The sequence below is a fragment of the Streptomyces sp. NPDC006193 genome (genome assembly GCF_040613915.1).
Taxonomy (GTDB): Bacteria; Actinomycetota; Actinomycetes; order Streptomycetales; family Streptomycetaceae; genus Streptomyces.
Genome location: NZ_JBEXTB010000001.1, coordinates 244,916 through 301,263 on the forward strand (window position 1 = coordinate 244,916; position 56,348 = coordinate 301,263).

Consider the following 56,348-nt stretch of genomic DNA (forward strand, 5'->3'; position numbering starts at 1 on the left):
AGCGGGTCGGCGATGAGGATGCGGGCCGCCTCGGCGTTCTCGGCGCGGCTCGGCGGCGGCTGGACCCCCTGCTGGGCGCCGGTGTGCACGACCTTGCCGGTCCGCAGGTCGACGGTGCTGGTGACGAGCGTGTCGGTCCGGTAGTCGTAGAGGGTCACGTCGGCCCGGCGAGGCGCGGCGGGGTCGTCGGTCTCGCCGGCTTCCGGTTCGGCGAGACCGACGGAGAGGCGCTGCGGTCCCCGGGCGCCGGCGACGCCGCGGGCCGTGGCCGACAGCCGGCCGCCGGCGGCGATCGTCTCGGCCCGCCGCATCTCGTCGTCGGTCAGCGGGTCACGGCCCGTGCCGTGCTCCCGCTCGGCGGGCGCCCGCTCCACGACGCCCGGCCGCACGGCGTCCGGTCCCGGCCCGGCCCGGCCCGCGGCACGGACGCCGCCGCCGGTCCCGCCGGAGGCGTCCGCCCCCGCCTGGCCCGGCAGGGTGACCGCGACCATCGCGGCGGTCCCCACCGCCGCCAGCGCCGTACCGGCCAGGGCCTTGCCCAGATGGCGCCGGACTGTCTCGCGCACGTCTTCCCCCTGATCCCCGTGGTGTTCGCGGTCCTCCGGGAGTGCACCGAGTGCACCGCCGCCCCGCTGATTCGCCGCACGGCGGGTATCCGAACCGCCGTGTGCACTGGTCGATCGGGAAGAGGGGCGTACGCCGGAGAAGGTTCCGTCAGTTTTTGGGCAGACTCGGGCGCCGACGCGGCCCCGGGCGGGCGGCACACCTGGGAGAGTCGTATCCATGCAGGTCTGGCCTGGCGAGGCATATCCACTCGGCGCCACCTATGACGGCGCCGGAACCAACTTCGCGGTCTTCACGGAGGCCGCGGACCGAGTAGAGCTGTGTCTGCTGCACGACGACGGCTCGGAGACGGCGGTGGAACTCCGCGAGAGCGACGCGTTCGTACGGCACGCGTACCTGCCCGGCATCATGCCGGGCCAGCGGTACGGGTTCCGGGTGCACGGTCCGTACGACCCCGCGCGCGGACTGCGCTGCAACTCCGCGAAGCTGCTGCTCGACCCGTACGCGAAGGCGGTCAGCGGGTCGATCCGGTGGGGCGAGGAGGTGTACGGCTACCACTTCGGCGCCCCGGACGAGCGCAACGACCTGGACTCGGCGCCGCACACCATGACCTCGGTGGTGGTCAACCCGTACTTCGACTGGGGCGACGACCGGCCGCCCCGCACCGACTACCACCGCACGGTCATCTACGAGGCCCACGTCAAGGGCCTGACCATGCGGCACCCGGGGCTCCCGGAGGAATTGCGGGGCACCTACGCGGCGCTCGCCCACCCCGCGATCATCGAACACCTGACCAAGCTCGGGGTGACGGCGCTCGAACTGATGCCCGTGCACCAGTTCGTCAACGACCACCGGCTGGTCGACATGGGCCTGAACAACTACTGGGGCTACAACACCATCGGCTTCTTCGCCCCGCACAACGCCTACGCCTCCTGGGGCGACCGCGGCCAGCAGGTCCTGGAGTTCAAGTCGGCGGTCCGGGCCCTGCACGAGGCCGGGATCGAGGTCATCCTGGACGTGGTCTACAACCACACCGCCGAGGGCAACCACCTGGGCCCGACGCTCTCCTTCAAGGGCATCGACAACCCGTCGTACTACCGGCTCACGGACGACCCCCGCTACTACATGGACACCACGGGCACCGGGAACTCGCTGCTCATGCGGTCCCCGCACGTGCTCCAGCTGATCATGGACTCGCTCCGCTACTGGGTCACCGAGATGCACGTCGACGGCTTCCGCTTCGACCTCGCGGCCACCCTGGCCCGGCAGTTCCACGAGGTGGACCGGCTGTCGTCGTTCTTCGACCTGGTGCAGCAGGACCCGGTGGTCTCCCAGGTGAAGCTGATCGCCGAGCCGTGGGACGTGGGCGAGGGCGGCTACCAGGTGGGCAACTTCCCGCCGTTGTGGACCGAGTGGAACGGCAAGTACCGCGACACCGTGCGGGACCTGTGGCGGGGCGAGCCGCGGACGCTGGCCGAGTTCGCCTCCCGGCTGACCGGCTCCTCGGACCTCTACCAGGACGACGGCCGCCGTCCGCTGGCCTCGATCAACTTCGTCACCTGCCACGACGGCTTCACCCTGCACGACCTGGTGGCGTACAACGACAAGCACAACGAGGCCAACGGGGAGGACAACCGGGACGGCGAGAGCCACAACCGGTCGTGGAACTGCGGGGCGGAGGGCGACACCGACGACCCCGGGGTGCTGGAGCTGCGCGCCCGGCAGATGCGCAACTTCCTCGCCACCCTGATGCTGTCGCAGGGCGTGCCGATGATCAGTCACGGCGACGAGTTCGCCCGCACCCAGCGGGGCAACAACAACGCCTACTGCCAGGACAACGAACTGTCGTGGGTGCACTGGCCGGAGTCCCTGGAGAGCGACCTGCTCCGGTTCGCCCGCGCGATGGTGGGGCTGCGCCGCGACCACCCCGTCTTCCGCCGGCGCCGCTTCTTCCACGGCCGTCCCGTGGAGGGCACCCACGACGAGCTGTCGGACATCGCCTGGTTCACCCCGGACGGCCGGGGGATGACCCAGCGGGACTGGGACTCGGAGCAGGCGGGCGCGCTGACGGTGTTCCTGAACGGCAACGCGATCTCCGAGCCCGGTCCGCGCGGGGAGCGCATCACCGACGACTCCTTCCTGCTGATGTTCAACGCCTCCCCCGAGCCGCTGGACTTCCTGGTGCCGGTCGACCACGGCCGGCAGTGGCAGGTCGTGGTCGACACGGCCCGTCCCGAGGGGGTGCCGCCGGGCGCGGGTGCGAAGGTCGCGGCCGGCGACCGGCTCACCCTGCCGGACCGCAGCCTGACGGTCCTGCAGCGGCCGGCGGAGTGACACGGCCGGGCGGAGCGCCACGGGGGCGGGCGGACCGGCGGCACGGCCCGACCCCGCGGGCCGGGGCGCGTGCGGGACACCGGGCGCGCCCCGGCCCGCTCCGCCCGGCACAGGCCGCCGCGCCGGCCGCACCCGCCCGCCGCACCCCGCCCGCCGCACCCGGCGACGGCCGCCCGGCCGGCGGTACGGTCCGCCGGCCGGGCGGCCGGAACCGGGCAGGCGCGCGGGGCCGGTGCGGGGGGAGATGACACGAAAGACGGCGAGCTGGGTACGTAAGGTCCCATGACTTCTGCGCGACCCGGACCGGCGGTGCCCACGGCGACCTACCGGCTGCAGCTCCAGCCCGCGTTCCCGTTCGCCGCCGCGGCGGCGGCCGTACCGTACCTGGCGTCACTCGGCGTCTCGCACCTGCACCTGTCCCCGGTCCTCGAGGCCGTCCCCGGCTCCACGCACGGCTACGACGTGGTGGACCACGCCCGCGTGCGCGGGGAACTGGGCGGCGAGGACGGGCTGCGCGCCCTGGCCCGCACCGCGCGGGAGCACGGGCTCGGCCTGGTGGTGGACATCGTGCCGAACCACATGGCGATGGCGCCCCGCCACAACCCCGCCCTGTGGGAGGTGCTGCGCGAAGGACCCCGCTCGCCGTACGCGCGCTGGTTCGACATCGACTGGGAGGCGCAGGGCGGCCGGGTCCTGCTTCCGGTGCTCGGCGGCCCGGTCGGCGCGGAGCTGGAGCACCTGAGGGTCGACGGGGACGTGCTGCGCTACCACGACCACGCCTTCCCGCTCCGCGCCGGCACCGCGCACCTGCCGCTGCCGCAGCTGCTGGACGCCCAGTGGTACCGCCCGGTGTGGTGGCGGCTGGCCCGCACCGAGCTGAACTACCGGCGCTTCTTCAGCATCTCGGAGCTGATCGGGGTGCGGGTCGAGGACCCGGAGGTGTTCGACGCCACCCACGCCAAGATCCTGCAGCTGCTGGCGGAGGGCGTGATCGACGGGCTGCGCGTCGACCACCCCGACGGCCTCGCCGACCCCGACGGCTACCTGGCGCGGCTGCACGCGGCGACCGGCGGGCGCTGGACGGTCGTGGAGAAGATCCTGGCCGACGGCGAGCACCTGCCGGCCTCCTGGCCCGTCGCGGGCACCACGGGCTACGACGCCCTGCGGCACGTCGACGGCCTGTTCACGGACCGCACCGGGGCCTACGAGCTGCTGGGCCGCTACCGGTCCTTCGCGGCCCCGCAGACGGACCGGGGCGGCAACTGGGAGGCCACGGTCCGGCGGGCCGCCTACAAGGTCCTCACGCACGAACTGGCCACCGAGACCGACCGGCTCACCCGGGTGGCCGCCCGGCTGTGCGCCGCCTCGCCCGACCTCTCGCTGCGCGACCGGGCGCCCTGGGCGCTGCGCACGGCCGTGGAGGAGCTGCTGGTCCGGATGCGGGTCTACCGGCCGTACGCCTCCGGTGACGCCTCCGCCGTCGTCACCGAGGAGGCCGCCGAGGAGGCGCGGCTGGCGTTCGTGGTCCCGGAGGAGGCCGAGGCCGTCGGCGTGGTGCGCCGGCTGCTTGTCGAGCCGCCCGGCGACCCGTCGGCGCCGGACCACGCCGACCGGGTGGAGTTCCGCGCCCGGTTCGCGCAGACCGCGTCGGCGCTGCGCGCCAAGTCGGTCGAGGACACGGCCTTCTACCGCTACGTGCCGCTGCTGTCCGCGGCCGAGGTGGGCGGCGACCCGGGCAGTCCGGGCGTGCCGCCGGAGGAGTTCCACGCGTACTGCGCGCGCCTGCAGCGCGACTGGCCGCTCACCGGCACGGTCGTCTCCACGCACGACACCAAGCGCAGCGCGGACGTGCGCGCGGCGCTCGCGGTGCTCACCGAGTGCCCGGACCGCTGGGCGGAGGTGCTCGCCGAGGTGGCGCCGGCCGCGGGGGCCGCGCCGGACGGCCAGCTCGCCTGGGCGGCGTGGCAGACGGTGTTCGGGCTGGGGCCGGCCGAGGAGGAGCGGGTCCAGGAGGCGCTGCTGAAGCATGTGCGCGAGGCGGGCATGTACACCAGCTGGACGGAGCAGGAGCCGCCGTACGAGGAGGCGGTGGCGGCGTTCGTCGCCGCGGGCCCGTGCGGGGCGCCCGGCGAGCGCGTGGCCGCGTTCCGCAAGGCGCTGGAGCCGCACGTCCGGGCCAACGTCCTCGGCGCCGCGCTGGTCCATCTGACGATGCCGGGCGTGCCGGACGTGTACCAGGGCACGGAGGGCGAGTACCGGGCGCTGGTGGACCCGGACAACCGGCGGCCCGTGGCGTTCCCGCCCCCCGTGCCCGGTGAGAAGGACGCGGTGACCGCCGCGGCGCTGCGGCTGCGGGCCCGCCGGCCCGGCGCCTTCGGCGCGGACGCGTCGTACGACCCGCTGGCCGCAACGGGCCCGGCGGCCGACCACTGCCTGGCGTTCGCGCGTTCCGGGGAGGTGGTCACGGCGGTGACCCGGCTGTCGCTGCGGCTGGCGGAGGCGGGCGGCTGGCGGGACACGCGGCTGCCCCTGCCGCCCGGGCGCTGGGCGGACGTGCTCGCTCCGGACCGCGTGTTCACCGGCCACGTGGACACGGCCGACCTCTTCGAGCGCCTCCCGGTGGCGCTGCTGGAACGGGTCCCGGAGAACTGACGGCCTCACCGTCGCCCCGTCGACGGCCGGGCGCGGCGCGTCTCCCGGACGCCGGGGAGCCGCGGCCGCGTCCCTCACCGCGGCGCCCACGGCCCGCGCGTGCCGGACGGCCGCCGCGGACCGCGTCCGGGCGCCCCGCGCACCGTCCGCCGCACGCTTGACACTTCACCCGCCGCGTGCGGGACTGGGAGGGCGAGCCGGGCGGACACGACGGGGGTGAGTCCAGTGCCGGAGCTGCGCTACCCCAGCGTTCCCGAACTGGTCGCCACCGCGCAGGCGCTGGCCGCCCGGGAACCGGGGCTGTGCGCGCTGCGCGAGGTGGGCGTCTCCCGCGCGGGAAGACCCCTGCACCTGCTGTCGGTGGGACACGCCCGCCGGGCGGTGCTGGTGGTGGCCGGCGCCCACGCCAACGAGCCGGCGGGCGGCTCGACGCTGCAGGTGCTGGCGGAGCGGGTGCTGGCCGAGCGGGAGTTGCGGGCGGGCACCTCGTGGCACTTCCTGCTGTGCGCGGACCCGGACGGGGCGAGCCTGCACGTGACGCCCGCGCCGCGCAGCCTGCTCGACTACCACCTCGGCTTCTACCGGCCGACGGGCGCGGAGCAGCCGGAGTGGTCGCCGTCGGTGCTGCCGCCGGACCGGCTCCCGCCGGAGACGCGCACGCTGACCGGGGTGATCGACGAACTGCGCCCGTACCTCCAGGTGTCGCTGCACGGCACCGACCTCGGCGGCAGCTGGGTGCAGCTGACGAAGGACGTGCCGGGCCTCGCCGGGCCGTTCGCCGAGTCGGCGGCGAGGCTGCGCATACCGGTGGAGACGGGGGCCTCGGACGCGGCGGGCTGGCCCGCCGCGGGTCCGGGGGTGCATGTGATGCCCGGGCCGGAGACGGGCGCGCCCTACCCGAGCATGCCGGACGACGCCCGGCACAGCACGTGGTACCACGCGCACCGGTACGGCGGTCTGACGGCCGTCGTGGAGGTGCCGATGTGGGCCGGCGACCTGGTGGACGACCCGGCCCCGCACCCGGCGCCCGCGGCGGCCCTGCGGCGCCTGGCCGCGCGGCTGCTGCGGGACGCGCAGGAGGTCGAGCGGATCCTCGCCGAGGCGCTGCCCCGGCTGGACGGCGGGGACGGGCCGCTGCTGCGGGCGGCGCTGTGGGCGCTGGAGCTGATCCCGGGTCTGGCCGAGGACTGGGTCCGCACCCCGCCGGCCGGCACGACGATCGCGTACGTCGGCAGTGTGGACGCCTTCGGGCGGCGGCTGCCGCTGCGGGCCGCGGCGATGCTGCTGCGGGTGCTCCGTGCGGCGGACGACCGGGCGGCGCCGCGGCTGGAGCGGCTCGTCGCCGACTGGTGCGACGCCTTCGCGAAGCGTTTCCGGGCCCGCTGGGTGCCGGTGGAGCACCAGGCGGAGCACCAGTCCCGGACGGTGCTGGCGGCGGCGCGGCAGGCCCGGGAGCGGGCGGCGTGAGCCGGTGCCGGCCCCCGCCCGCCCGCTCCCGGGCCGCCGGTCAGTCGTCCAGGGCGAAGACGGAACCCGTCCGCGCCTTCATGACGCACGGGCTGGCGTAGGTCTCCTGGAAGTCGACCGTGCGCTTGTTCCACTGGCCGCGCGCGTGCACGGTCACGGGCGAGTAGATCATCGGGCAGACGACGTCCTTGGGGGGGATCCGGCCGACGTCGCCGTCGGTGGCGGACAGGTCGGCGCACGCCTCGGCCGCGCGCGCGTGTCCGCGCGGCGGGTCGCACATCAGCAGGGCGGCATGGGTGTCGTTGGACCGGGCGTCACCCTTGGTGACCGTCAGGTAGAGCCAGTTGCCCGGGACGTCGCGGGAGACCGCGTGGGCCGGGCCGGCGGCGAGGAGGCCGGCGGCGGCCAGCAGGACACCGGCCGCGGTGGTCGCTCTGGTGAAGTAGGTCATGCCCGTTGCATCGGCATGTCCGCGCGCCTTCCACAGTCCGGCTCACCCGATCGGGAGGCACGCACGCGTGAGCGGGGCGCCCGTTCGAACGGTACCGGCCAGGGGGTCAGCTGGCGGCGAGCCGGAACGCCGCCCGGCCGAAGGCGACCTGGTCGCCCTCGCGGACGACGACCGCCCCGGTCACCCGGCGGCCGTTGACGGTGGTGCCGTTGGTGGAGCCCAGGTCCCTGAGGACCCACAGCCCGCCCTGGCGCCGCAGTTCGGCGTGCAGGCGGGAGACGGTCTCGTGGTTGAGGCGCAGCCCGTTCGCGGGGTCGCGGCCGATGCGCAGCGGGTGGGTGTGCGTCGGGTGCGGCAGCAGCAGCTTGGGCAGCCGCTCGGCCTGCCAGGCGCGGCGCAGCCGCACCGTGAACCCGGAGACGGCGCCGACGGTGCCGAGGACCGCGCGGGCGAAACGGTTCTCCCGGGGCAGGTCGGCGATGAGGACGGCGAGTTCGTCCGACCGGCGGGCCGCGAGCGCCAGTTCCATGCGGCGCACGAACGTGTCGTGCGAGAGGCGGCCCATGGCGGCGCCGTCGCGCAGTACCTGCAGCGCCTTGTCGCGCTCGGCGTCGGACAGCCGCGCCGGGTAGGTGGAGAACTCGGAGGACGACGTCACGCAGGTGATTGTCGGTCAGCGGCCGGCGCGTGTCCAGGAGTCGCGGACTCGGCGCCGGTGGCGGGGACTTCCACGACACCTGCCGGGAAAGCGTGGATTCCGGAGCGGATCGATCGCGTGGACCGGCACGATGGAGTCGCGGGATCACGGTGAGCAGACGCGCCGTCACAGTGAGCAGACGAAGGGGAGCCGTCCGTGCAGTTCGAGGTGTGGGCACCGCAGGCAGGCCGAGTGACGCTCCATTGCGGGGGCGGCACACACGCGTTGGCGCGCGACCCCGGGCGGGAGGGCTGGTGGACGGGCGAGGCGGAGGCGCGGGACGGCACCCGGTACGGCTTCGCCCTGGACGACGGCCCGGTGCTGCCGGACCCGCGTTCGCGCCGGCAGCCGGACGGGCCGGACGGGCCGAGCGCGGTCGTGGACCACGGGCGGTACGCGTGGCGTGCGCAGTGGGCGGGGCGCGGGCTGCCCGGCGCGGTGCTGTACGAGCTGCACGTGGGCACGTACACCCGCGAGGGCACCCTGGACGCCGCCGCCGGCCGGCTGGAGCACCTGGTGGACCTGGGCGTGACGCACGTCGAGCTGATGCCGCTGTGCCCGTTCCCGGGGCGGCACGGCTGGGGGTACGAGGGGGTGTCGCTGTGGGCGGTGCACGAGCCGTACGGCGGCCCCGAGGCGCTGAAGCGGTTCGTCGACCGGGCGCACGAGCTGGGCCTGGGCGTCGTGCTGGACGTCGTGCACAACCACCTGGGCCCGTCCGGCAATCACCTGCCGGCGTTCGGGCCGTACTTCACGGACACGCACACCACGCCGTGGGGCTCGGCCGTGAACCTGGACGCGCCCGGCTCGGACGAGGTGCGCGCGTTCCTGCTGGGCAGCGCGCTGGCGTGGCTGCGGGACTACCGGATCGACGGGCTGCGGCTGGACGCGGTGCACGCCCTGTACGACACGCGCGCCTGCCACTTCCTGGAGGAGCTGTCGACGGCCGTGGACGCGCTCGCCGAGGAGGTGCGCCGGCCGCTGTTCCTGATCGCCGAGTCCGACATGAACAACCCGCGGTTCATCGTCTCGCGCGCGGAGAACGGCCTCGGACTGCACGCGCAGTGGAACGACGACTTCCATCACGCCCTGCACACCGCGCTGACCGGTGAGTCCCAGGGCTACTACGCCGACTTCGCGCGCGATCCGTTCGCCGCGCTCGCCAAGACGCTCACCGGCGGCTACTTCCACGACGGCACGTACTCCAGCTTCCGGGGCCGCCGCCACGGCCGCCCGCTGGACCGCGCGCGCGTCGCCGGGCACCGGCTGCTGGGCTACAGCCAGACCCACGACCAGGTCGGCAACCGCGCCCAGGGCGACCGGCTCTCCGCCCAGCTCTCCCCCGGCCTGCTGGCCTGCGCGGCCACGCTCACGCTCACCGCGCCGTTCACGCCGATGCTGTTCATGGGCGAGGAGTGGGCGGCGGGCACGCCCTGGCAGTTCTTCACCGACCACACCGACCCGGAGCTGGCCGAGGCGGTACGGCGGGGCAGGCGGCGGGAGTTCGCCGAGCACGGCTGGGCGGAGGACGACGTACCGGACCCGCAGGACCCGGCGACCCGGGAGCGGTCCTGCCTGGACTGGTCGGAGCCGGAACGCGACCCCCACGCGCGCGTGCTGGCCTGGTACCGGCAGCTGATCGCGCTGCGCCACGCGCTGCCCGACCTCACGGACCCCGATCTCGCCGACACGAAGGTGGCGTACGACGAGGAGGCCCGCTGGCTGGCCTTCCGGCGCGGGGACGTGCGGGTGGCGGTGAACCTCGGCGAGGAGGCGGCGGCGATCCCGCTGGGCACCGGCCGGCTGGAGGTCCTCGCGGCCTGGGACCCGGTTCAGGCGCCGGGCCCGGACGGGCTGCTCCAGGTGCCCGGGGAGTCGTGCGTGGTGCTCACGCAGCCCTAGGGGTGTCGTCCGGGACGGCGCGCCGCGGGCCCGTCAGGGCTCCGCGGCGTCCTCCTTGAGGTCCGTCACCCGCTCCAGCAGGATCGGCTCCCAGGCACGGGCCAGCTGGGCCCGCAGCAGGGTTGGGGAGCCGCCCGTGCGGCCCTCCAGGCGGCCGGTGAGACGGACGACCGTGTCGCAGCGGGCGAGCCACAGTCCGCGCAGGCAGGGGCGGGCGCCGTAGCCGGCGAGGGTGGCGGCGCGGACGGCCGCCGGGGAGCCGACGGCGACGGCGAGCCCGGCGATGTCCTCCGCCGGGTCCCCGACGGCGGCCGCGGTCCAGTCCAGGACGCCGCGCACCCGGCCGTCGGCGCTGACCACCACGTGCGCGCCGGTCAGCCCGTGGTGGGTGAGCACGGCGGTGCCGGGCTGCGCGGCGAGCCGGGCCGCGCCGGACGGGGTGAGCTGCCGCATCCGCGCGGCGTCGAACTCGTCGGCGGCGGCGAGCCGCGCGGCGGCGTGCACGGCCATCCGGCGCAGCGCCTCCAGCGAGCGCGGGGCGGTCCGCGGCACGCCGAGTGCCTCCGCCTGCCGGGCGGGCACCGCGCGCAGCCCGCCGAGCAGCCCGGCGAGGTCGGCCTCGCCCGCGGCGGACACGTCGTGCTCGTCGGCCGTGCCGCCGGGCACCCTGGTGTCGAGGGTGTAGGCGAGGCCGGGCGCCCAGTCGCCGTGCGCGACGCTGACCGGGACGGCGACGGGCACCTGGGGGCGGACCAGGTCGCGCAGGCGCAGTTCCCGGCGGCGGCGGACGGAGGCGTCGCGGTCGGGGGCGAGGCGCAGCACATGGCGGCCGCCGACCCACCAGGTGTGCTCGCGGTCGTCCGTCACGGGCCGCACGTCGGGTCCCCCGGTGCCGCCGCCGCCCTCCGCGAGCAGCGAGCGGACCAGCCGGTGGACGGTGTCCGCGGTGGGTGTCGGTGCCTGGGTCATGGGTCGCGCGTCGCCGTTCCGGGTCTCGTCGAAGCTGTTCTCCTGGGTCTCTCAGTCCACTACGACCATCTCACGGGTGGTGTCGTTGAGGCGGCGGCCGCCGTCACCGGTGACGGTGACGATGTCCTCGATGCGCACCCCGAAGCGGCCGGGCAGGTAGACGCCGGGCTCCACGGAGAAGCACATGCCGGGCACGAGGGGCTGCTCCTCGCCCTCGATCATGTACGGCGGCTCGTGCGTGGTGACGCCGATGCCGTGCCCGGTGCGGTGGACGAAGTACTCCCCGTACCCGGCGTCCCTGATCACCGCGCGGGCGGCGCGGTCCACGTCCTGGCAGGCCGCGCCCGGGCGCACGGCCCGGAAGCCGGCCTCCTGGGCGGCGCGCACGACGTCGTGGACACGGCGCTCCTCCTCGGTCGGCTCGCCCACGTGGACCGTGCGAGTGGTGTCGGAGCCGTAGCCGTCCTTCAGGCCGCCGAAGTCGAGGACGACCATGTCGCCGGGCCGGATGACGCGGTCGCCCACCTCGTGGTGCGGATCGGCGCCGTTGGGGCCGGAGCCGACGATGGTGAAGTCGACGCGGGAGTGGCCGAAGCGGCGCAGCAGCCCGGCGAGGTCCCGGCCGACGTCGGACTCCCGGCGGCCGGCGAAGGGCGCCTTGCGGATCTCCTCGAACGCCGCGTCGGCGGCCGCCGCGGCGGCCGCCAGGAGTCGCAGCTCGGCCGGGTCCTTGACGGCGCGCAGCATGGGCAGGGCGTCGGTGAGCGCCGCGTAGGAGGTGCCGGGGAGGGCGCGTTGCAGGCCCAGCAGGTGCATGGCCCAGGTGTTGTCGCTGATGCCGAACCGGCCGCGGTGGTCGAGGAGGGCGGCGGTGACGGCGTAGGGGTCCTTGCCGTCGGTCCAGTCGCGCAGGGTCAGCGCGGCGGAGCCGGCCGCCCGCTCGGCGTCCCGGGCCTCCAGGGTCGGCACGACGAGCACGGGGTCCCGGCCGGGGGCGAGGACCAGCAGGGTGAGCCGTTCGGTGACCGCGGTGGGGGTGTAGCCGGTGAGCCACACCAGGTCCGGACCGGGGGCCACCAGCAGCCCCGCGAGGCCGGCGTCGGCGGCGGAGCGCACGGCACGCTCCATGCGGGCCCGGTAGTCGGCGGCGGTGAAGGGTGCGGGGGTGGTACCGGTCATCCGGGCCTCCGGGCGCGGGTCGGGGAACGGGGCGGCGGCGTCTCGGGCGCCACCCTCCCCGTACGGGACGCGCCCACGCGGGCCGGTCACCGGGACCGGCGTCCCGGCAGGCGCGGCGAGGGCGCTCGGCATGGCGCCCATGATGGCGCGGGGAACGCCTGCTGACCAGCGGATGCCGCCGGTGGGCCCGAGCCGGCCCGGGGGCCCGCCGCGCAGGCCGGGCACGCGTGGCCCCCGGCACCGGGGAGAGGCCCCGGCCCGGTCCGCCCGGCGTCCGGGGCGCCCCGCCACGCGGCTCCGGTCGCCCGGTGTCCTGCCTCCTACCGCACGGCTCCCCCCGCCCCCGGCCCCCGTCCCGCTCCCCCGGGGCGGGTCAGGCCGTCACCGCGGGCAGGACCGGCAGTTGCTGGTAGCCGCCGTTGCCGTGGCGCACGGTGAGGACGACCGTCCTGCCGGGGCGGGCCCGCCGCACCGCCCGGGCGAGGCCGGCGGCGGTGCCGACCCGGGCCGTGCCGAAGCGCAGCACGACGTCCCCGCGGACCAGACCCGCCGCGTAGCCCGGCCCCGGCACGTGCACGCCCACCACCAGCGCGCCCGCCCCCTCCGCGTCCACGGCCTCCACGCCGAGCACCGCACCGGGCGGGGCGGCGGCAGGGCTCGCGGCGACCGCGGGAGCCGCCGGGGCCGAGGGGACGGGGGACGGGGGCCGGCCTCGCTGTTCGGCGAGCCCGCTTCCGCCGATCGCCGTCGACCCGACCGTGCCGAGGCCGACGCCGCAGAGCACCAGCACGATGCCGGCGCACAGGCCCGCCGCCGGCGTCCGCCACCGCCGTCCGCGCCGGAGCGCGGTGTGCGGCTGGCGGTCGCCGCCGGGGGCGCCCTCCCCCCGCCCGCCCCGGCCGGGCAGGGGCCTGGGACGCAACGCAGTCTGTTCCATGGTTCGCTCGCCTCCGGCTGGTGATCTACCCGGAGGGCCCGGCCGTGACGAGCCACGAAAGAGTGAGAATGCCCGGAGGGCGGTGGAAGGCGGCGGAGGGCGGTCACGGGCCGCGGGCCGGCGCCGGTCCGGCCGCCGCGGCCCGTCAGCCCAGCGAGAGGGCGGGCAGAGCGGGCGGGCGGTCGGGCAGGAACCGGTGGGCGCGGCGGCCCAGCCACTCGGCCTTGTAGCGGTCGACTTCGCGGTGCCAGTGCAGGATGCCGGCCAGCCAGTTCTGCAGGTCGAGCACATAGCCGGCCATGGCGGCCCGCGCCTCCTCCGACAGGGCGAAGTCCTCGTACAGCACGGGCAGCTCCCGGGCGACGACGTGTTCGAACTGCTGCATCCGCTGGGTCATCAGGTCGTGGACGACGCCGAGCGCGGCCGGATAGTCCACGCCGAAGAAGTTCTGCACGACCAGGACGGCGTTGTGCATCTCCCCCTCGAACTCGATCTCCTTCTGGTACGAGAAGACGTCGTTGAGGAGGCAGGCGTAGTCGACGGCCGCGTTCTCCAGGGAGCGCACCGGACCGCTGGCGTACACCTCGGCGGGGATCGCGGGGCCGTGTCCCATCCGGCACAGGCTCAGGGTGAGGTCCGAGCCGAAGGTGGAGCGGCGCATCTCCAGGTAGTCGACCGGGTCGGGCACGCGGTTCTGCAACTGGTTGGAGACCTCCCACACCCAGCTCTCGGTCATCTTGTCCACGGCGGCCCTCAGGGTGCGCCGCTGGCCGGCGGTCATGCCGGCCGTCGTACGGGTCCACAGGTCGGTCAGCGCCCGTTCCATGGCGTTGCCGGGGACCAGGGCCGGTTCGCCCTGCACGGGCATGCACCGGGAGAGCCGGGCGGTGGTGAGCCGGGCGGCGGCGAGGTCCCGGCGGTGGCCGTGGACCAGCGGGTAGTAGTCGTCGCCGTAGGTCCCGAAGGCGAGCCATCCGGCGCTGAGGTCGAGGGCCTCCGGGGTGGCGTCCGGGTCCAGGCCGGCGGAGCACAGCGCGAGGTCGTACGCGGCGAGCTTGTCCTCGTCCCAGACCCCCTCCCGCAGGATGCCCATCGCGTGGCACCAGTCGGCGAGGCGGCCGCGGGCCCCGTCCAGGTGGGGGCTGAGCCGCACCTCGAAGGGCATGTACAGGTCGGGGATCCGGGAGGGGCCGACCTTCTGGCCGGGCACGTGCGCGTAGGCGCGCAGGCGTTCCTGGGCGGCGGAGGCGAGCAGCGCGCCGACGTCGGCGGCCGAGGCGCCGGGGCCGCTCGGCGCCCGCCACGGCGAGTCGGCGCGGGCTCCCCCGTTCATGTAGCGGCTGGAGCGCAGGTGCCATTCGTGGCCGCCGGACTGCCAGTCCTGGAGTCCCTTGGTGTAGGCGGCGACCGCGGCCGTCTCGGCGGGGGTGAGCCCCTTCTCCAGGGCGACGGCGGGGACTTCGGTGAGCGCGGTGTGCTCGAACTGGTGCAGCCGAGAGGTGAGGATGTCGTTGACGGTGTCGGCGGCCTGCTGGGTGGAGCAGCCGAAGAACGTCTCCAGGACCAGCACGCCGTTGCTGTTCTCGCCCTCGTCCTCGACCTCGCGCTGGTAGGAGAACAGGTCGTTGCGCAGGTGGACGGCGTCGGAGAACGTCTCCATGAGGACGCGCAGCGGGCGGGTGCCGGCGACGGCGGCGGGGACCTCGGCGGTCGCGTACTCCACCAGGCCGGCCGACCAGGGCGCGCCGCCGACCTTGCGGCGCATCTCGATGTACTCGACGGGGTTGGCGATCCGCCCCTCGTTGATGTTGGACAGCTCCCACATCGACTCGTTGAGCAGGTGCTCGGTCGCGACGGAGAAGCGCCGGCGCCAGTCGGCGGACATCGACGGCACGGTCCGCGCCCACAGGTCCTTCAGGCCCGCCTCGACCGGGTTGCGCGGCTCGGGGACGGGTGTGGCGGGGTCGAGCGGCATGAACAGCGGCAGGCGGTCCAGGTGGGCCTTGCCGGCGGCGCGGTCCTGGGTGCGCTTGAACATGTCGAGGAAGTGGTCGTCGAAGAAGAACACCCACACGTACCAGTCGGTGATCAGCGAGAGCGCCGGTCCGTCGCAGTCGGGGTGGGTGTAGGCGCACAGGAGCCCGTAGTCGTGCGCCTCCAGGTCGGCCTGCTCCCAGATCCCGGAGCCTTCCAGCATGCCCATCTCGCGCGCCCACCGGGTCGAGTGGGCGCGGGCCTCCTCCAGATGCGGATTGAGCCGCGCGGGATACGGCATGTAGAAGTGCGGGAGTTCGAACGGCTGCGTCATGGCCGGGCCCTACCCGCGCCCCCGGAACGCCATCCGCGGCGCGGCACATGATCACACCATCGCGTGAACTGCCACCGGAATGCGGAACTTCAGCGGTGCGGCCCGGTGCCGGTGTCCTCGCCGGGCCGGTGCGCGGGGGCCGCCGCAGGCGCGTGACCCCCTCCGTGCTGCCCCACGGACCGGGCCCGCCGGTCCGGCCCGGCGGCAGGTGCCGGGCTTCGGCGACGGCCCGACGTCACTGCCTCCGCACCCGGCCCGACGGGGACGGGTCGACCTGGACGAGCGCGTGGGTCCCGCCGGTGCGCCAGCGCTGCCCCTCGGCCGCCGTCAGCGCGGCCTCGGCGGCGGCGGTCAGGCCGGTGACCACGTCGGACTTGAGGGTGCGCAGCGCGGCGACCGGGCCGGGGAAGTACGCGGTCGCCTCCCGGAAGGGCGTGGTGGGCGGCCAGTGCCGGTCACCCACCAGGCGGCGGTAGTTGAGGTCGCCCTTGACGACGGTCAGCGTGGCCGCCGCGAACTCGGCGCGCAGGTCGTCCGGCATCTCGCTGTAGGGCAGCGGAGCGCAGGAGAAGGGGTGGGCGCGGACGGTGAGGCGGCCGTCGGCCATCGCGGTCCACAGCAGGCGCCCGTGCCCGCCCGCGGCGCCCGGGGCCGCGCGCAGCCGCCGCAGGGCGTCGACCACGTCGGCGGAGGTGGCGTCGGAGACGTAGTACGGGTGGGGCTTGACGTGCAGGACCGCCCGCGCGGCCCGGCCCTCGGCGAGGAGGTGGGCGATCAGCAGCAGATCGGGCACGAGTTCGCGGCCCGCGTTGTCCGCGACCAGCACCAGCGTGCCGGCGCCGGCGTGCGGCAGCAGCGACCACAGGGCCTCGCTGTCGTCGGCGACCAGCGCGGGGGCCGGTTCGCGTGCCTCGGCTCCCGCGGCGGAGAGCCGGAAGCCGAGGTCGGCGCGGTTGCCCCACAGGGAGCCGTGCAGCAGGGCGCGCGCCCGTTCCCGCTCCGGCAGGTCCCGCAGCCCGTCCAGGGCGGCCAGCTCCTCGTCGGTCGCGGGGTCGTCCAGTTCGGCGCGCTTGAAGGGGCGGAAGGGGTCGATGCCCTGGAAGGCGCCCGGGCGGAAGTAGCCCACCGCGTCGAGCAGCCGGCGGTAGAAGTAGCTCTCGGACCACAGCCACGGGACGTCGTACCAGGACCGCCCCACGTGGCCGGGCAGGCCCCAGGTCCGCCACCGCTCCAGGTCCGGGGCGTCGGCCGGCAGTGGCTCGACGGTCCCCTCGGCGCAGCTCGCCAGCAGCTCGTCCAGTGCCCTGTGCTGCCCGGGTCCGTACGGGAAGGCGTCCCGCACCTGCCGGACGATCGCGGGGTGCCGCTCGGCCAGCACGGCGTGCGGGAACGAGCCGGGCTCGTTGCCGAGGATCACGGGTGCGAAGGGGGTGTCGGGCATGCCCGTCACCGTACCCCGCGCGTCAGGCGGCCCGGATCTCCCGCTCGAGCTGCGTGGCGAGGGTGACGTAGCGGGGGCGGCGGTGCACGGGGACGAGGCCCCGGATCATCAGGTGCCACATCTCGGCGACCCGGCGGGGCAGCCGTCCGACGGGTTCGAGCGAGCGGCCGGCGACCCGGGTGCCGACGAAGAAGCAGACGAGGGAGTGGGCGACGACGCCGACGTCGAGGTCGCCGTGGACGTCGGCCTCCCTGACGGCCGCGGTGAACTTGCGGGTGGCGAACTCCAGCCACTCGGTGAACGGGTGCCGCAGCGGCGGCCGCACGGCGATGTCCGCGGTGGCCAGGCGCAGTCCGGCGCGCGGCACCGGGTCCTCCACGGCGAGGCGGGCGATCCCGAACGTGGTGCGCATCAGGGCCTCCAGCGAGGAGCAGCCGCGGCGCTCGACGTCGGTGACGAGCTGCCGTGCGGCCCTGGCCTGGAGTTCGAGGATGGCGTGGGCCAGGTCCTCCTTGGCGGCGAAGTGGAAGTACAGGGCGCCCTTGGTGACCTTCGCGTGTGCGACGATGTCGCTCAGGCTGGTGGACTCGTAGCCCTGCCGGTCGAACAGGTCGGCGGCGGCGGTGATGATCGTTGCCCGGGTCTGCTCGGCGCGTAACTGCCTCGCCATCGTGGGACCCCTCTCGCACTGCGGACGAACAGGACATGCGGTTTGTTTTGACCCGTTGCATACGATAACTCACCGAGTGGCAGCGGAAGTCGGGGGCACCGGACCGGCCGGGACGCACGTCGTCCCCGACGGCCGGCAGGGCACGGGCGGCGGTGGCCGCGCCCCATGATCATCACGATACGAGGCGTACGGCCGGCTCCTCAACGGGATGCCGGAGCAGGCGCACCCCAGCGGGCCCGGCCGGCGCTTCTGCGCCCCCGCGGCGCTGCGCGGTGCCGGCTGAACGCGAGGGGCGCCGGCGCCGTACTGAAGGCAGCCGACCCCTTCAACGCGCCCGCCGAGGAGTCCCGGATGACCCGGACGACCGTCCGCCTGAGCGTCACGGTGGCCGCCGCCGCGGCGCCGCTCCTGCTGCTGCCCTGGGCGGCGGCGCCCGCCCGGGCGCACGGCGCCCCCACGGACCCGGTCAGCCGGGTGTACGCCTGCTCCCCCGAGGGCGGCGCGGTCCGCTCTGCGGCCTGCCGTGCCGCGATCGCGGCGAACGGCGCTCCGTTCACCGCGTGGGACAACCTGCGGGTGGCGGGGGTGGGCGGCCGTGACCGGCAGGTGGTTCCGGACGGCAGACTGTGCAGCGGCGGCCTGCCGGCCTACCGCGGCCTGGACCTGGCCCGGCGGGACTGGCCGGCGACGCGGCTGGCGCCGGGCGGCCGGATCACCCTGACCTACGCGTCGACCATCGCGCACACGGGCACGTTCCGGCTGTACCTGACCAGGCCCGGCTACGACCCGGCAAAGCCGCTGACCTGGTCGGACCTGCCGGAGCGGCCCTTCGCCGAGGTCAAGGACCCGCCGCTGCGCCAGGGCGCCTACCGCATCGGCGTGACGCTGCCGAGGGACCGGACGGGCCGTCAGGTCCTCTACACGGTCTGGGAGAACAGCAGCACGCCGGACACGTACTACTCGTGTTCCGACGTGGTCTTCCCGGAGCGCGCAGAAGCCGCCGGCGCGGCCGGCGCCGGCGCACCCGCGGCGAGCGCGCCGGCTCCACCGCGCCCCCGGCCCGCGCGCACGGCGAGTGCGCCGGCGAAGAGCCCGGCCGACGCGGCGCGCGGGGGCGACGCACCCGCCGAGGCCCCCGCGGCGCGCGGGGACGACCGTCCGGCCGAGGCCGCGGCCGGTGAGGGAACGCCGGTCGCGAAGGCCACGCACGGCGGGGCGGCCCCCTCGGCGCCGCTGCTCGCGGGCGGCGCCGCCGCGGTGCTGCTGCTCACCGGGGGCGCCGCCCTCGCGCTGCGGCTGCGGCGGCGCTGAACTCCGCCAGGGCCGGCGTCAGTTGACGTAGACCCGGGCGCCGGCGTCGGTGACGGGCGCGTACTTGGCCGTGAAGTAGCCGTTGGAGAAGCACAGCGACGAGCCGGAGCTCTTGGTGAACTGCTGGTTGGTGAACGTGATGCTGCTGTCGGCGTTGTCGGCCTTCCCGGTGAGGCCGGGCGCCTGGTAGACGCAGGTGACGGTGCCCAGCAGGGTGCGCAGCTTGACCGTGGCCTGGACGACGGCGCCGCTCGGGGGCGAGACGGTGAGGGTGCCGTCCGAGGCGACCGTCGCCGCGTAGGGCAGGTTGTCGATGGTGATGCCGTTGACGCCGAGGACGCCTACGACGTTGCTGGAACAGGTGCTGCTGTCGAAGGTGTGCCCGGTGACGGACTCGGTGGCCGAGCCGGGGGCGCCGGGGTTGCCGGTGACCCTGGCGGTGAACTGGGATCCCTTGCACGTCACGCCGCTGGTGCCGGTCGCGCTGGAGTAGAACGTGGCGGACGTGCCCGAGGCCAGGGGGGCGGTGAGGGTGTCGCCGACCGCGACCGCGGTGCCGCCGGGGCCGCCGGTGGTGAGGACCGCGCCGGCCGCGGAGGCCGGAGCGGCCGCCGTGAGGGCGAGTGCGGTGGCGGTGCCGGTGAGAGCGAGAAGGGTGCGCGTGCGCATGGGGGTGCCTCTCTTCCGAAGTGGGGGACGGACGAGGTGAGGTGGGGGTGCGTGGAGCGGGTGGTGCGCCGGGGCCGCCGGCAGCCGCCGGACGGGGCGGCCGGAGACGGCAGGCGAGGGGACACGGCCGTGCGGGCGCCGCGGCGCCGAGGTGCCGAGGTGCCGAGGTGCCGAGGTGGAGCGTCCTTCCAGGACTCAGCCGGGAACGGCGGCGGCCGCCGCGGGCAAGCGCGGCCGGGGAGCACGGCGGAGGACGCCGTGGAGCTCCCATCGGGTGACCGGGCCGGCGCCACGGGAGTCCGGTCGGAGACCGCTTGCTGGATCCGGCGCCACGGATCCGTGGAAACAGGGGAAGTTGTAGACCTGAGCAACCTTCGACGTCAAGGCCCGGCGGAGGAGTTGCTGCAGGCGAAGGGCGTCCGCGCACACCCCTCACCCTTTTTCCACATCTCCCTTGACCCTTCAATGTAACCGGCGGTAACTTCCTCGAAGGCTACTGCCGCGTAACGAGAAAGCCCTTGCATCCGCCGGGAGCCGCATCCGCCGGAAGCCGCGAGGAGGCGTGCGCGTCAGCCGCTGTCCGCGCCAGGACACCGCGCCACTGAAGCCCAACCCGCATTGATCATGCCCATGGGAGCAGACATGGCCTCGTCCTCGGACGTCCCGTCCACCGGCAACACCCCCGAGAACCCGGGAAGCGGTTCACCGTCCGACACCCCGCACGCCCCCGGGTCCGCCGCGGGCGCCGGAAGACGAGGGCGCGTCCGGGCCCGCCGGGCCGCGGTGATGGCGGTACCGGCCGCCCTGGTCGCCGCCGGCCTCGCCGTCCTCACGGCGCAGGGAGCCCTCGGCGTGCAGTTCGCGATCTCCGGCATGCCGTTCACGGTCACCGCGACGGAACTGAACGGCACCGGGTTCGAGCAGTTCGGCGGGCTCGACAACATGGCGGAGGGCAGCCCGAACGCCGGGGACACCGGCGGCCAGGTGCTCGTCGTCACCTCCGCGATCAAGCAGGCGACGCTCACCAAGCTGTGCCAGAGCGTCGACCTCGGCGGCACCAACCTGGTGATCACCGCGGGCGGCGGCAAGGAGAAGGTCAGCGCGAAGGACCTCACCACCGACTCCACCGAGCTGTCCGGCGACGCGTCGTTCGACGACATCGAGATCGGCAACGACGCCAGCACGCTGACCAAGGCGGGCGTCAAGGGTCCGATCGGCGTCTTCAGCCAGCAGGCGGACACCGTGCGGATCGCCGACCTGCGGCAGACCAACTACGCGACGACGGCCGGGGTGTTCAAACTCCCGGGCCTCAGGCTGCACTTCAGCGGCTCGGGGTGCTGATCGCCGTGCCGGGCCGTCCACGGCCGGGGCCGCGGCTCGCCTTCCGGGACTGGCGGGCCCGCCGGCCGTTCTGGGGCGGGCTGCTGCTCGCCCTGGGCGGCGGCGAGATCCTGCTCACCGAGAAGGCGTCGCTGAAAGTCGTGCTGCACATCGGCATGCAGGGCCTGGCCGGCTATCTGCTGCCGACGCTGATGGTGCTGCTGGGCCTGCTGATCCTCTTCAACCCGTCCCAGCGGCTCTTCTACTCCGTCACCGGCATCCTGGTCTCCCTCGGCACCTGGCTCACCTCCAACCTGGGCGGCTTCTTCGTCGGCCTCCTCCTCGGAGCCACCGGCGCCTGCCTGACGTTCGGCTGGCTCCCGGACCAGGAGCCCCGCGTCGGCCGCCGCGAACGCCGCAGGCGGGCCAGGGCCGCGGCGCGGGCGCCGGGGGCCGAGCGGGCGGAGCGGGCCGAGCGGACGGCCTGACGGGGCCCCGGCCACCGGTGTCCGGGGGCCGGGCCGCGGCCGCGAGGACCGGGGGCCGGCGACCCGGCCCGCCCCCCGTTCCCGCGCGGCGCCCCGTCACGGGCGCCGCGCCGCGGGGCCGCCGCGGCGCCCCTGCCGGTGAGGCGTCAGGCGAGACCCTCGGACTTCAGCCAGGCCCTGGCCACGTCCAGCGGGTCCTTGCGCTGCGTGTGGACCTGGGCGCCCAGCTCCCGCAGGGTCGCGGTGTCGAGCTCGGCCGAGACCGCGTTGAGGGCGGCCACGCCCTTCTTGGACAGCGCGCCCTTGCGGACGAGCGGCTGGACGTTCTGGAAGCCGAAGAGGCCCTCCGGGTCCTGCAGGACGACGAACTTCTCCTTGGAGATGTTCGGGTCGGTGGTGAAGATGTCCGCGACCTGCACCGTGTTCTGCTTCAGGGCCGCCAGCGTGAGCGGGCCGGACGTGTCCAGCGCCTTGAAGGACTTGAACCGGAGGCCGTAGACGGACTTCAGGCCCACCAGGCCCTGCTTGCGGGTCTGGAACTCCGGCGAGGCGCCGATGACCAGGTCCTTCGCGATGCCCTTCAGATCGGCGATGGAGGACTTCCCGGTCAGGTGGTACTTCTTCGCGGTGGCCGCGTTGACCGTCACCGAGTCCTTGTCCTGCGCCGGCGCCGGGTCCAGCAGGGTGAGCCGGGAGTCCAGCTTCGCGTCGATGGCCGCCGTGGTCTCCGCGAGGGTCTTCGGCGCGGCCTTCTGGTCGAGGTGGGCCAGCAGCGCGCCGTTGTACTCCGGCAGCACCGAGACGGAGCCGTTCTTGATCAGCCCGTAGGTGGTCTCCCGGCTGCCGATGTTCGGCTTGTACGTGACCTTGACGCCCTTGGCCTTGAGGGCCTCGCCGTAGATGTCGGCGAGCAGGTTGCTCTCGGGGAAGTTGTTGGACCCGACGACGACCGAGCCGCCGCCCGTGCCGCCGTCCGTGAGGGGGTTGCCGTCCTTGCCGTCCTCGGAGGAACAGCCCGCCAGCGCGGCCGTCGCCGCCACGAGGGCGGCGACCACCGCCGCGCCTCGGTTCTTCCGGAGGGGCCTGCCGATGTGGGTCGTCGAAGTCACGCGTTGATCCAATCCAGCCTATTCGCGGTCAGTCAAGGGCCTCAGACCACCGATTGGCCCGGATCTGCGGCTTCACGCACGTGTTCGTCACGCATTCTTCATGAAGGACGCCCTGAGCGGGCCCCGGCGCGGGCCTCGCCGCTCCCTCGTCCTTCGGCTCTCAGCCGCTGCGGCGCACTCCCGGTGACACCGCGAGCCGCGCCGCCGTCCAGAACACGGCGAGGGTCACGAGGGCCAGGCCCGCGACCAGGGTGGCGCCGCCGACGACCTTCTCGTAGTCCTTCTGGTAGAGGCCGTCGATGATGTACCGGCCGAGGCCGCCGAGACTGACGTACGCGGCGATGGTGGCGGTGGAGACGATCTGGATGGCCGCCGTGCGCAGACCGCTGAGGATCAGCGGGAGCGCGACCGGCACCTCCACCTGGAGCAGCACCCGGGCCTCGGGCATGCCCATGCCCCGGGCCGCGTCCACCGGGGAGGGGTCGACGGAGCGGACCGCCTCGTAGGTGGTGACCAGGATCGGCGGTACGGCGAGCACCACCAGCGGGATCATCACCGGCAGCAGGCCGAAGCCGATCCAGATGAACATCAGCACCAGCAGCCCGAAGCTGGGCAGCGCGCGGCCGGCGGTGGCGATCAGCGCGAGCGTGTTGCCGCCGCGGCCGAAGTGCCCGGTGAGCAGGCCGACGGGCAGCCCGATCGCGGCGGCGATCAGCAGCGCTTCCAGGCAGTAGCGGATGTGCTCGGCGAACCGGGTGGGGATGCCGTCGTAGCCGTGCCAGTGGGCGCTGTCGGTGAAGAAGGCGTTCGCGTAGTCCAGGACGTTCACCGGGCGGCGCCCTTCGTCGGCATCCAGGGGGTCAGCAGGCGGCGGAGGAGGACCAGCGCGGCGTCGGCGAGGATGCCCAGGAGCGCGATGGTCAGGACGGAGTTCACGGCCAGGGCGGGCCGGTGGTAGGTCTGGGCGTCGTACAGCATGTTGCCGAGGGCGCCCTGGTTGCCGATGAGCATGCCGACGCTGACCAGTGAGATGCTCGACACGGTCGCCACCCGGAGACCGGCGATGATCGCGGGCACGGCGATGGGGAGCTGGACCTGCAGGTACCGGCGTACGGGGCCGAAGCCCATGGCCTCGGCGGCGGCCAGGGTCTCGGGGGGCACCGAGCGGACGCCGTCGACGATCGCCGGGACCAGCACCACCAGGCTGTAGAGCGCGAGCGGGACCATCACGGTCGTCTCGCTCTGCCCGAAGTAGTCGATGAGCACCACGAAGAAGGCCAGCGACGGGATGGCGTAGAGCACGGTGGTGACGCCGAGGACCGGCGGGTACATCCAGCGGAACCGCACGCACAGCTGGGCGACGGGCAGGGAGACGAGCAGCCCGGCCAGGACCGGCAGCAGGGCCTCGCGCAGGTGCAGCCCGACGAGTCCGAGGTAGCTGTGCTGGAGGTCGCTCGGCAGGTCGAAGAAGCCGCTCATCGCCCGGCCCCCACGTCGGCCCGCGCGGCGACACGGCTGTGGGCGGCACGGATCGCCTCGCCGATGACCTGCTGGGAGACCACGCCGACGGCGCGTCCCTCACCGTCCACCGCGACCGCCCACCCGGTCGGCGACAGCACGGCTCCGTCGAGCGCGGTGCGCAGCGAGTCGGCGCCGGGCACGAACGGCCGCCCGTACGGCAGGAGCTGTTCCGGGTCGACGGGCCCGGCGGTCAGCCGGTCCGGCTCGGCCCAGCCGAGCGGCCGGCCGTCGGCACCCGTGACGAGGAGGTACGGGGCCGTGGTGCGGGCGGCGATCCTGCCGGCGTCCGCGTCGACCGCGACGAGCGGCGCGGTCTGCAGCTCCAGGCCGTCGGAGGGGAAGAAGGAGAGCCGGCGGATGCCCCGGTCGGCGCCGAGGAAGTCCTCCACGAAGGAGTCGGCGGGGGCGCTGAGCAGCTCGGCGGGCGGGGCGAACTGGGCGAGCCGGCCGCCGGTGCGCAGCACGGCCACCTTGGTGCCCAGCTTGATCGCCTCGTCGATGTCGTGGGTGACGAAGACGATGGTCTTGGCCAGCTCCTCCTGGATGCGCAGCAGCTCGTCCTGCAGTCCCTTGCGCACGACGGGGTCGACGGCGGAGAACGGCTCGTCCATCAGCAGCACCGGCGGGTCGGCGGCGAGCGCGCGGGCCACGCCGACGCGCTGCTGCTGGCCGCCGGAGAGCTGGTAGGGGTAGCGCCCGGCCAGCGAGGCGTCCAGACCGACCCGCTCCATCAGCTCCGCGGCCCGGGCGCGCGCCTTCTGCCTGCTCCAGCCGAGCAGGCGGGGCACGGTGGCGATGTTGTCGAGGATGGTGCGGTGCTGGAAGAGCCCGGCGTTCTGGATGACGTACCCCATCGACCGGCGTAGCGAGTTCACCGGCTGCCGGCGGATGTCCTGGCCGTCGAGGAGGATGCTGCCCTCGCTCGGCTCCACCATCCGGTTGATCATCCGCAGGGTGGTCGTCTTGCCGCAGCCCGAGGGCCCGACGAGGACGGTGATCGCGCGGTCCGGGATGTCCAGCGACAGCCGGTCGACCGCGACCGTGCCGTCGGGGTACCGCTTCGTGACTGCATCTATCCGTATCAAAACGCCGAACGCCCTTCGGGTCTGGCGGCTCGTCCGCCCGCTTGCGGCCACCGTCCCGTCGCTGCCGGCCGCCGCGCAGCGAGTCTAGACCGCTCGTGTCACCGCAGCTCGGCAGCGGTGCGGAAGCCCGCGGGGCGGCCGGCCCGGCCCCGCGGCGCCCCTCAGCTCTCCGCGGGCGTCAGCCGCAGGGAGATGCTGTTGATGCAGTACCGCTGGTCGGTGGGGGTCGGATAGCCCTCGCCCTCGAAGACGTGCCCGAGGTGGGAGCCGCAGCGGGCGCACCTCACCTCGGTGCGGACCATGCCGTGGGAGCGGTCCTCGACCAGTTCCACGGCGTCGGTGTCCTTCGGGTCGTAGAAGGAAGGCCAGCCGCAGTGCGAGGCGAACTTGGTGTCGGACGTGAACAGCTCGGCGCCGCAGGCCCGGCAGGAGTAGACGCCCCGCGTGGTGGTGTCCGTGTACTCACCGGTGAAGGCCGGCTCGGTGGCGGCCTGGCGCAGCACGGCGTACTCGGCGGGGTCCAGCTCCGCGCGCCACTGCTCGTCCGGCTTCTCGACGTCGTACGGCATCGGCTCTCAGCCCCTTCACTGCGACAGGCGGTCCAGGATCAGCGGGCCCAGGTCGGTCACGTCGCCCGCGCCCATGGTGAGAACGAGATCACCGGCCTTCGCCATTCCCGCGACCACCGAGGGGATCTCCGTCTTGTCGTGCACGGCGGTGACGTCCGCGCCGGCCGCGCGCGCCGCCTCGATGATCAGTTCGCTGGTCACGCCCGGGATCGGGTCCTCACGGGCCGGGTAGATGTCCAGGACCGCGGAGGCGTCCGCGAGGGCCAGCGCCTGGCCCATCTCCTTGCCCAGCTCCTGGGTGCGGGAGAACAGGTGCGGCTGGAAGACGACGAGGATGCGGGCGTCGCCGGCGGCGGCGCGCATGGCCTCCAGGTCGGCGGTCATCTCGGTGGGGTGGTGGGCGTAGGAGTCGATCACCTGGACCCCGGCCGCCTCGCCCTTGAGCTGCAGGCGCCGCTTGACGCCGGTGTAGGCGGCGAGCGCGGGGGCCAGCTCCGCGGCGGGGATGCCGAGGGCGGCGCCGGCGGTGAGCGCGGCGACGGCGTTGAGGGCGTAGTGCCGGCCCGGCACGGACACCGTGAAGGTCAGCTCCCGCCCGTCCAGCAGGGCGGTGACCCGGCTGGTGAGCCCCTGCGGAACGACCGACAGCACGCGCACGTCGGCGTCCTCGGCCTCGCCGTAGGTCACGATCCGCACCTCGCGCCCGCGGACGCGGCGGGTGAGCTCGCGGGCGCCCGCCTGGTCGGCGGAGACGACCAGGGTGCCGCCCTCGGTGATGCGGTCCACGAACGTCTCGAAGGACTGGTGGATCTCGTGTATGGAGGCGTAGTTGGCGTGGTGGTCCAGCTCCACGTTGAGGACGATGGCGACCTCGGGGGCGTACTTGTGGAAGCTGCGGTCCGACTCGTCGGCCTCGGCGACGAAGACGTCCCCCTCGCCGTGGAGCGCATTGGAGCCGGGCGCGTCCAGGTCGCCGCCGATGGCGTAGGACGGGGCGAGCCCCAGCTCGCTCAGCGCGACGGCCAGCATCGAGGTGGTGGTGGTCTTGCCGTGGGTGCCGGCCACGGCGACCGGCCGCAGCCCCTCCATCAGCGCGGCCAGCGCGTCGGAGCGGTGCACCACGGGGATGCCCAGCTCGGCGGCGCGCACCAGCTCCGGGTTGTCCTCGCGGATCGCCGAGGAGACGACGACGCAGCTGGCGTCGTCGGCGAGGTGTCCGGGGGCGTGCCCGATGTGCACGGTCGCGCCGAGCGCCCGCAGCGCCCCGGCGGTCGCCGACTCCTTGGCGTCGCTGCCGGCCACCCGGGCCCCGCGCTGCGCGAGGATCTTGGCGATGCCCGACATCCCGGCGCCGCCGATGCCGATGAAGTGCGGTCGGTCCATGGCGGTAGGAAGGCCGGGTGCCATGCGTTTCTCCCCAGAGACGGTACGAGCCAGAGCGGGCCCTAGCCTATGCGCTCGGGCGCCGGGGTCCTCGCAGGAGGGCCGGGCCCGCCGGTCCGGGGGCGCGGGAGCGCGCCGGGCCGCGGCGCACCGCTTCACGCGCGTCCCGCGCCGCGGCGGGGCCGCCGTGCCGCGCGGAACGGGCACGGCCGCCGACGCCCGGCCGCGCCTACACCTTGCCGTGGGGATCAGCGCCGGCACCGGCACGCACCGCTTCGCACGCGTGACGTGCGGCGTCCGCCGTGCCGCGCGCAACAGGCACGGCCCCCGGCGCCCCGCCCGCCGCCCCCTGGCCGCGCCTACGCCTTGCTGTGCGAGAACAGCTTCAGCACCGGCACGCCCACCTTGTGCCGCGCCCGGGAGGCCCAGTCCCGGTGGAAGAACTCCTCCACGTAGTGCGGATCGGTCAGCACGATCACCTCGTCGGCGTCCACCTCGGCCACCAGGCTCTTCAGGGCGTCCAGCGGGTGGTCCTCGACCAGTCTGCCCTCGGCCCGGCCGCCCGCCGCCCGCAACGCCTGCAGCGACACGTCGAGGGCCTGCCCGCCGAGGGTCCTCGCCTCCCGGCCCTCCGGCGTCTCCCCTTCGCGCACCGCCTCGTCCAGTTCGCCGAGCGCGATGTCGTCGATGGCCCGCAGCAGACGGTCCGCCTGGTCGCCGCGCGGCTGGAGCAGCACGTGGAAGGAGACGGGCTCGTCCCCGTGCAAGGTGGTGACGAACTCGACGTCGGCGGACGTCAGGGCCTTCTCGATCATCAGAACGCTTGTGAACACCAGGCGCCTCTTCTCCCGTGCGGGCCCCCGCTCGGGGCCCTCGTCCTGCGGGGTCCGGCAGGGCCCCTGCGGAAACCATCCTTCCCCGTGATCCCACGGGTACTGCCGGTCCGGGCCGGCCCGCCGGGAGCCGACCGGTGCGAAGGGGGCGACCGAGGTCAGGAGCGGTGGTAGCGGCTGAACAGGAAACCGTCCTCCTCCAGCAGGGACACCAGCCGGAACCGGTGCGGGACGGCGACCGGCGGCCCGCCCGCGATGCGCTGCGCGTCCCCGGCGGTGAGGGTCGGCGAGACGGTCAGGCACAGCTCGTCCAGCACCTCCGCGGCGATCAGCTGGCCGAGCAGCCGGGGGCCGCCCTCGGTCAGCAGCCGGGTGTGGCCGAGGCCGGCGAGCGCCTGCACCGCGCGCGCGGGCTCGACGGCCGTGCCCTCACCGGCGACCACCACCCGCGCGCCGGCCTTCTCGGCGGCGGCGACGCGGTCCGGCGCTGCGGCGGCCCCGGTCAGGACCAGCGTGGGCACCGCGGGCGAGGTGAACAGGGGGAGCGTGAAGTCCAGGTCCAGGCTCGCGGTGACGATCGCGATCGCCGGGACCGGGCCCTGGCCCGCGGCCTCGCGGGCCCCGGCGAACTCGGCGCGCACCCGCGCCGGGCGGTACCCCTCCTGCCGTACCGTCTCCGCGCCGACCAGGACGACGTCCGCGAGCGCCCGCAGCGTGCCGAAGACACGCATGTCGGTGGCGCTGGAGATGGGCTGCGAGCGGCCCTCGTGCTGGGCGGCGCCGTCGAGCGAGGACACCATGTTGGCCCGCAGCCACGGCCGCGGGGCGCCCGCGGCGGGCTCCGGGTAGGCGTAGGCGGCGGCCAGTTCGGCGAGGCTCCACTCCCGGTCCGCGGCCGCGGCGGCGCCGGCCGTCCCGTCGGCCCGGGCCCCGCCGGCCGGGCTCCGGGCTGCTGTTTCTTCGGTCACAGGGAACAGGCGTCGCATGCCGTGCAGTGTGGCACGGCGCTTAGCATGAGTGACCGTGTCGTCCTCCACCGCCGCCCCCGGATCCGGCCCCGCGCCGGACGCGGCCCCCCTGTCCCTGTGCGCCCGTGAGCCGCACGTCCCCGCGGACCGACTGGTCGCCGAGATGGTGCCGCCGCCGCGTTTCGACTCGGTCCGCTTCTCCACCTACATCCCGGACCCCCGGCAGCCCAGCCAGAGCGAGGCCGTCCGGGTCCTGGAGGGTTTCGCGGCCGGGCTGGGCACGGGGCACGCCACCGGGGCCCGGCGGGGTTTCCTCGGCTTCGGCCGGGCCAGGGCGGCCAAGGCCCCGGCGGGCCCGCGCGGGGTCTACCTGGACGGCGGCTACGGCGTCGGCAAGACCCATCTGCTGGCCTCCCTGTGGCACGCCGCCCCGGCCGACCCGTCCCGCAAGGCCTTCGGCACCTTCGTGGAGCTGACCAACCTGGTCGGCGCCCTCGGCTTCCAGCAGACGGTGCAGACGCTGTCCGGGCACAGCCTGCTGTGCATCGACGAGTTCGAGCTGGACGACCCCGGTGACACGGTCCTCGTGTCCACCCTGCTCGGCAAGCTGGTCGAGGCGGGCGTGGCGCTGGCCGCCACCTCCAACACGCTGCCGGGCAGGCTGGGCGAGGGCCGGTTCGCCGCCGCCGACTTCCTGCGCGAGATCCAAGGCTTGTCCGCCCACTTCCGCACGCTGCGCATCGACGGCGAGGACTACCGCCACCGCGGCCTGCCGCAGGCGCCGGCGCCCTTCCCCGAGGAGGAGGTCGTCAGGACGGCCCACGCCGTGGAGGGCGCCTCGCTGGACGCCTTCCCGGCCCTGCTGGGACACCTGGCCAGGGTGCACCCGAGCCGGTACGGGGCGCTGACGGACGGGGTGCGGGCGGTGTGCCTGACCGGCGTGGAACCGGTGCCGGACCAGTCCACGGCGCTGCGGCTGGTGGTGCTCGCGGACCGGCTCTACGACCGCGAGGTCCCGGTGCTGGCCTCCGGGCTGCCGTTCGACCGGCTGTTCAGCGAGGAGATGCTGAACGGCGGTTACCGCAAGAAGTACTTCCGTGCGATATCCCGTCTGACCGCACTGGCGCGGGACGCGAAGGAACTGGTCGTCGCCTAGGAAGGTCTCCGCGACGCCCTGCCGGGTGCGGGCCGCGGCCCGCACCCGGCACCTCATACGTGCCGTAAAGGGCGAATGAGACGAACCGGGAATGGTTACTCCGGAGGCAACCCCCACAGAACGGAGACCGCCCGATGATCATCAAGAAACTGCACGACATGGGCATCCGCAGCGAGCACGCCTATCTCGCCGGCGTGGCGTCCATCGGCCTCAGCGTCCTGTCCTGGGTCACCAGTCTGAAAGCCGAACGGATGGGCGTCGAGCGCGCCGACCGCTGGGGAATCTTCGTCGGCGAGTGGGCGCCCACCTTCATCGGCCTCGGGCTCGCCCTGTCCCACTACGAGCAGCAGGAGGGCACCCTCGGCGCCACGCTGCACGCGGTCGGCCGGGCCGGCTGACCGTTCGGCGCCGACAGCGCCCGTCCCCCGGCGGCGGATTCCAAGGATCGTCGCAACACGTGATCGCCGTTGTGTGATGGCGAGCAGTCTAGACAGCCGCTCCGCCGGGATACCCGGCGGAGCGGTTGTCGGTCGTTCCTCCCCGGCCAGCTCATTTGTTCCGGTTGTGGTTTCGCAGGCGGCCGAGGGGCTGATGGACTCATGCCATGACGACATTGCTGCCCCGCATCATGCGAACACTTGAGCAGTTCCATGCCACTCACCCCTGGGACCACAACGCCCATTACCACCGGTGGATCCTGCGCCAGCTCCCCAGACGTTTCAACAGGGCTCTGGACGTCGGATCAGGCAGCGGTGACCTCGCCAGACTCCTGGCGTCACGGGCCGGAACAGTGCACGGTATCGACGTCGATCCCACGATCGTTGATCGCGCGCGGGAGCTCACAAAACCCGGTGCCCCGGTGACCTTCACCGTCGGAGACGCATTGAAGGAGGTGCCGCCTGGCCCTTACAACGTCATCACATGTGTCGCCACCATTCACCACATGCCGTTCAGCGACGCCCTCACCGGCTTCCGGCAGCACCTGGCGCCCGACGGAACCCTGGTCGTCGTCGGCGTCTATCGTCCGCAGCCTCGGAGCGATTACCTGATCGACGCCGTGGCCATTCCGGCGAACGTCGCCATGGCCTGGATCAAGAACAAGGGCCGCAAGGCGCCGCGACCAGCCTCAATGACCGCACCGACCCGACCGGCGACTATGACCTTTGCAGACATCGTTCGCGACGCCCACCAGGCGCTACCCGGTGCACGGCTGCACCGACGACTGTTTTGGCGCTACACGCTGGTCTGGCACCGGCACTAGGAAGTCGGACTCACGGCTTGCCCTAGGGCCAAAGCCACCGCGCGGCAGGCCCCTTGCGCTGTCAGGACTCCTGGACCCATCAGATTCTGCAGGCGCTCGGCTGGGGTATCCCAGCCGAGCGTTTTGCGTGGGCGGCTGTTGAGTTCGGCAGCCACCGCGTCCAGGTGCTCGCGGGTGTGCCGGGACAGGTCGGTCCCCTTGGCAAAGTACTGCCGGAGCAGGCCGTTCGTGTTCTCGTTCGAGCCGCGCTGCCAGGGACTGCCCGGATTGCAGAAGTAGACCGGCATGTTCGCGGCGACGGAGAAGAGCTCATGGCCTGCCATCTCGTTGCCCTGGTCCCAGGTCAGTGACCGTCGCAGATGGGGCGGAAGCTGGCTGATGGTGGCGGTGAGCGCTTGGTGGAAGTGCTCTGCTCGGTGCCCGTTGGGCAGGTGCACCAGCATGGTGAAGCGGGTCGTGCGCTCGACGAGTGTTCCTATGGCGGAGCGGTGGCCAGCGCCGACGATGCAGTCGCCTTCCCAGTGGCCGGGGACGGCGCGATCAGCCGCTTCGGCGGGCCGGTCGCTGATCATCACCATGGGGGCGGTGAACCGGGGCTGCCGCTTGTTTGCCTGGCGGTGGGGGCGCCGGCGGGCCCGCCCGCTCCGCAGGGCCTTGGTGAGTTCGCGGCGGAGTTCTCCACGGCCTTGGACGTAGAGGGCCTGGTAGATCGTCTCGTGCGTCACGCGCATCTCCGGGTCGTCGGGGAAGTCCCGGCGGAGCTGGTGGGCTATCTGCTCCGGGCTCCAGCGCCGTTCCAGACGCTCTTGAACGTAGTCACGCAGCCGCGGACACCGACTGATCTTCCCGCCCTTGGGGCGAGGTCGGCGGGCATCGGCGCGGGCCTGGGCGACGTAGGGCCGGTAGGTCCACTCGGTGCCGCGCCAGAGCGCGCCGTTGCGGCGTATCTCTCGGCTGATGGTCGACGGGCTGCGGCCCAGCTCGGCAGCAATCCTGCGGATGGACGCCTTCTCCCGCAGCCGGTCGGCGATGTGGATGCGCTCATCTGCACTGAGGTAGCGGCCGGACGAAACGGCGACGGCCGCCCGCTGTGAACGAACGGGCGGCTCGACTCTGCCGCTATTGAGCAGGCGGCCGTTACGCCACCCACGAGCGGTTCGCACGTGGACACCTACACGCTTGGCCGCATCTGCACTGCTGTAGCCCTGTTGCACGAGCCGGAAGTATTCCTCCCGCTCAGCATGGAGCCTCTTGCGCCCCTGCGGCCTGCGGTCCTTCCGAGCTTCGAACCCCATCGCATCCCCTGAGCTGGGGTGTTGCGACGATCGCTAGAACGGAGGGGCCCCGGGGGGCGGGCGCTCCCGCTGGGACGCTCCTCCGCCGACCGCCCGATAGTCCGTCGGCCACTGCCGGTCAAGAGCGGGTTCCCGCCACGCCACCCACGGTTTTCACGCTCTTTTGCGCGGGCCGCGCGCAGTCGACCCTGCAAAGGGCCGCGCGCGGCTAACGTGTTTCTTGACCATCCGTTGACCAAGACTTGGTACGGACAAAAGCATGAAGACCGGGGAGGGGGCCCATGTCGCGAGGCACGACCGCCCGGACCCTGCTCGCCCTCCTCGGCGTCACACTGCTCGCACTGCAACTCGTCGCCCCCGCCCGACCCTTCGCATCCGCGCACACGTTCGGTCGGACACTGACCGGGACCGAGACCGGAATCACTCTCTCCGCGCCCTCGGGGCGCGAGGGCGCGGACACCGTCCGCGCCCCGGGCCGCACAGGTGAGCCCGCGGGCCTCCCGCACGCGCACCACCGGCACCGCGGCACGGCCTCCGGCTGGACGCAGCAGCACCCGCTCGTACCCGGCCGCACCACCGGCACGGCCCTTCCCGCCTCCTCCACCGGCCCGCACCGCCACGCCTCCAGAGCGTCACGGGAGCGCACCGCGGCGGCACTTCAGGTCTTCCGCTGCTGACAGCCGGGCCGCCCACCGCCTCCCCCTCCCCCGCACACATCTGCCGTTCGAGTCCGACGCGCCGGGCCGGCGCGCCAGGAGGAACCCACACATGCAGCCCCTCATCGACAACGCCCGTTCCTTCGGACAGCGCCCTGAGGAGTTCGCCGAGCTCGCCGCGGGCCAGTCCCCGCAGGTGCTGTTCATCACCTGCTCCGACTCCCGGGTCGTCCCGGCCCTGATCACGGGCGCCCGCCCCGGCGAGCTGTTCGAGCTGCGCACCGCGGGCAACATCGTCCCGCCCTGCACCTCCGCACACCCCACCAGCGAGGCCGCCACCATCGAGTACGCCGTCGAGGTGCTCGGCGTGCGCGACATCGTGGTCTGCGGCCACTCGCACTGCGGCGCCGTCGGCGCCCTGGTCCGCGGCGACGACCTGACCGCCGTGCCCGCCGTGCGCGACTGGCTGGCGTCCGCCACCCCGCGCCCGGCCGGCGCGGCCGAGGATCCGGAGGTCGCCGAGGGCGTGCAGAGCCATGTCCTGACCCAGCTGCTGCGCCTGCGCTCGTACCCCTGCGTCCAGCGGAGGCTGGCGGAGGGCCGGCTCGGCCTGCACGCCTGGTACTACGAGGTGCACACCGGCGCCGTACGGACGCACCGCCCGCAGACCGACACCTTCGAGGCCCTGTGAGCGCGCCCATGACCGACCACCGCACCCTGATATCCCGTTTCCCCTTCCTGAGGCAGGACTTCGCCGCCTCGCTGGTCGTCTTCCTGGTCGCGCTGCCGCTGTGCCTGGGCGTGGCCGTCGCCTCCGGCGTCCCGGCCGAACTCGGCCTGGTCACCGGCATCGTGGGCGGCATCGTGACCGGGCTGATGCGCGGCAGCAGTCTGCAGGTGTCCGGCCCGGCGGCCGGCATGACCGTCCTCGTCTTCGACGCGGTCGAGGAGTTCGGGCTGCCGGTCCTCGGCGTCATCGTGCTCGCCGCGGGCGTCCTCCAGGTGGCCATGGGCCTGCTGCGGCTGGGCCGCTACTTCCGGGCGATCTCGGTCTCCGTCGTCGAGGGCATGCTGGCCGGCATCGGCCTGGTGATCATCGCCGGACAGCTCTACCCGGCGCTGGCGGCGAAGGCCCCCGGCTCCGGACTCGGCAAGATCGCCGGGCTGCCCCGCGCGTTCTGGGAGGCCTCGGGCGACGCCGACGCCCTGGCCTCGCTCGTGGTGTGCGCGGGCACCGTGGCGGTGCTGCTGCTGTGGAAGCGCACCCCGGCGAAGGTGCGCGCGGTGCCCGGCCCGCTGGCCGCGGTCGGCCTCGCCACACTGGCCGCGTTCGCACTGGACCTGCCGGTGGCCACGGTCGAGGTGCAGGGCCTGCTCGGCTCGATCCAGCCGCCCCCGCCGAGCGCCTTCGGCGAGCTGGCCGGCGTCGGGGTGCTGGGCACGATCGCCGCCTTCACCCTGATCGCGTCGGCCGAGTCGCTGTTCAGCGCGGCTGCCGTGGACCGGCTGCACTCCGGTCCGCGCACCCAGTACAATCGGGAGCTCGTCGCCCAGGGCGCCGGCAACGCGGTGTGCGGGCTGCTCGGCGCACTGCCGATGACGGCGGTGATCGTGCGCAGCGCGGCCAACGTCCAGGCCGGCGCCCGGACGAAGGCCTCCCGGGTGCTGCACGGCGTCTGGCTGCTGCTGTTCGCGGCGCTGCTGCCGGAGGTGCTCGCCTACATCCCGATCCCGGCGCTGGCGGGCATCCTGATCCACGCGGGCGGCAAGCTGATCCCGGTGCGCGCGCTGGCCGGGCTGTGGCGCGAGCACCGCGGGGAGGCGCTGGTCCTCACCGCCACGGCCGTCTCCATCGTCGCGGTCAGCATGTTCGAGGGGGTGCTCATCGGCCTCGCCCTGGCCGTGGTGAAGGCAGCCTGGGAGGCTTCCCACATCAGGCTGGAGGTCGTCGACAAGGGCGCCGGCCCGGTCGAGGCGCACCTGTCGGGCAACGCGACCTTCCTGCGGCTGCCGAAGATCCTCGACACGCTGGAGTCGCTGCCCCAGGACCGCCCGGTGCGGCTCGACCTCTCCGGGCTGCACCACCTGGACCACGCCTGCCGCACCGCACTGGAGAACTGGGCCGAACGGCACAGCGCGGCGGGCACCGAGCCGGTGAAGCTGGTCAGGGCGGCCTGAGAGCCGGACGGGGAGCCGGGCGCCGGTACCGCCGGCACCCGGCTCCGTACGCCGATCGCGGCAATGGGCATAGTGTGGCAGCAGCAGACGAAACGGACCTCTGGGCGAGGAGGTCACCATGGGCGTGGACCTGCTGGTGGCCGTGGCGGCGGCGGGCTCCGCCGCAGTGGTGTACCTGGCGTCGGCGGCGCGGGTGGTCAAGCAGTACGAACGGGGTGTGCTGTTCCGGCTCGGCCGGGTCGCCGGGGAGGTGCGGCCGCCGGGCCTGACCCTGATCATTCCCTTCGTGGACCGGTTGCAGAAGGTCAACATGCAGATCGTGACCCTGCCGATCCCGGCCCAGGAGGGCATCACCCGCGACAACGTCACCGTGCGAGTGGACGCCGTCGTCTACTTCCGGGTGGTCGACGCGTCGAGCGCCCTGGTGAAGGTGGAGGACTACAAGTTCGCGGTGTCGCAGATGGCGCAGACCTCCCTGCGGTCGATCATCGGCAAGAGCGATCTGGACGACCTGCTGTCCAACCGCGAGAAGCTCAACCAGGGCCTGGAGCTGATGATCGACAGCCCGGCCGTGGGCTGGGGCGTCCAGGTGGACCGCGTCGAGATCAAGGACGTCTCCCTACCGGACACGATGAAGCGGTCCATGGCCCGCCAGGCCGAGGCGGACCGCGAGCGCCGGGCGCGGATCATCAACGCCGACGCCGAGCTGCAGGCCTCCCACAAGCTCGCCGAGGCCGCCCAGCAGATGTCCGGGACACCGGCGGCGCTCCAGCTGCGGCTGCTGCAGACGGTGATGGCGGTGTCGGCCGAGAAGAACTCCACGCTGGTGCTGCCCATCCCGGTGGAACTGCTGCACTTCCTGGAGCGGGGCGGGCAGCAGCAGCTGCCGGGCCGGGCGCCGGACACCGGCGCACCGGACACGGGCCCGGAGGCGGCCCGGCAGCCGCCCGCGCCGCACACCGACGGCGGACCGCGTCCCGGCTAGCCTGCCGCCCTCGCCCGTGTCCGGCGCCTGGTCCGGTCCGCCGAGATCGGCAGCCGCTACGGCCTGATCGACGACTTCGAGCGCGCCCTCGCCGAGGACGGCGTCACCCTCGTCACATGCTTCCTGCACCTGTCCTGTGAGGAGCAGGGACGCCGGCTGCTGCGCCGCCTCGACCGCCCCGGCAAGCGGCGGAAGTTCACCCCCGGCGACATCGACGCGCGCGCCCTGTGGCCCGCCTACCGGGAGGCGTACGAGCCGGCGCTGGAGCGCTGCGCGGCCCCGTACGGGCCGTCGTACCTGGTCCCGGCGGACCGCAAGTGGTGCCGCGACTGGGCGGTCGGCCAGCTGCTGCTGGAACACCGGCAGGAGCTGGACCCCCGGTACCCGGAGCCCGCCTTCGACGTGGCCGAGGCCCGGGAGCGGCTGCTGAAGCGGAGGTGAGCCGGCCGGGGACGCCGGGCGGCGCAGCGGGCGGACGTGAGCCGGGCCGCCCGGGGTACCCGGCGGGCATGCGCGATCAGCGGAAGGTCACCGAGTCGTACTGGCTGCGGACCGCCCCCGGGCCGTCCCGTCCCCCGCTGACCGGGGATCTCAAGGTCGACGTGGCGGTCGTCGGCGCGGGCATCGCCGGGCTGAGCACCGCCCACGAGCTGGCGCGGGCCGGGCGCCGGGTCGCGGTGCTGGAGGCCGGGCGGGCCGCGGCCGGCGTCACCGGACACACCACCGCCAAGCTGACCGCGCAGCACACCCTCGTCTACGACCGGCTCCGCCGCACCCGGGACCCGGAGGCGGCGCGGCTGTACGCCCGTTCGCAGACGGAGGCGATCGAGCACGCGGCGGCGCTGGTGGACGAGCTGGGGATCGACTGCGAGTGGGAGACGAGGGACGCGTACACCTACGTCCGGGACCGCTCGCGGGTGGAGGAGGTGCGCGCGGAGGCGGAGGCGGCGCGGGAGGCGGGGCTGCCCGCGGAGTTCACCACGGAGACCGGGCTGCCGTTCCCGGTGGCCGGTGCGGTCCGGGTGTCCGGGCAGGCGCAGTTCCATCCGGTCAAGTACCTGCGGGCGCTCACCGCGGACCTGCTGGCGCACGGCGGCCAGGTGTTCGAGCGGACGCGGGTCACCGGCCTGACCGAGGGCGAGCCGTGCCGGCTGACGACCGAGGGGGGCGCCACGGTGACGGCCCGCGACGTCGTGGTCGCCACCCACTACCCGGTGTTCGACCGGGCTCTGCTGTTCTCCCGGCTGTCACCGCGCCGCGAACTGGTCGTCGCCGGCCCGCTGGGCGCCGGCCCCGACCCGGACGGCATGTACATCACGCCCGACGAGAACACCCGCTCGGTGCGCACGGCCCCGTACGGGCCGGACGGGGAGCGTCTGCTCGTCGTCACCGGCGAGCACTTCACGCCCGGCACCGGCGATCCCGAGGCCGGCTTCCAGCGGCTCGCCGCCTGGGCCGAGGAGCACTTCCCCGCAGTGGCCCTGGAGCACGCCTGGGCCACCCAGGACAACGAGTCCACCGACACGGTCCCGCTGATCGGCCCCTTCCATCCGGGCGCCCGGCACAGTTACGTGGCGACCGGCTTCGGCGGCTGGGGCCTGAGCGGCGGCATCATGGCCGGGCTGCTGCTGACCGCGCTGATCACCGGCCGGGAGTGCGCCTGGCGGGAGCTGTACGACCCGCGCCGGCTGAAGCCGGTGCTGCGGGAGGCGCCGTCGCTGCTGAAGACGCAGGCGCAGGTGGCCCGGCACTTCGTCGGCGACCGGCTGAAGCCGCCGGCCTCGGTGGACGACCTGGCGCCGGGGGACGGCGCGCTGGTCCGGTCGGGCGGCGAACGGCTCGCCGTGCACCGCGACGAGGAGGGCGCCCTGCACGCCGTGTCGGCCCGCTGCACCCACCTCGGCTGCCTGGTCGACTTCAACCGGGCCGAACGCGCCTGGGAGTGCCCCTGCCACGGTTCGCGTTTCGATGTCGACGGCAAGGTGATCCAGGGCCCGGCGGTCGAGCCGCTGGAGCAGCGCGACCTCGGCTGATCCGGGCCCGGGCCGGAGGCCGGCCGCCGCGCGGGTGACCGCAGCGCCGCGCCACGCGGCATATCACCATACAAACGGACATTCAGCCCTACGTTCGTACGGTGATCCCACGAGTACGCCGTATCGTCGCCGTCTGCGCCCTCGGCGCGGCGCTCACCGCCTGCGGTGGCGCGGGAGGGCAGCGCCCGGCCCCCGCCGGCTCCCCCGCCCCGACGTCCCCGACGCCCACCCGTCCCCCTCTGCTCGCCCCCGGTCCCGGCGGGCTCACCCCGGTCTTCGAGCACGGCCCGCGCACCCCGGACAAGGTCGTCGCGCTCACCTTCGACGCCGACATGACCGCCGACCAGGGGCCCCGGGCGGCCTCCGGGGAACACTTCGACAACCCCGGTCTGATCGGCGCCCTGCGTGCCCTGAAAGTGCCGGCGACCGTCTTCATGACCGGCCGCTGGGCCGAGCAGTACCCGGCCCAGGCGCGCAGTCTCGGCCGCGACCCGCAGTTCGAGGTGGCCAACCACTCGTGGAGCCACTACGCGTTCACCGACGACTGCTACGGCCTGCCGACCGTCGCCGCCGACCGGATGCGGGCGGACGTCCAGCGGGCCTACGCCTCCTTCCGCAGGGCCGGGGTGCCGAACCCGATGCCGTACTTCCGTTTCCCCGGAGGCTGTTACGACCGGCGGGCGCTGCGCGCGCTGAACGGGCTCGGGGTGACCGCGGTGCAGTGGGACGTGGTGAGCGGTGACGCGTTCGCCACGGACGCCGACGCGGTGGTCCGGCAGGTGCTGGACGGGGTGAAGCCGGGGTCGGTGGTCGTCATGCACTGCACCCGCAGCGCCGCCCCCACCACCGAGCGGGTCGTCCGCACGGTCGTCCCGGAGCTGCGCGGGCGCGGCTACCGCTTCGTGAAGGTCTCCGAGCTGATCGGCAGGAGCGGCGGACACCGCTGACCGTCCCGCGCCGGGGGGACGAGCGGCGACCGCCTCCGCGCCGCGGCTGGGAACCGCCTCCGCATCGCGACTGGCACCGCGACTCCGGACCGCCTCCGCGCCTCGGCTCGGGACCGCCTCCGCATCGCGGCTGGCACCGCGACTCCGGACCGCCTCCGCGCCGCGGCTCTGGACCGCCGGCGGCCGTGGACGCGCCGGCTCCGGACCGCCCGTGCGCGCGGGCCGGCGGCGGACCGCGTTGATCGCGGCGTCGGCGGCTTCGTAGGGTGGGGTTCCGTGAGCCACGTACCCGATCCCTCCGGTGACCGCCCCTCCCCCGCGCCGCGCGGCCCCCGCGACGAGGCCCCGCAGTTCGTGCTGCCGCTCGTCGTGCGGATCGAGCGCACCGCCCCGCCCGCCCGCACCGACGCGCTCCGGACCGCCGCCCGGGCCGTCCTCCTCCTGCTCGGCGACGAGCGCGCGCACGGGGACGGCGCCTGGGCCGAAGCGGTCCGCGCCTGGGAGGACGCGCGCATCCGGAAGGTGGTCCGGCGGGCCCGCGGCGCCGAGTGGCGGCGCGCCGAGGCGCTGCCCGGGATCACGGTGACGGGCGACACCGCGCAGGTACGGGTCTTCCCGCCGATCCCGCTGGACGGCTGGCCCAAGGACCTGGCGAGGCTCCAGGTGTCGGGCACCGAGCTGGACGACCCCGAGCCGCCCCTGCCGCCCGGCCCCGCGGAGCCCGTGCTCTGGCTCAGCCCCCACCTGCGGATGTCGGCCGGGAAGGCCATGGCACAGGCCGGTCACGGCGCGCAGCTGGCCTGGTGGGCGCTGTCCGGCGACGAGCGCGCCGCCTGGCGCGACGCCGGCTTCCCGCTCTCGGTCCGCACCGCCGCCCCCGCCGACTGGAGCCGGCTGACCGCCAGCGGTCTGCCGCTGGTCCGGGACGCCGGCTTCACGGAGGTCGCGCCGGGGTCGTGCACGGTGGTGGCGGAGCACCCGGCGCTGCTCCGCGCGGCGGCCCGCCCCTGAGCGGAACCTCAAATGTTGCTCTGAACGGGGCGCGGGAGGGGTTCGGGGCCGTGCCCGGGGGCCATACCCCCCTCACTCGACGCACGAGCACGGGCCGAGGAGGGGGAAGCGCCATGCGGGAACTGGGGACGGGCATCGGCTGGCGGCCGGAGATCGCGGAGGCCGTGGAGCGCATGCCGGGCATCGACTGGGTGGAGGTCGTGGCGGAGAACGTCTGCCCCGGCCACCTCCCTGAGTCGCTGCTGCGGCTGCGCGAGCGCGGGGTGACCGTGGTCCCGCACGGCGTCTCGCTCGGTCTCGGGGGCGCGGAACGCCCCGACGCGGGACGGCTGGCGGCGCTCGCCGAGCGCGTCGAGGCGCTCGGCGCCCCCCTGGTCACCGAGCACATCGCGTTCGTCCGGGCGGGCGGCGCGCTCACCGCCTCCCCGCACCTGGAGGCCGGCCATCTGCTGCCCGTACCGCGCACCCGTGACGCGCTCGACGTGCTGTGCGAGAACGTCCGCATCGCCCAGGACGCGCTGCCCGTGCCGCTGGCCCTGGAGAACATCGCCGCGCTGTTCTCCTGGCCGGACGAGGAGCTGACCGAGGGTCAGTTCCTGTCCGAGCTGGCCGAGCGGACCGGCGTACGCCTGCTCGTCGACGTGGCCAACCTGCACACCAACCGCGTCAACCGGGGCGAGGACCCGGCCGAGGCGCTGGCCGCGCTGCCGCTGGAGGCGATCGCCTACGTGCACGTCGCGGGCGGCGTCGAGCGCGACGGCGTCTGGCACGACAGCCACGCGCACCCCGTGCCGCGCCCGGTGCTGGACATCCTGACCGGCCTCGCCGCGCGGGTCGCGCCGCCCGGGGTGCTGCTGGAGCGGGACGACGACTTCCCCGGACCGGACGAGCTGGAGCGCGAACTGGGAGCGATCCGGGAGGCGGTGGCGGCGGGCCGCGCGCGCTGTGCGGGGGGCGGCGCCGGGGCGGGGGGCGCGGGCGCGGCGGGCGCGGCCGGCCCGGGGCGCGGGCGGGTCGGTGTGCTGGCACGGCCGGTGGCCGGCGTGCGCGAGCGGCTCGGGGTGGCCCAGGCCGCGGTGCTGTCGTCGCTGGTGGCGGGGACGCCGGTGCCGGAGGGGTTCGACCGGGTGCGGATGCGGGTGCAGGCACGGGCGCTCGCGGCCAAGCGGGCGGACGTGGTGGCGAAGGTGGCCCCCGAGCTGCCGGTGATTCTCGGGGCGGAGTACCGGGAGGCGTTCCTCGCGTACGCGCGGCAGCGGCCGATGAGCGGCGGGTACCGGCGCGACGCGCTGGACTTCGCCGGTCATCTGCTGAAGCTGGGGCGGCCGGGGGACGCGCGGGCGCGGCGGGAGCTGCGGGAGTGGTGGCTGGACCGCGCCGGGCCCGAGCCGCGGCGGGCTTCGCTCGCGGCGCGGCTCGCGCGGCGGGTGTCGCGGGGACGGCTGCCGGGCCGGCGGTGAGCGCTCGCCGTGCAGGGGCGGGCCGGCCGTCCGCTGGGCCGGCACCTGGCGGTCCGCGCACCGGCCGGGCCCGCGTGATCCGGTGCGGCGGGGCGCACGCCTTCCGCACGGCTGCGGACGGCGGAGGGCGGCTGCGGACGGCGGGCGCCCGGCGGTGACCGGCGCGGCCGGGTGACGGGGCGTCGGCCGCGGGGCCGCCGGGCGTCTTCCCCGCTTCCCGCCTCGCCGCGACCGGCCGGCACCGGCGCCACCCTGGTGATTCCGGCCGCTGCGGCCGCCCGGGCAGCGGCGGGACCGCGCCGGCACCCGGCCGCGCCGTGCGGGCGTGACCGGCCACGACGCGGCCGCACCCCGCCGCCCGGCCGCCACCCGCCGAGGCGCCGCGAACGGCCGCCGGCGGCCCCGAAGTACGAGGCCCAGCCCGCACCCAGTCCCGAGCACACCCCCACGCGTGCGGTGCAGGAGGCACCGTGCGACCGCGTCCACCGATCAAGGGCCGAGGCGTCTTCAGCGGTACCGGGCTCGTCATCGCCGCCCTGGCGGCGACGGCCGTCGCGCTGCTCGTCCCGCTCCGGTCCTCCGTCGGCCGTCAGGACCCGGCGAGCGCCGGCCTGTCGAGCGCGCCGACGGTGACGACACCGTACGGTCCGCTGTCCGCGCGGGACCGGGACTTCGTCACCGAGGTCCGGCTGGCGGGGCTGTGGGAGCTGAGCGCCGGAGAGCCGGCGCAGCGGAAGGGGACCACCGCGGCCGTCCGCACGGCCGGGCGGCACCTGGTCGACGGCCGCACCTCCCTGGACGCGCACGTGCGCACCGTCGCCACGCGGCTCGGCGTGCCCCTGCCCAACGAGCCCGGCGCACAGCAGAAGCAGTGGCTCGGCACGCTGCACGCGGCCCGGGGCCAGGACTTCGACCGCCGGTTCGCCTCGATCCTGCGGCTCGCGCACGGCCGCATGTTCCCGCTGGTCGCCGAGGTCCGGGCCGGTACGCAGAACGCGCTGGTCCGCGATCTGGCCGACGCCGCCGACGCCACCGTGCTGGATCACATCAAGGTGCTGGAGGCGACGGGGTACGTGGACTTCGCCGCCCTGGCCCGGGACCTGGCGGCCTCCCCGTCCGCGGTGCCGGACCCGCCCAAGGTCGAACCGGGTGCCGCGGTGCCCCTCGCGCCGTCGCCGGACGCGGCGTACACGGCGCCGCCGGCGACGGACGGGCCCTGATCCGCCCGGGGAACGGAACGCCACGGACGACGGCACCCCGTCCGGATCGTGAACACGGCATGGCGCTCGTGCGCGCATCTGGCATAGAAACACGTCATGTTCTGGGTCCTTCTCCTCCTCGTGGCCTGGGCCCTCGCCGGCACGGCCTGCGCCCGCCTCTGTCTGGCGGCCGTCTCCGCGGCGGCCGCGGAGACGGCCGGCGCGCCGGCGGACCGGGAACGCGCGCTGACGCTGTACGAGGCGGCCTTCCTGTCCGGCGGCCCCGCGCGGGTCGCCGACGTGACCCTGGTCTCCCTCGCCCGCCAGCGGCGGCTGCTGCTCGCGCACACCGGCTGGGCCACCGTGGTGGACCCGCGGGGGCGCGACGACATCGAACGGTCCGTCATAGAGGCCGTAGGACCCGGCGGGCAGTCGCGGATCGCCCCGGTGCGGGCGCGGGCGGCCGGCGCGGAGGCCGTGCGCCGGCTGGCCGACGGTCTGGTGCGGGCGGGCCTCGCGGCGCCCGAGGGCGCGGCGACGACCGTGGGGGCCGCCGTCCGCGGGGTGCGGGCCGCCGCGCTCGCCGGTGCGGCGCTGGGCGTGACGGCGCTGCTGCTGCCCGTCCCGAGCGGGACGCCGCGCCTGCTGGTGGGCCTGTGGTTCGCCCTGCCCGTGGTCCTGTCGCTGAGCTGTCTGGTCATCGCCCGGTTCGAGGTGCATCCGTACGCGCGCTGGGCCTCACCGGCCGGGCAGCGGCTGCTGGACGCGCTGGCGGGCGACCGGGCCGGGGACGAGCGGTCGTTCCTCACCTCCGTGGCCGTGCGGGGCGTCCGGGCGATCGGCGAACCGGAGTTGCGGGCGGCCTTCGCCCACCGCGACCAGCCCTGGCGGGAGTGAAGGCGTCCCCCGGGGGCGCACGGGGGGCATTGGCGCCGACACCGGCCCGGTGGTGCTTGCCTTCGCCTGCCGCCGGACGAAACATCCCTTGGTGTCGCCGGGCCGTGGCAGCCGTGCCATCGCCGCCGCGCACCGGAGGGATACGCGATGAGGAACGCCGCCCTGAGTTCGGCCGCCGGGTCCCTGCTCCTGACCGCCCTGGCCGCGGCCCCGGCGGGCGGCACGCCCGGCGCCGCGGCGGCCCCCGACGCGGCCGAACTGCGCGGCACCGCCGTGGCCGTGGCCCGGGCCCGGCAGGCCGGCATCGACTTCGGTCCCTGCTCCGCCGCCGACGTGCCGAAGGCGCCGGCCGGGCTGCGCTGCGGCACGGTCTCCGTCCCGCTGGACTACGCGCATCCCGAGGGCAGGCAGATCCTGCTGACCGTCAGTCGCGCCCGGGCCACCCAGAAGGACCCGCACAACGGCAAGCGGAAGGTTCCCCGGCGGGGCGCCCTCGTCTACAACCCGGGCGGCCCCGGCGCCTCCGGCATGTACTTCCCGCTGGTCGGCGCGATGCCGGAGTGGAAGCGGATCGCCGCCGCCTACGACCTGGTCGGCTACGCCCCGCGCGGGGTGGGCCGCTCGGCGCCGCTGTCCTGCGAGGACCCCGGGCGGTTCTTCAAGGCGCCCACCGCGTCGCCGGCGCATCCGTCGGAGGCGTACAAGCGGCAGCGCGTCGCGCGGGCGAAGGCGTACGCCCGCGGCTGCGCCGAGCGCTCCGGCAGCCGGCTGCGCTTCTACACGTCCCTCGCCAACGCCCGGGACCTGGACGTGCTGCGCGCGGCGCTGGGCGAGGACCGGCTGACGTTCATGGGCGCGTCGTACGGCACGTACTTCGGCGCGCTGTACGCGACGATGTTCCCCTCGCACGTGCGGCGCATGGTGCTGGACTCGGCGGTGAACCCGGACCCGCGGCAGATCTGGTACCGCAGCAACCTCGACCAGTCGGCGGCGTTCGAGGAGCGGTGGGCGGACTTCCGCGACTGGATCGCCCGGCACGACGACGTGTACCGGCTCGGCGACACGCCCGAGGAGGTGCAGCGCGCCTACGACACCGCGCGCGAGCGGCTCGGCCGGCGGGCGGCGGGCGGGAAGGTGGGCCCGGGCCAGCTGCAGAACGCGTTCCTGACGGCCGGGTACTACGACGACTTCTGGCCGGGCCGGGCCGCGGCCCTGTCGGCGTACCTGCACGGCGACCCCGGGCCGCTGGTGCGGCTGGCGGCCCCGGCGCCCGAGACGGCCGCCGAGGCGGAGAACGGCCGCGCGGTCTACACGGCCGTCGAGTGCAACGACGCTCCCTGGCCGACGGACTTCCGGGTGTGGGACCGCGACAACACACGGCTCGCCCGGGTCGCGCCCTTCGAGACCTGGGACAACGCCTGGATGAACCTGCCGTGCGCCTACTGGCCGGCGCCCCGGCAGCAACCGCTCGACGTGCGGACCGGACCGGGCGAGCTGCCGCCGGTGCTGATCCTGGCGGCGGAGCGGGACGCGGCGGCTCCGTACCCGGGCGCCCTGGAGATGAACCGGCGGCTGGCCGGATCGGTCCTGGTCACCGAGCGGGACGCGGGCACGCACGGCATCGGCGGCGGGCCCAACCGGTGCGTCAACGCGCACCTGTGGGCGTACCTGCTGGAGGGCCGCCTCCCGGCGCGGCACGCGTCCTGCGCGCCGCGCCCGGAGCCGGTCGCGTCCGCCGGCCGGGCCGGTGCGTCGACGCGGGACGCCCTCAAGGGCAAGGCCGACCCGAGCTGAGGGGCTGCACGCCGGCGGCGCCCGCGCCACGGGGCGGCGGCAGGGGGCGCACGGAAAGGCGCGGCAGGTGCGGGCGCCGGCCGGGCGTCCGGCCGGGCGTCCGTCCGGTCCCGACCTCGGTCACGCGCCGGGCGGCGAGCACGCGGTGTCGATGGCGGTCGGGGCCGCCGCGGGCGCCTGGGCGGGCGCGGCGGCGGGGTGCTCGTCACGCCCGCGGGCGGCGTGGATCCGCAGCAGTCCGTCGATGCCGCGCAGCAGGGTCTCGCCGGCCAGGACGGGGTCGCCCAGGTAGCCGGCGCTCATCGCCCCGTCGCGCAGCATCACGAAGTGCCGCCCGGCGTGCTCGGCCTCCGCGGCCGTGATCCCGGCGAACAGCCCGGTGACCGTCTCCAGGAACCACGCGCGGTGCCGCACCACGGCACGGTGGACGGGGTGGTCCGGGTCGGGGAATTCCGCCGCCGCGTTGAGGAAGGCGCAGCCGCGGTAGCCGGGCGAGCGGATCTGCTCGACCAGGGACGCGCCGATGCCCCGCAGAATGCCGTCGGGCGGCACGTCCGCGGCCGCCAGGGAGTCGATCCCGGTGCGGATCGCCTGGTCCACGCTGTCGATGTAGGCGACGGCGAGCTCCTCCTTGCTGCGGAAGTGGCGGTAGAAGGTGGCGTTGGTGACCTTCGACTCGGCGACCAGACGGTCGACGCCGACGGTGTGGATGCCCTCCGCGTAGAACAGCTGTCCCGCGGTCCTCAGGAGCCGCTCCCGGGCCTCGGAGACCCTCCTGCCGGTGCGTGTGCCGACTTCCGTCTGTGTCATACCCCCATGCTATCGGGTAGAACGCTCTCTCTTGTTTTCGCCGTGACGCTGTGCCAGGCTACAAACAAGAGAGAACGTTCTCTCTACTTTGCGACCACGGGAGAACCCGCCATGGCATCCACCGCCTCCGCCGAGCAGATCGGCGCCCCCGGCACCCTGCGCCGGCTGTACCTCGTCCGCTTCGTCTTCGCCGCCGCCTGGGCGGGGCTCCTGCTGGCGTCCGGCCCGGACCTCACCCTAGGGGTCCGCCTGCTGCTGTTCGTCTATCCGGCCTTCGACGTGGCCGCGGCCGTCGTCGACGCCAGGTCGGCCCGCGCCGGCGGGCCGGCCGGAGGGCTGTACGCCAACATCGCCGTCAGCTCGCTCGCCGCGGTCGGCGTCGCGGTCGCCGGCGCCTCCGGCACCTCCGACGTGCTGCGTGTCTGGGGCGCGTGGGCCGTCGTCTCCGGGCTGGTCCAGCTCCTCGTGGGCGTCGCGCGCCGGCCGATGGGCGGCCAGTGGGCCATGATCGTCAGCGGCGGCATCTCGGTACTGGCCGGCGCGACGTTCATCCGCAGCGCCGCGCAGCACGACCCCTCGCTGACCGCCCTCGCCGGCTACGCCACGCTCGGGGGGATCTTCTTCCTCGTCTCGGCGTTCCGCCTGTCCCGCGCGAACGCCAGGGGCTGAACGACGGCGGCCGACGCGGCCCGGCCGCGGAACCCCGTACAACCCTGGGGCCGGTGTCCGAGTCCCCACAGGTGCAGGCGACGCACCCGGGCTCGCCGCGGCGGATCTCCGAAGGGGACACATGATGAGACGGGCCGCGCCGGGCCGGATGCGGGCACTGACGGCCGCCGTGCTGGGCGGGGGGCTGCTCCTGGGCGTGCCGGCGGCACACGCGCCCGGCCGGACGGACCTGCGGCCCCTGCCCGCGGCCGGCAGCCACGCGCTCCACACCGCCGCCACGACGGACGGGAAGAGGATGACGCTCGACCGCCTGGACCGGGACGGCGGCGAACGCCCGCGCGTCGGGGCCACGTTCCACGTCCGCGCCGGTTTCACCCATCACGGCGAGCATGCGCTGCACCAGGTGGCGGTCTCCATCAATCTCTCCGAGAGACTCTCGTTCGCGACGGAGTACCGCAACTGCGAGTACGGCACCGATGTGGAGGAGAACCCGGCGAGCCGCACGCACCACCAAGCGCTGTGCCTGATCGACACGCGCGTCCAGCCCGGCGAGTCCGTCGACCTGGCGCCCGTCGCCGTGACCGTGGGGAAGGCGGCGCTGGACGAGGTGGTGTCCGTGGAGGACGCGACCGGAATGGGCTGGCCGCCCTACGGCAAGTGGCGGGACCGGCACCGGGGCCGGGGCCGGGGCAAAGAGCTGACCCTCGTGAAACGGACCGGTGGCGTGCCTCCCGCCGCCCGCGTGACCGACGGCATGTCGAGCGGCAGGCTGGAGGTGTCCGTGGACAACGCCTGGGACCTCGCGGTCAAGGGCGCCGCGGTCAAGGGCCGCAAGGGCGACACGGTCACGGCGAAGCTGTCCCTGGACTTCCACGGCGCCGACGTCAAAGCGCAACTGGACGCCGAGAACAGCATCCCCTTCGCCAGGGTCGCGGTGCGGCTCCCCCGAGGCGTGACCGTCGTGAGCACCCCTGAGCACTGCGGCGGCGGCGACCCCGGAAAGGGGAAGCCGTACCTGTGCGAGTACGGCCTGTACACCACCGGCTTCGACCTGCCCATGCTCCGGGACGGCTTCCACCGCGACTATCCCTTCGAGCTCCGGATCGACGACACCTCCGAGCTCGACGGCGGCATGGTCCGGGTCGACGCCCCGCCGGAACGGCTGCGGGACGACGCCGCCCCGGAGAACGACACCGCTCCCCTCACCATCGAGGCCACCGGCGCAGCCGGCGGCCCGAGCTGGACGGCGGGCTTCCTCGCCGCGGGCGCGGCGGTCCTGGTCCCGGCCGGGCTCATCGCCCGGCTCCGCGCCCGTCGCCGCGCACCCTGACAGCCCCCGAGCGCGCCACGCCGGCCTGCCGGGCGGCTGCCCGGCAGGGCCGCCGTGCGGGGTGTTACGCCAGGCCCGCCACCAGCTCGGCGATGTCCTTGCGGCGGCCCGTGAAGAACGGCACCTCCTCGCGGACGTGCATCCGGGCCTCGGAGCCGCGCAGGTGGCGCATGAGGTCGACGATGCGGTACAGCTCGTCGGCCTCGAACGCCAGGATCCACTCGTAGTCGCCGAGGGAGAACGAGGCGACCGTGTTGGCCCGCACGTCCGGGTAGCCGCGGGCCATCTTGCCGTGGTCGGCGAGCATGCGGCGGCGGTCCTCGTCGGGCAGCAGGTACCAGTCGTAGGAGCGCACGAACGGGTAGACGCTCACGTAGGCGCGGGGCGTCTCGTCGGCGAGGAACGCCGGGATGTGCGAGCGGTTGAACTCGGCGGGGCGGTGCAGCGCCATGTTCGACCACACCGGCTCCAGGGCGCGGCCCAGCCTGGTGCGGCGGAAGAGGTTGTACGCCTCCTGCAGCTGGTCGCTGGTCTCGGCGTGCCACCAGATCATGAGGTCGGCGTCCGCGCGCAGGCCGGAGACGTCGTAGGTGCCGCGGACCGTCACGTCCTTGGCGGCGAGCTGGTCGAACAGCTCCTGGACCTCGTCGGCGTAGCCCGCGCGGTCCTCCGGCAGCACGTCCTTCAGCCTGAAGACCGACCACAGGGTGTAGCGGATGACCTCGTTCAGGTCCTTGGCCAGCTTGCCCTTGTTCGGGATCCTGCCGGACTCGGTGGTGGTGGCGTCGTCACTCATGGCCCCTATTCTCCCGCCCCGCCGTGCAGGCTCTGCACCGGGTCGGCGGTCAGCGCCCGCGCCGCGGCCGGGTCGCCGGCCAGCTGGTCCACGGCGGCGTACGCGCTCGCGATGCACGCCGGGACGCCGACGCCGTCGTACTGCGCGCCGCACACGGCGAGGCCGGGGAGCTTGGCGACGTGCTCGCGGACGCGGGCCACGCGCGCGTGGTGGCCGACGGGGTACTGCGGCAGGCCGTCGGTCCAGCGGGTGACCCGGGTCTCCAGGGGCACGGCGTCCAGGCCGGTCGCCTCCCGCAGGTCGTGCCGGGAGATCTCCACCAGCTCGGCGTCGTCCCGGCCGAGCACCTCCGTCTCGCCGTAGCGGCCCACGGAGGTGCGCAGCACGACCACGTCCGGGTCCTGCTCGGCGATCCAGTCCCACTTCTGCGAGGCGAACGTGGACGCCTTGATGGTGCGGCCGTCCACGGGCGGCACCAGGAAGCCGCTGCCCTCCGGCAGGTTCAGGCCGGTGCGCCGGTAGGCGAGGGTGACCAGGGCCATCGAGGCGTACTCGACGGCGGCCAGTTCGGCGGCGGCCTCCGGGGACTCGGCGCGCAGCAGCCCGGCGGCCGCGGGGGCGGGGACGGCGAGGACGACGGCGTCCGCGTGCAGCACCCGGTCGCCGGCCACGATCCGCCAGGCGCCTTCCGACGGCGCGGCCGCCGCGGCGTCCCCCGCGCCGGCGCTTCCCGCCGCGCCCGGCCGCGCCGTGCCGCCCCGGCGCAGCTCCCGCACCGGCGTCCCGGTCAGGACCTCGCCGCCGCGCGCCCGCACGGTCGCGGCGACCGCCGGCGGGAGGCTGCCGACGCCGCCCTCGATGCCCATGAACACCGGTCCGGCCGCCCGGTCCGCCGCGGCCCGCGCCTGGAGCGCGCGGACCGCCGCCGTCAGGGAGTCGTGGCCGCGCGCCGCCCGGAAGAGCTGCGGGACGGCCGAGCGCATCGAGAGGCGGTAGGCGTCGCCCGCGTAGACCCCGCCCAGCAGCGGCTCCACCAGGCGGTCGACGACCTCGCGGCCGAGCCGGGCCGCCACGTACTCGCCCACGGCCACGTCGTCGCCGATCTCGGTGCGGGGCAGGTCGGTGTCGCGCGCGATACGGGCCAAACCCTCGTCGGACAGCACACCGCGCAGCGCGTCGGCGGTGCCGGGGACGCCCATCACATGGCCCTTGGGCATGGGCCGCAGCGCACCGCGGGTCCAGATCGCGGCGGTCGCGGTGGCCGGCGGCCGCAGCCGCTCGCCGAGGCCCGCCTCACGCGCGAGCGCCACCGCCTCGGGGCGGCGGGCGAGCAGGGACTCGGCGCCCAGGTCGACGCGCACTCCGGCGATCTCGCCGGGCAGCAGCTTGCCGCCGACCCGGTCGCTCGCCTCCAGCACGGTCACCCGCGCCCCCCGGTCCAGCAGCCGGTGCGCGGCGGCCAGCCCGGAGATGCCCGCCCCGATGACGACGACGTGCCCCAGGCCCCCGCCCGCGGCACCGCTACCCGTTGCGCTCATGCGCCCACTCTCTCAGACCGCGTCCGCGCTCCCGCCGGGGCCCGGGGTGTCCGGAACGAGTCGGGACCGTGACCTCATCGGGACCGGCGCCGCCGAACGCCGCCGCCGCGGACGCCGTCGTAGGAGCGTCGTCCACCGCAGTCCCGGGGGTACCCATGCGCACACCACGTTCCGCCCGTCCGGCTCGTTCCCCGCGGCCCCTGGCCGGGGTCCTGCTCGCCGTCTGCCTCGCGCTCGCCGGGTGCGGCGGGCCGGGCGACGGGGGCGGCGACTCGGCGAAGTCCGCGGCGGACGCCGGGGCCCGGCGGGCGGGCGCCCCCGGCGGCACGGCGGAGGGCGGGAAGGCCGCCCGCGGGACGTCCGCGGCCCTGCCGACGGCGATCGTCCGCACCGCCTCCCTCACCGTCGAGGTCGAGGACGTCGCCGAGGCCCTGGGGGCGGCCCGCGCGACCGCCGAGGAGGCGGGCGGCTACGTCGGCGAGGAGAGCACCCGCCGGGACGCCGGCGGCCGCGAGCGCACCCGGGTGGTGCTGCGCGTGCCCGCCGAGAAGTACGAGGAGGTGCTGACCGGCCTGCAGGGCGCGGGGAAGCTGGTGGACCGCACGGTCCGGGCGGTGGACGTCACCGACCGGGTCGTGGACGTGGACAGCCGGATCAGGTCGCAGCGGGCCAGCGTGAACCGGATCCGCGCGCTGATGGACCGGGCGACCAGGCTGAGCGACATCGTGTCCCTGGAAGGGGAGTTGAGCAGCCGTCAGGCCGATCTGGAGGCGCTGCTGGCCCGGCAGGCGTCCCTGAAGGACCGCACGGACATGGCCACCGTCACCCTGTCGCTGTCGGAGGCGCCGGTGCGGCGGGCGGCCGGTGACGGCACGCCGGGGTTCACGGACGCGCTCACGGGCGGCTGGCGCGTGTTGGTGACGCTGCTGCGCTGGACCGCCCTCGCGCTCGGCGCCGCCCTGCCGTTCGCGGCCCTCGCCGGACTGCTGGCGCTGCTGTGGCTGCGGGCCGTACGCCCCCGGCTGCCGCGCCGCCGGGGAGCGTCCCCGGCCCCGTTCGGCCCGCTGCCGCCGGCGCGTCCGGCGCCGGAGTCCGCCAGGGAGGCCGGGGAGGCCGGGGAGGCCGGCCGGGACTGAACGGCCCGCTGCCCGTAGCGTGTTCCCATGAGCATCGGCGGTGGGCGGGGCGGCGGCAGCCGCAGGGAACGGCTGGTCGTGATCGGCGGCGACGCCACGGGCATGTCCGCGGCGTCGCAGGCGCGTCGGCTGAAGGACCGGGACGAACTGGAGATCGTGGCCTTCGAGCGCGGCCACTTCACCTCCTACTCGGCGTGCGGCATCCCGTACTGGGTGGGCGGCGAGGTCACGGAGCGGGACGAGCTCATCGCGCGTACGCCCGGGGAGCACCGGGCGCGCGGGATCGAGGTGCGGCTGCGCACCGAGGTCACGGAGATCGACGTGGCCGGACAGCGGGTGCGCGCGCGTGACCTGGATTCCGGCGCCGAGTCCTGGACGCCGTACGACAAGCTCGTCATCGCCACCGGCGCCCGCCCGGTACGCCCGGACCTGCCCGGCGCGGACGCCCCCGGCGTGCACGGCGTGCAGACCCTGGACGACGGCCAGGCCCTGCTGGACACGCTGGGACGCACCCGCGGGCGGCGGGCGGTCGTCGTCGGCGCCGGGTACATCGGCGTGGAGATGGCGGAGGCGCTGATCAACCGGGGCTTCGAGGTCACGGTCGTCAACCGCGGCAAGGAGCCGATGTCGACGCTCGACCCGGACATGGGACGGCTGGTGCACCGGGCCATGGAGGGCCTGGGCATCACCATGGTGAACGACGCCGAGGTGACCGGGATCCTCACCGGCGCCGACGGCCGCGTCCGGGCCGTCGTCACCGAGGACGCCGAATACCCGGCTGACCTGGTGGTCCTCGGCATCGGCGTCCGCCCCGAGACCGCCCTCGCGCGCGCGGCGGGCCTCCCGCTCGGCGGCCACGGCGGCCTGCTCACCGACCTCGCGATGCGGGTGCGCGGCCACGGGAACGTCTGGGCGGGCGGCGACTGCGTGGAGGTGCTGAACCTGGTCTCGGGGCAGGAGCAGTACGTGCCGCTCGGCACCCATGCCAACAAGCACGGGCAGGTCATCGGCACCAACGCCGGCGGCGGCTACGCGACGTTCCCGGGGGTCGTCGGCACGGCGGTCAGCAAGGTCTGCGACCTGGAGATCGCCCGCACCGGCCTGCGGGAGAAGGACGCCCGGCGGGTGGGCCTCCGCTTCGAGGCGGTCACGATCGAGTCGACCAGCCGCGCCGGCTACTACCCGGGCGCCGCCCCGATGACGGTGAAGATGCTCGCCGAGCCGGGCACGGGCCGGCTGCTGGGCGTGCAGATCGTCGGCCGGGAGGGCGCGGCGAAGCGGGTCGACACGGCGGCGGTGGCGCTGACCGCGCGGATGACGGTGGAGCAGATGACCGCACTGGACCTGGGGTACGCGCCGCCGTTCTCGCCGGTGTGGGACCCGGTGCTGGTCGCGGCGAGGAAGGCGGCGGCGAAGGTGCGCGAGGGGCGCGGCTGAGGCGGCGGCTCCGCGGCGGGCGCGGGGCCGCGCCCGGGATGCGGGGCCGCGCCCGGGACGCGGCGCCGCCGCACGTCGGCGCGGCCGGCCGGGCCGCGCGCCGCGGTCAGGCGGTCCCGCTGATCCGCGGCAGGGAGGTGACGCCCGCGCCGGGGGTCACGGGCGCGGGCTGCTCCCCGGAGGGCCTGGCGTGCGACGCCGCCGGCCGCGCGGAGCGCAGCCGGTGACTCACCGCCTCGTCCAGCGTCACCGGCCGCTTCATCTGCGCGGCGAGCCGTCCCGCCTCCTGGCCGAGCCGAGCGACGTCCTCCCAGGGGAGCCGCAGCACCAAGGACAGCTCGGCCTCGCCGTCGGGCAGGGCGTGCATCGCCGGAACCTGGGGAGCGTTCGTCATCGCCTGATCCTCACGTCGGTTGAGCACACATACGGACCGGCGCCCGGCGGCGTTCACCGATTCACCCGGCACATCGCGGGCACTACTTCTGTGTGGTCATCCCCGTCCATGACGTGAACCCCGCGCGCCGCACGCCCTGGGTGACGTACGCGCTCGTCGCCGCCAACGTGCTGGTGTTCCTCACCACGCCCGGCACAGCCGGTTCGGTGGCCGGCGCCGACGAGCTGGCGCAGCTGTGCCATCTGCAGGCCTTCATGGACCATTACGCGGCGGTGCCGCGGGAGCTGATCCACCATCAGCTGCCGACGGTGGTGCCGACCGGCGACGTCGGCGTGGGCGCGCACGGCCCGGGCTGCGTCGTCGGACCGCCCGCCTACGACAAGTCGCCGGAGCTGTCGGTCTTCACGGCGATGTTCCTGCACGGCGGCTGGCTGCACCTGCTGGGCAACATGCTCTTCCTGATGATCTTCGGCAACAACGTCGAGGACCGGATGGGCCACGTCCGGTACTTCCTCTTCTACGTCGTCTGCGGCTACGCGGCCGGGTACGGCTTCGCGCTGCTCAACGACACCTCCGGCGAGCCGCTGATCGGCGCGTCCGGCGCGATCGCCGGGGTCCTCGGCGCCTATCTGGTGCTGTACCCGAAGGCCAGGGTGTGGGTCCTGGTCCCGTTCCTGATCTTCCTGCCGCTGCGGCTGCCCGCCTGGCTGGTGCTGGGCTTCTGGTTCGGGCTGCAGGCGGTGTACTCCTCCGGGCACGGCGTCTCCGGCGCCGGAACGGTGGCGTACGCGGCGCACGTGGTGGGCTTCGTGGCCGGCATGCTGCTGGCCTGGCCGCTCAAGCCGGGCACGCCCCCGCCGCCGGAGCCGCCCGGCCTGCTGTTCGGCAGGCGGGCCCGGCCCCACTACTCCTGGTGAGTCAGCGCGCGGTGGCGGTGTGGACGTACTCCACGAGATGGGTCAGCGCGTCCGGGTCGGTGTTCGGCAGGACGCCGTGGCCGAGGTTGAAGACGTGCCCCCCGATGCCGGCGGCGGCGTCGAGGACCTCGCGGGCCTTGGCCTCGACGGTGTCGCGGTCGGTGAACAGGACCGTGGGGTCCAGGTTGCCCTGGAGCGCCTTGCCGGGGCCGACGCGGCGCCGGGCCTCGTCCAGCGGGACCCGCCAGTCGACGCCGACGACGTCCGCGCCGGCCTCGCCCATGAGCTTCAGCAGCTCGCCGGTGCCGACGCCGAAGTGGATGCGCGGGACGCCGTAGCCGGCGACGGCGTCGAAGACCTTCGCCGAGGCGGGCATGACCGAGGTCCGGTAGTCGGCGGGGGCCAGGGCGCCGGCCCAGGAGTCGAAGAGCTGGACGGCGCTCGCGCCGGCCTCGATCTGCACCTTCAGGAAGGCGGCCGTGATCTCGGCGAGGCGGTCCAGCAGGTCGGCCCACAGCTCCGGGTCGCCGTACATCATCGCCTTGGCATTCTCGTACGTCCGGGACGGGCCGCCCTCGACCAGGTAGCTCGCGAGGGTGAACGGCGCGCCGGCGAAGCCGATCAGCGGGGTGGCGCCCAGTTCGCGGGTGAGCAGGCCGATGGCCTCGGTGACGTAGGGCACGTCCTCGGGGGTGAGGTCGCGCAGCCGGGCCAGGTCGGCGCGGGTGCGCACCGGCTGCTCCACGACCGGGCCGACGCCGGGCCTGATGTCGAGGTCGATGCCGATGGCCTTGAGCGGGACGACGATGTCGCTGAAGAAGATCGCCGCGTCCACGTCGTGCCGGCGCACCGGCTGCAGGGTGATCTCGGTGACCAGTTCGGGCCGCATGCAGGATTCCAGCATGGGGATGCCCTCGCGCACCTTGCGGTACTCGGGGAGGGAGCGGCCGGCCTGGCGCATGAACCACACGGGGGTGTGCGGCACGGGTTCGCGCCGGCACGCCTTGAGGAAGGCGCTGTGGTACGTCGCTGCCTGCTGGCGGTCCGTGAGGATGTCGTTGGCGGTCACGGGCCAAGTCTCGCACGACACCGGTGACCGGCGGCGCGGGGTGTCTTGCCCTGCGCGGAGGCCCGCTTCCCCTTACTCTTCCCCGCATGGCTGCGGCTCAGGGACGATCGTCGGACGGCGCTGACGGAATGGACGACGCGAAGGACACGGCTCAGGGGCGGGAGGGCGGTGCGCCGCCCCCGGCGTTCCGGGCCGCGGTCGACGCGCTGCGCACGGCGCGGCTGCGGCCGCAGGTCGAGGTGGAGCCGACGCCCGCCCCGCAGCGGCTCGCGCCGTACGCGTACGCGCTGGAGGCCGTCGTGGTCGACGGGGAGCAGGAACTGGCCGACGGGCGGCTGGTGCTGCTGCACGACCCGGCCGGTCACGACGCCTGGCGGGGCACGTTCCGGCTGGTGACGCTGGTGCGCGCCGAGCTGGAGGCGGAGATGGCGGCCGATCCGCTGCTGCCGGAGGTGTGCTGGTCGTGGCTGACCGGGGCGCTGCAGGCGCGCGGGCTCGGCTACGGCGAGCCGAGCGGCACGATCACGCGCGCGAGCTCCCACTACTTCGGCGG

51 protein-coding genes and 1 pseudogene (2 of these 52 running past the window's edge) are annotated in these 56,348 nt (G+C 74.7%); 28 read left to right on the forward strand and 24 right to left on the reverse strand.

All coding sequences use genetic code 11. The annotated features are described in order from the left end of the window. A protein-coding gene (locus ABZ261_RS01035) for a Tat pathway signal sequence domain protein (protein WP_356854448.1) crosses the window boundary here: on the reverse strand, positions 1 to 566 show its 5' portion. The gene continues 247 nt to the left of window position 1, outside the view; the window shows 566 of its 813 coding nt (coding positions 1-566); the start codon lies at positions 564 to 566; its stop codon lies beyond the left edge, outside the window. A 217-nt stretch (positions 567 to 783) separates the two neighbouring features. Here ABZ261_RS01035 and glgX point away from each other — a divergent pair, with 217 nt between their 5' ends. The 3 genes from glgX to ABZ261_RS01050 all read left to right on the forward strand — a co-directional run bounded on the left by glgX (position 784) and on the right by ABZ261_RS01050 (position 7,017). Continuing rightward, positions 784 to 2,898 carry a glycogen debranching protein GlgX gene (glgX, locus tag ABZ261_RS01040; RefSeq protein WP_356854449.1) on the forward strand — a complete coding sequence of 705 codons (2,115 nt, stop codon included), beginning with the start codon at positions 784 to 786 and terminating at the stop codon, positions 2,896 to 2,898. Positions 2,899 to 3,180: 282 nt separating this feature from the next. Then, on the forward strand, positions 3,181 to 5,550 hold the full coding sequence (gene treY / locus ABZ261_RS01045; RefSeq protein ID WP_356854450.1) for a malto-oligosyltrehalose synthase: 2,370 nt from the start codon (positions 3,181 to 3,183) through the stop codon (positions 5,548 to 5,550). Positions 5,551 to 5,766: 216 nt separating this feature from the next. Beyond that, positions 5,767 to 7,017, forward strand: coding sequence for a M14 family zinc carboxypeptidase (locus tag ABZ261_RS01050; protein WP_356854451.1), 1,251 nt, complete (start codon positions 5,767 to 5,769; stop codon positions 7,015 to 7,017). A 40-nt stretch (positions 7,018 to 7,057) separates the two neighbouring features. Here the strand turns inward: ABZ261_RS01050 and ABZ261_RS01055 are convergent, their stop codons facing one another. Both ABZ261_RS01055 and ABZ261_RS01060 read right to left on the reverse strand, forming a co-directional pair. After that, positions 7,058 to 7,468, reverse strand: a complete 411-nt coding sequence (locus tag ABZ261_RS01055) for an SSI family serine proteinase inhibitor (RefSeq protein WP_356854452.1) — start codon at positions 7,466 to 7,468, stop codon at positions 7,058 to 7,060. 106 nt (positions 7,469 to 7,574) lie between these two features. After that, complete coding sequence (locus tag ABZ261_RS01060) at positions 7,575 to 8,126, reverse strand: DUF1707 and FHA domain-containing protein (RefSeq protein WP_356854453.1); 552 nt, start codon at positions 8,124 to 8,126, stop codon at positions 7,575 to 7,577. Between the two features lie 195 nt (positions 8,127 to 8,321). On the opposite strand from ABZ261_RS01060, the gene treZ reads away from it, so the two are divergent. Next, positions 8,322 to 10,067 (forward strand): malto-oligosyltrehalose trehalohydrolase, encoded by a 1,746-nt coding sequence (gene treZ / locus ABZ261_RS01065; RefSeq protein ID WP_356854454.1) that lies wholly within the window; start codon positions 8,322 to 8,324, stop codon positions 10,065 to 10,067. Positions 10,068 to 10,100: 33 nt separating this feature from the next. Here the strand turns inward: treZ and ABZ261_RS01070 are convergent, their stop codons facing one another. The 6 genes from ABZ261_RS01070 to ABZ261_RS01095 all read right to left on the reverse strand — a co-directional run bounded on the left by ABZ261_RS01070 (position 10,101) and on the right by ABZ261_RS01095 (position 17,571). Beyond that, the gene (locus tag ABZ261_RS01070; RefSeq protein ID WP_356854455.1) at positions 10,101 to 11,036 is read right to left on the reverse strand and encodes an aminoglycoside phosphotransferase family protein; all 936 of its coding nucleotides are present in this window, start codon (positions 11,034 to 11,036) and stop codon (positions 10,101 to 10,103) included. Between the two features lie 51 nt (positions 11,037 to 11,087). Next, positions 11,088 to 12,215 carry an aminopeptidase P family protein gene (locus ABZ261_RS01075; RefSeq protein ID WP_356854456.1) on the reverse strand — a complete coding sequence of 376 codons (1,128 nt, stop codon included), beginning with the start codon at positions 12,213 to 12,215 and terminating at the stop codon, positions 11,088 to 11,090. A gap of 373 nt (positions 12,216 to 12,588) precedes the next feature. Next, positions 12,589 to 13,152 carry a PDZ domain-containing protein gene (locus ABZ261_RS01080; RefSeq protein ID WP_356854457.1) on the reverse strand — a complete coding sequence of 188 codons (564 nt, stop codon included), beginning with the start codon at positions 13,150 to 13,152 and terminating at the stop codon, positions 12,589 to 12,591. Positions 13,153 to 13,297: 145 nt separating this feature from the next. Further along, positions 13,298 to 15,460, reverse strand: a complete 2,163-nt coding sequence (gene cyc2 / locus ABZ261_RS01085; protein ID WP_356854458.1) for a germacradienol/geosmin synthase Cyc2 — start codon at positions 15,458 to 15,460, stop codon at positions 13,298 to 13,300. 235 nt (positions 15,461 to 15,695) lie between these two features. Beyond that, entirely contained in the window at positions 15,696 to 16,901 is a 1,206-nt protein-coding gene (locus tag ABZ261_RS01090) for a damage-control phosphatase ARMT1 family protein (protein WP_356854459.1), read from the reverse strand. Positions 16,902 to 16,923: 22 nt separating this feature from the next. Beyond that, positions 16,924 to 17,571, reverse strand: a complete 648-nt coding sequence (locus ABZ261_RS01095; RefSeq protein WP_356854460.1) for a ScbR family autoregulator-binding transcription factor — start codon at positions 17,569 to 17,571, stop codon at positions 16,924 to 16,926. 351 nt (positions 17,572 to 17,922) lie between these two features. Between ABZ261_RS01095 and ABZ261_RS01100 the strand changes: the two genes are divergently transcribed. Then, positions 17,923 to 18,882, forward strand: coding sequence for a lytic polysaccharide monooxygenase (locus ABZ261_RS01100; protein ID WP_356854461.1), 960 nt, complete (start codon positions 17,923 to 17,925; stop codon positions 18,880 to 18,882). An 18-nt stretch (positions 18,883 to 18,900) separates the two neighbouring features. Here the strand turns inward: ABZ261_RS01100 and ABZ261_RS01105 are convergent, their stop codons facing one another. Further along, positions 18,901 to 19,551 carry a Tat pathway signal sequence domain protein gene (locus ABZ261_RS01105; protein WP_356854462.1) on the reverse strand — a complete coding sequence of 217 codons (651 nt, stop codon included), beginning with the start codon at positions 19,549 to 19,551 and terminating at the stop codon, positions 18,901 to 18,903. 642 nt (positions 19,552 to 20,193) lie between these two features. On the opposite strand from ABZ261_RS01105, the gene ABZ261_RS01110 reads away from it, so the two are divergent. Further along, the gene (locus tag ABZ261_RS01110; protein WP_356854463.1) at positions 20,194 to 20,892 is read left to right on the forward strand and encodes a DUF6230 family protein; all 699 of its coding nucleotides are present in this window, start codon (positions 20,194 to 20,196) and stop codon (positions 20,890 to 20,892) included. 5 nt (positions 20,893 to 20,897) lie between these two features. Next, positions 20,898 to 21,359, forward strand: coding sequence for a DUF6114 domain-containing protein (locus ABZ261_RS01115; RefSeq protein WP_356854464.1), 462 nt, complete (start codon positions 20,898 to 20,900; stop codon positions 21,357 to 21,359). Positions 21,360 to 21,505: 146 nt separating this feature from the next. Here the strand turns inward: ABZ261_RS01115 and ABZ261_RS01120 are convergent, their stop codons facing one another. From ABZ261_RS01120 to ABZ261_RS01155, 8 genes are all read right to left on the reverse strand, one after another. Beyond that, complete coding sequence (locus ABZ261_RS01120; protein WP_356854465.1) at positions 21,506 to 22,468, reverse strand: ABC transporter substrate-binding protein; 963 nt, start codon at positions 22,466 to 22,468, stop codon at positions 21,506 to 21,508. A gap of 160 nt (positions 22,469 to 22,628) precedes the next feature. Further along, positions 22,629 to 23,297, reverse strand: a complete 669-nt coding sequence (locus ABZ261_RS01125) for an ABC transporter permease (RefSeq protein ID WP_356854466.1) — start codon at positions 23,295 to 23,297, stop codon at positions 22,629 to 22,631. Continuing rightward, positions 23,294 to 23,947 carry an ABC transporter permease subunit gene (locus ABZ261_RS01130; protein WP_356854467.1) on the reverse strand — a complete coding sequence of 218 codons (654 nt, stop codon included), beginning with the start codon at positions 23,945 to 23,947 and terminating at the stop codon, positions 23,294 to 23,296. Before ABZ261_RS01130 ends, ABZ261_RS01125 begins: the two co-directional genes overlap by 4 nt. Next, a complete protein-coding gene (locus ABZ261_RS01135; protein ID WP_356854468.1) occupies positions 23,944 to 25,074 on the reverse strand; it encodes an ABC transporter ATP-binding protein in 1,131 nt (376 codons plus the stop codon). Before ABZ261_RS01135 ends, ABZ261_RS01130 begins: the two co-directional genes overlap by 4 nt. 161 nt (positions 25,075 to 25,235) lie before the next feature. Then, entirely contained in the window at positions 25,236 to 25,643 is a 408-nt protein-coding gene (msrB, locus tag ABZ261_RS01140) for a peptide-methionine (R)-S-oxide reductase MsrB (protein ID WP_356854469.1), read from the reverse strand. Positions 25,644 to 25,658: 15 nt separating this feature from the next. Beyond that, on the reverse strand, positions 25,659 to 27,050 hold the full coding sequence (gene murC / locus ABZ261_RS01145) for a UDP-N-acetylmuramate--L-alanine ligase (protein WP_356854470.1): 1,392 nt from the start codon (positions 27,048 to 27,050) through the stop codon (positions 25,659 to 25,661). 335 nt (positions 27,051 to 27,385) lie between these two features. Further along, positions 27,386 to 27,859 (reverse strand): indole-3-glycerol phosphate synthase, encoded by a 474-nt coding sequence (locus ABZ261_RS01150; protein WP_356854471.1) that lies wholly within the window; start codon positions 27,857 to 27,859, stop codon positions 27,386 to 27,388. Between the two features lie 158 nt (positions 27,860 to 28,017). After that, entirely contained in the window at positions 28,018 to 28,845 is an 828-nt protein-coding gene (locus tag ABZ261_RS01155; RefSeq protein ID WP_356854472.1) for a pyrimidine reductase family protein, read from the reverse strand. Positions 28,846 to 28,882: 37 nt separating this feature from the next. Between ABZ261_RS01155 and zapE the strand changes: the two genes are divergently transcribed. From zapE to ABZ261_RS01170, 3 genes are all read left to right on the forward strand, one after another. After that, positions 28,883 to 29,983, forward strand: a complete 1,101-nt coding sequence (gene zapE / locus ABZ261_RS01160) for a cell division protein ZapE (protein WP_356854473.1) — start codon at positions 28,883 to 28,885, stop codon at positions 29,981 to 29,983. A gap of 134 nt (positions 29,984 to 30,117) precedes the next feature. Then, a complete protein-coding gene (locus tag ABZ261_RS01165; RefSeq protein ID WP_356854474.1) occupies positions 30,118 to 30,381 on the forward strand; it encodes a hypothetical protein in 264 nt (87 codons plus the stop codon). Positions 30,382 to 30,587: 206 nt separating this feature from the next. Continuing rightward, positions 30,588 to 31,244: a class I SAM-dependent methyltransferase gene (locus ABZ261_RS01170; RefSeq protein WP_356854475.1), complete on the forward strand. Its 657-nt coding sequence runs from the start codon at positions 30,588 to 30,590 to the stop codon at positions 31,242 to 31,244. Here the strand turns inward: ABZ261_RS01170 and ABZ261_RS01175 are convergent. Next, positions 31,241 to 32,539 carry an IS30 family transposase gene (locus tag ABZ261_RS01175; RefSeq protein WP_356854476.1) on the reverse strand — a complete coding sequence of 433 codons (1,299 nt, stop codon included), beginning with the start codon at positions 32,537 to 32,539 and terminating at the stop codon, positions 31,241 to 31,243. The genes ABZ261_RS01170 and ABZ261_RS01175 overlap by 4 nt on opposite strands. 281 nt (positions 32,540 to 32,820) lie before the next feature. Between ABZ261_RS01175 and ABZ261_RS01180 the strand changes: the two genes are divergently transcribed. From ABZ261_RS01180 to ABZ261_RS01235, 12 genes and pseudogenes are all read left to right on the forward strand, one after another. Beyond that, the gene (locus ABZ261_RS01180) at positions 32,821 to 33,216 is read left to right on the forward strand and encodes a hypothetical protein (RefSeq protein WP_356854477.1); all 396 of its coding nucleotides are present in this window, start codon (positions 32,821 to 32,823) and stop codon (positions 33,214 to 33,216) included. 91 nt (positions 33,217 to 33,307) lie between these two features. Continuing rightward, complete coding sequence (locus ABZ261_RS01185) at positions 33,308 to 33,886, forward strand: carbonic anhydrase (RefSeq protein WP_356854478.1); 579 nt, start codon at positions 33,308 to 33,310, stop codon at positions 33,884 to 33,886. An 8-nt stretch (positions 33,887 to 33,894) separates the two neighbouring features. Further along, entirely contained in the window at positions 33,895 to 35,373 is a 1,479-nt protein-coding gene (locus tag ABZ261_RS01190; RefSeq protein ID WP_356854479.1) for a SulP family inorganic anion transporter, read from the forward strand. Positions 35,374 to 35,491: 118 nt separating this feature from the next. Further along, the gene (locus ABZ261_RS01195; protein ID WP_356854480.1) at positions 35,492 to 36,358 is read left to right on the forward strand and encodes a slipin family protein; all 867 of its coding nucleotides are present in this window, start codon (positions 35,492 to 35,494) and stop codon (positions 36,356 to 36,358) included. A gap of 9 nt (positions 36,359 to 36,367) precedes the next feature. Further along, positions 36,368 to 36,799: pseudogene (locus ABZ261_RS01200) on the forward strand (polyphosphate kinase 2 family protein); the annotation flags it as partial. 68 nt (positions 36,800 to 36,867) lie between these two features. Continuing rightward, a complete protein-coding gene (locus ABZ261_RS01205) occupies positions 36,868 to 38,391 on the forward strand; it encodes an FAD-dependent oxidoreductase (RefSeq protein WP_356854481.1) in 1,524 nt (507 codons plus the stop codon). 101 nt (positions 38,392 to 38,492) lie between these two features. Continuing rightward, complete coding sequence (locus ABZ261_RS01210; RefSeq protein ID WP_356854482.1) at positions 38,493 to 39,338, forward strand: polysaccharide deacetylase family protein; 846 nt, start codon at positions 38,493 to 38,495, stop codon at positions 39,336 to 39,338. 276 nt (positions 39,339 to 39,614) lie between these two features. Further along, complete coding sequence (locus ABZ261_RS01215) at positions 39,615 to 40,349, forward strand: peptidyl-tRNA hydrolase (protein ID WP_356854483.1); 735 nt, start codon at positions 39,615 to 39,617, stop codon at positions 40,347 to 40,349. Between the two features lie 113 nt (positions 40,350 to 40,462). Next, on the forward strand, positions 40,463 to 41,809 hold the full coding sequence (locus ABZ261_RS01220) for a DUF692 domain-containing protein (RefSeq protein ID WP_356854484.1): 1,347 nt from the start codon (positions 40,463 to 40,465) through the stop codon (positions 41,807 to 41,809). 470 nt (positions 41,810 to 42,279) lie between these two features. Next, positions 42,280 to 43,029 (forward strand): DUF4142 domain-containing protein, encoded by a 750-nt coding sequence (locus ABZ261_RS01225; protein WP_356854485.1) that lies wholly within the window; start codon positions 42,280 to 42,282, stop codon positions 43,027 to 43,029. Positions 43,030 to 43,125: 96 nt separating this feature from the next. Further along, positions 43,126 to 43,905: a TIGR04222 domain-containing membrane protein gene (locus ABZ261_RS01230; RefSeq protein ID WP_356854486.1), complete on the forward strand. Its 780-nt coding sequence runs from the start codon at positions 43,126 to 43,128 to the stop codon at positions 43,903 to 43,905. Between the two features lie 147 nt (positions 43,906 to 44,052). Next, the gene (locus ABZ261_RS01235; RefSeq protein WP_356854487.1) at positions 44,053 to 45,699 is read left to right on the forward strand and encodes an alpha/beta hydrolase; all 1,647 of its coding nucleotides are present in this window, start codon (positions 44,053 to 44,055) and stop codon (positions 45,697 to 45,699) included. A gap of 120 nt (positions 45,700 to 45,819) precedes the next feature. On the opposite strand, the gene ABZ261_RS01240 is transcribed toward ABZ261_RS01235, so the two are convergent. Then, positions 45,820 to 46,509, reverse strand: a complete 690-nt coding sequence (locus ABZ261_RS01240) for a TetR/AcrR family transcriptional regulator (protein ID WP_356854488.1) — start codon at positions 46,507 to 46,509, stop codon at positions 45,820 to 45,822. 111 nt (positions 46,510 to 46,620) lie between these two features. Here ABZ261_RS01240 and ABZ261_RS01245 point away from each other — a divergent pair, with 111 nt between their 5' ends. Together ABZ261_RS01245 and ABZ261_RS01250 are read left to right on the forward strand one after the other, a co-directional pair. Beyond that, complete coding sequence (locus tag ABZ261_RS01245; protein WP_356854489.1) at positions 46,621 to 47,178, forward strand: hypothetical protein; 558 nt, start codon at positions 46,621 to 46,623, stop codon at positions 47,176 to 47,178. A 121-nt stretch (positions 47,179 to 47,299) separates the two neighbouring features. Next, the gene (locus tag ABZ261_RS01250) at positions 47,300 to 48,508 is read left to right on the forward strand and encodes a hypothetical protein (RefSeq protein ID WP_356854490.1); all 1,209 of its coding nucleotides are present in this window, start codon (positions 47,300 to 47,302) and stop codon (positions 48,506 to 48,508) included. Between the two features lie 64 nt (positions 48,509 to 48,572). Here ABZ261_RS01250 and hemQ read toward each other — a convergent pair whose 3' ends face one another. Both hemQ and hemG read right to left on the reverse strand, forming a co-directional pair. After that, complete coding sequence (hemQ, locus tag ABZ261_RS01255; protein WP_356854491.1) at positions 48,573 to 49,304, reverse strand: hydrogen peroxide-dependent heme synthase; 732 nt, start codon at positions 49,302 to 49,304, stop codon at positions 48,573 to 48,575. Positions 49,305 to 49,309: 5 nt separating this feature from the next. Next, positions 49,310 to 50,842, reverse strand: coding sequence for a protoporphyrinogen oxidase (hemG, locus tag ABZ261_RS01260; RefSeq protein ID WP_356854492.1), 1,533 nt, complete (start codon positions 50,840 to 50,842; stop codon positions 49,310 to 49,312). Positions 50,843 to 50,997: 155 nt separating this feature from the next. Here hemG and ABZ261_RS01265 point away from each other — a divergent pair, with 155 nt between their 5' ends. Beyond that, complete coding sequence (locus ABZ261_RS01265; protein ID WP_356854493.1) at positions 50,998 to 51,978, forward strand: DUF4349 domain-containing protein; 981 nt, start codon at positions 50,998 to 51,000, stop codon at positions 51,976 to 51,978. Positions 51,979 to 52,005: 27 nt separating this feature from the next. Beyond that, positions 52,006 to 53,415 (forward strand): FAD-dependent oxidoreductase, encoded by a 1,410-nt coding sequence (locus tag ABZ261_RS01270; RefSeq protein ID WP_356854494.1) that lies wholly within the window; start codon positions 52,006 to 52,008, stop codon positions 53,413 to 53,415. Between the two features lie 106 nt (positions 53,416 to 53,521). On the opposite strand, the gene ABZ261_RS01275 is transcribed toward ABZ261_RS01270, so the two are convergent. Continuing rightward, entirely contained in the window at positions 53,522 to 53,809 is a 288-nt protein-coding gene (locus ABZ261_RS01275) for a hypothetical protein (protein ID WP_356854495.1), read from the reverse strand. A gap of 92 nt (positions 53,810 to 53,901) precedes the next feature. Here ABZ261_RS01275 and ABZ261_RS01280 point away from each other — a divergent pair, with 92 nt between their 5' ends. Continuing rightward, positions 53,902 to 54,726, forward strand: a complete 825-nt coding sequence (locus ABZ261_RS01280; protein ID WP_356854496.1) for a rhomboid family intramembrane serine protease — start codon at positions 53,902 to 53,904, stop codon at positions 54,724 to 54,726. A 1-nt stretch (position 54,727) separates the two neighbouring features. Here ABZ261_RS01280 and hemE read toward each other — a convergent pair whose 3' ends face one another. Next, positions 54,728 to 55,795, reverse strand: a complete 1,068-nt coding sequence (gene hemE / locus ABZ261_RS01285) for a uroporphyrinogen decarboxylase (RefSeq protein ID WP_356854497.1) — start codon at positions 55,793 to 55,795, stop codon at positions 54,728 to 54,730. An 86-nt stretch (positions 55,796 to 55,881) separates the two neighbouring features. Between hemE and ABZ261_RS01290 the strand changes: the two genes are divergently transcribed. Further along, positions 55,882 to 56,348, forward strand: the 5' portion of a protein-coding gene (locus ABZ261_RS01290) for a DUF3000 domain-containing protein (protein WP_356854498.1). It continues 205 nt past the right edge of the window; 467 of the gene's 672 nt are visible here — the first part of the coding sequence; it begins with the start codon at positions 55,882 to 55,884; the stop codon falls past the right edge of the window.

Coding starts and splice junctions, on each gene's coding strand:
- glgX (WP_356854449.1), top strand. CDS start 784: ATGCAGGTCTGGCCTGGCGAGGCATATCCACTCGGCGCCACCTATGAC.
- treY (WP_356854450.1), top strand. CDS start 3,181: ATGACTTCTGCGCGACCCGGACCGGCGGTGCCCACGGCGACCTACCGG.
- ABZ261_RS01055 (WP_356854452.1), bottom strand. CDS start 7,468: ATGACCTACTTCACCAGAGCGACCACCGCGGCCGGTGTCCTGCTGGCC.
- ABZ261_RS01070 (WP_356854455.1), bottom strand. CDS start 11,036: ATGACCCAGGCACCGACACCCACCGCGGACACCGTCCACCGGCTGGTC.
- ABZ261_RS01075 (WP_356854456.1), bottom strand. CDS start 12,215: ATGACCGGTACCACCCCCGCACCCTTCACCGCCGCCGACTACCGGGCC.
- ABZ261_RS01080 (WP_356854457.1), bottom strand. CDS start 13,152: ATGGAACAGACTGCGTTGCGTCCCAGGCCCCTGCCCGGCCGGGGCGGG.
- cyc2 (WP_356854458.1), bottom strand. CDS start 15,460: ATGACGCAGCCGTTCGAACTCCCGCACTTCTACATGCCGTATCCCGCG.
- ABZ261_RS01090 (WP_356854459.1), bottom strand. CDS start 16,901: ATGCCCGACACCCCCTTCGCACCCGTGATCCTCGGCAACGAGCCCGGC.
- ABZ261_RS01095 (WP_356854460.1), bottom strand. CDS start 17,571: ATGGCGAGGCAGTTACGCGCCGAGCAGACCCGGGCAACGATCATCACC.
- ABZ261_RS01100 (WP_356854461.1), top strand. CDS start 17,923: ATGACCCGGACGACCGTCCGCCTGAGCGTCACGGTGGCCGCCGCCGCG.
- ABZ261_RS01105 (WP_356854462.1), bottom strand. CDS start 19,551: ATGCGCACGCGCACCCTTCTCGCTCTCACCGGCACCGCCACCGCACTC.
- ABZ261_RS01110 (WP_356854463.1), top strand. CDS start 20,194: ATGGCCTCGTCCTCGGACGTCCCGTCCACCGGCAACACCCCCGAGAAC.
- ABZ261_RS01130 (WP_356854467.1), bottom strand. CDS start 23,947: ATGAGCGGCTTCTTCGACCTGCCGAGCGACCTCCAGCACAGCTACCTC.
- msrB (WP_356854469.1), bottom strand. CDS start 25,643: ATGCCGTACGACGTCGAGAAGCCGGACGAGCAGTGGCGCGCGGAGCTG.
- murC (WP_356854470.1), bottom strand. CDS start 27,050: ATGGCACCCGGCCTTCCTACCGCCATGGACCGACCGCACTTCATCGGC.
- ABZ261_RS01155 (WP_356854472.1), bottom strand. CDS start 28,845: ATGCGACGCCTGTTCCCTGTGACCGAAGAAACAGCAGCCCGGAGCCCG.
- ABZ261_RS01165 (WP_356854474.1), top strand. CDS start 30,118: ATGATCATCAAGAAACTGCACGACATGGGCATCCGCAGCGAGCACGCC.
- ABZ261_RS01170 (WP_356854475.1), top strand. CDS start 30,588: ATGACGACATTGCTGCCCCGCATCATGCGAACACTTGAGCAGTTCCAT.
- ABZ261_RS01175 (WP_356854476.1), bottom strand. CDS start 32,539: ATGGGGTTCGAAGCTCGGAAGGACCGCAGGCCGCAGGGGCGCAAGAGG.
- ABZ261_RS01180 (WP_356854477.1), top strand. CDS start 32,821: ATGTCGCGAGGCACGACCGCCCGGACCCTGCTCGCCCTCCTCGGCGTC.
- ABZ261_RS01185 (WP_356854478.1), top strand. CDS start 33,308: ATGCAGCCCCTCATCGACAACGCCCGTTCCTTCGGACAGCGCCCTGAG.
- ABZ261_RS01190 (WP_356854479.1), top strand. CDS start 33,895: ATGACCGACCACCGCACCCTGATATCCCGTTTCCCCTTCCTGAGGCAG.
- ABZ261_RS01195 (WP_356854480.1), top strand. CDS start 35,492: ATGGGCGTGGACCTGCTGGTGGCCGTGGCGGCGGCGGGCTCCGCCGCA.
- ABZ261_RS01205 (WP_356854481.1), top strand. CDS start 36,868: ATGCGCGATCAGCGGAAGGTCACCGAGTCGTACTGGCTGCGGACCGCC.
- ABZ261_RS01220 (WP_356854484.1), top strand. CDS start 40,463: ATGCGGGAACTGGGGACGGGCATCGGCTGGCGGCCGGAGATCGCGGAG.
- ABZ261_RS01230 (WP_356854486.1), top strand. CDS start 43,126: ATGTTCTGGGTCCTTCTCCTCCTCGTGGCCTGGGCCCTCGCCGGCACG.
- ABZ261_RS01235 (WP_356854487.1), top strand. CDS start 44,053: ATGAGGAACGCCGCCCTGAGTTCGGCCGCCGGGTCCCTGCTCCTGACC.
- ABZ261_RS01240 (WP_356854488.1), bottom strand. CDS start 46,509: ATGACACAGACGGAAGTCGGCACACGCACCGGCAGGAGGGTCTCCGAG.
- ABZ261_RS01245 (WP_356854489.1), top strand. CDS start 46,621: ATGGCATCCACCGCCTCCGCCGAGCAGATCGGCGCCCCCGGCACCCTG.
- ABZ261_RS01250 (WP_356854490.1), top strand. CDS start 47,300: ATGATGAGACGGGCCGCGCCGGGCCGGATGCGGGCACTGACGGCCGCC.
- hemQ (WP_356854491.1), bottom strand. CDS start 49,304: ATGAGTGACGACGCCACCACCACCGAGTCCGGCAGGATCCCGAACAAG.
- hemG (WP_356854492.1), bottom strand. CDS start 50,842: ATGAGCGCAACGGGTAGCGGTGCCGCGGGCGGGGGCCTGGGGCACGTC.
- ABZ261_RS01265 (WP_356854493.1), top strand. CDS start 50,998: ATGCGCACACCACGTTCCGCCCGTCCGGCTCGTTCCCCGCGGCCCCTG.
- ABZ261_RS01270 (WP_356854494.1), top strand. CDS start 52,006: ATGAGCATCGGCGGTGGGCGGGGCGGCGGCAGCCGCAGGGAACGGCTG.
- ABZ261_RS01275 (WP_356854495.1), bottom strand. CDS start 53,809: ATGACGAACGCTCCCCAGGTTCCGGCGATGCACGCCCTGCCCGACGGC.